At 45.8% G+C, this 57,671-nt stretch carries 46 protein-coding genes, 1 pseudogene and 1 riboswitch (1 of these 48 running past the window's edge); of the genes and pseudogenes, 27 read left to right on the forward strand and 20 right to left on the reverse strand.

Features of this window, described 5'->3' with window-relative positions:
* From FEF09_RS15205 to FEF09_RS33100, 5 genes and pseudogenes are all read left to right on the forward strand, one after another.
* Window positions 1-472, forward strand: a pseudogene (locus FEF09_RS15205) (hypothetical protein); the annotation flags it as partial.
* 101 nt (window positions 473-573) lie between these two features.
* The gene (locus FEF09_RS33085; RefSeq protein ID WP_261387516.1) at window positions 574-1,152 is read left to right on the forward strand and encodes a hypothetical protein; all 579 of its coding nucleotides are present in this window, start codon (window positions 574-576) and stop codon (window positions 1,150-1,152) included.
* Window positions 1,149-1,721, forward strand: coding sequence for a hypothetical protein (locus tag FEF09_RS33090; RefSeq protein WP_261387517.1), 573 nt, complete (start codon window positions 1,149-1,151; stop codon window positions 1,719-1,721). Before FEF09_RS33085 ends, FEF09_RS33090 begins: the two co-directional genes overlap by 4 nt.
* A gap of 58 nt (window positions 1,722-1,779) precedes the next feature.
* Window positions 1,780-1,947, forward strand: coding sequence for a L,D-transpeptidase family protein (locus FEF09_RS33095; RefSeq protein WP_409994859.1), 168 nt, complete (start codon window positions 1,780-1,782; stop codon window positions 1,945-1,947).
* Window positions 1,868-2,185 (forward strand): hypothetical protein, encoded by a 318-nt coding sequence (locus FEF09_RS33100; RefSeq protein ID WP_409994858.1) that lies wholly within the window; start codon window positions 1,868-1,870, stop codon window positions 2,183-2,185. The genes FEF09_RS33095 and FEF09_RS33100 overlap by 80 nt, the downstream gene beginning before the upstream one ends.
* Window positions 2,186-3,652: 1,467 nt before the next feature.
* Here FEF09_RS33100 and FEF09_RS15215 read toward each other — a convergent pair.
* The 4 genes from FEF09_RS15215 to FEF09_RS15230 form a co-directional block, all read right to left on the reverse strand.
* Window positions 3,653-4,408 (reverse strand): murein L,D-transpeptidase catalytic domain family protein, encoded by a 756-nt coding sequence (locus FEF09_RS15215; RefSeq protein WP_146306021.1) that lies wholly within the window; start codon window positions 4,406-4,408, stop codon window positions 3,653-3,655.
* Between the two features lie 836 nt (window positions 4,409-5,244).
* Window positions 5,245-6,294, reverse strand: a complete 1,050-nt coding sequence (locus tag FEF09_RS15220; RefSeq protein WP_146305912.1) for an agmatine/peptidylarginine deiminase — start codon at window positions 6,292-6,294, stop codon at window positions 5,245-5,247.
* Complete coding sequence (locus tag FEF09_RS15225) at window positions 6,294-7,169, reverse strand: carbon-nitrogen hydrolase (RefSeq protein WP_146305913.1); 876 nt, start codon at window positions 7,167-7,169, stop codon at window positions 6,294-6,296. The genes FEF09_RS15220 and FEF09_RS15225 overlap by 1 nt, the downstream gene beginning before the upstream one ends.
* Before the next feature lie 57 nt (window positions 7,170-7,226).
* Window positions 7,227-9,173: a carboxypeptidase-like regulatory domain-containing protein gene (locus tag FEF09_RS15230; protein ID WP_146305914.1), complete on the reverse strand. Its 1,947-nt coding sequence runs from the start codon at window positions 9,171-9,173 to the stop codon at window positions 7,227-7,229.
* Between the two features lie 68 nt (window positions 9,174-9,241).
* Window positions 9,242-9,454, forward strand: a riboswitch (cobalamin riboswitch).
* 164 nt (window positions 9,455-9,618) lie between these two features.
* Here FEF09_RS15230 and FEF09_RS15235 point away from each other — a divergent pair.
* From FEF09_RS15235 to FEF09_RS15265, 7 genes are all read left to right on the forward strand, one after another.
* Window positions 9,619-10,674: a DUF5074 domain-containing protein gene (locus FEF09_RS15235; protein ID WP_146305915.1), complete on the forward strand. Its 1,056-nt coding sequence runs from the start codon at window positions 9,619-9,621 to the stop codon at window positions 10,672-10,674.
* A gap of 149 nt (window positions 10,675-10,823) precedes the next feature.
* The gene (locus FEF09_RS15240) at window positions 10,824-12,836 is read left to right on the forward strand and encodes a TonB-dependent receptor (protein ID WP_146305916.1); all 2,013 of its coding nucleotides are present in this window, start codon (window positions 10,824-10,826) and stop codon (window positions 12,834-12,836) included.
* A gap of 2 nt (window positions 12,837-12,838) precedes the next feature.
* A complete protein-coding gene (locus FEF09_RS15245; RefSeq protein WP_146305917.1) occupies window positions 12,839-13,990 on the forward strand; it encodes a YncE family protein in 1,152 nt (383 codons plus the stop codon).
* A 13-nt stretch (window positions 13,991-14,003) separates the two neighbouring features.
* Entirely contained in the window at window positions 14,004-14,903 is a 900-nt protein-coding gene (locus FEF09_RS15250; RefSeq protein ID WP_222596987.1) for a hypothetical protein, read from the forward strand.
* 107 nt (window positions 14,904-15,010) lie between these two features.
* Complete coding sequence (locus FEF09_RS15255; RefSeq protein WP_261387520.1) at window positions 15,011-16,162, forward strand: family 20 glycosylhydrolase; 1,152 nt, start codon at window positions 15,011-15,013, stop codon at window positions 16,160-16,162.
* A gap of 138 nt (window positions 16,163-16,300) precedes the next feature.
* Complete coding sequence (locus FEF09_RS15260) at window positions 16,301-16,504, forward strand: cold-shock protein (protein WP_089807294.1); 204 nt, start codon at window positions 16,301-16,303, stop codon at window positions 16,502-16,504.
* A 177-nt stretch (window positions 16,505-16,681) separates the two neighbouring features.
* Window positions 16,682-17,767, forward strand: a complete 1,086-nt coding sequence (locus FEF09_RS15265) for an NADH:flavin oxidoreductase/NADH oxidase (protein ID WP_146305919.1) — start codon at window positions 16,682-16,684, stop codon at window positions 17,765-17,767.
* Window positions 17,768-17,977: 210 nt separating this feature from the next.
* Here FEF09_RS15265 and FEF09_RS15270 read toward each other — a convergent pair whose 3' ends face one another.
* From FEF09_RS15270 to FEF09_RS15290, 5 genes are all read right to left on the reverse strand, one after another.
* The gene (locus FEF09_RS15270; protein WP_186774357.1) at window positions 17,978-18,415 is read right to left on the reverse strand and encodes a polymer-forming cytoskeletal protein; all 438 of its coding nucleotides are present in this window, start codon (window positions 18,413-18,415) and stop codon (window positions 17,978-17,980) included.
* A gap of 10 nt (window positions 18,416-18,425) precedes the next feature.
* On the reverse strand, window positions 18,426-19,493 hold the full coding sequence (locus FEF09_RS15275) for a ParM/StbA family protein (RefSeq protein ID WP_146305921.1): 1,068 nt from the start codon (window positions 19,491-19,493) through the stop codon (window positions 18,426-18,428).
* Window positions 19,494-19,878: 385 nt separating this feature from the next.
* Window positions 19,879-20,853, reverse strand: a complete 975-nt coding sequence (locus tag FEF09_RS15280) for a terpene synthase family protein (RefSeq protein WP_146305922.1) — start codon at window positions 20,851-20,853, stop codon at window positions 19,879-19,881.
* Between the two features lie 180 nt (window positions 20,854-21,033).
* Window positions 21,034-22,794 (reverse strand): hybrid sensor histidine kinase/response regulator, encoded by a 1,761-nt coding sequence (locus FEF09_RS15285; RefSeq protein ID WP_186774358.1) that lies wholly within the window; start codon window positions 22,792-22,794, stop codon window positions 21,034-21,036.
* A 221-nt stretch (window positions 22,795-23,015) separates the two neighbouring features.
* The gene (locus FEF09_RS15290; protein ID WP_186774359.1) at window positions 23,016-25,613 is read right to left on the reverse strand and encodes a M1 family metallopeptidase; all 2,598 of its coding nucleotides are present in this window, start codon (window positions 25,611-25,613) and stop codon (window positions 23,016-23,018) included.
* A gap of 150 nt (window positions 25,614-25,763) precedes the next feature.
* Between FEF09_RS15290 and FEF09_RS15295 the strand changes: the two genes are divergently transcribed.
* The 4 genes from FEF09_RS15295 to FEF09_RS15310 all read left to right on the forward strand — a co-directional run bounded on the left by FEF09_RS15295 (window position 25,764) and on the right by FEF09_RS15310 (window position 30,123).
* Window positions 25,764-27,416, forward strand: a complete 1,653-nt coding sequence (locus FEF09_RS15295) for a hypothetical protein (protein WP_146305924.1) — start codon at window positions 25,764-25,766, stop codon at window positions 27,414-27,416.
* A 73-nt stretch (window positions 27,417-27,489) separates the two neighbouring features.
* A complete protein-coding gene (locus FEF09_RS15300) occupies window positions 27,490-28,026 on the forward strand; it encodes a carboxymuconolactone decarboxylase family protein (RefSeq protein ID WP_146305925.1) in 537 nt (178 codons plus the stop codon).
* 10 nt (window positions 28,027-28,036) lie between these two features.
* Window positions 28,037-28,843: an SDR family oxidoreductase gene (locus FEF09_RS15305; protein ID WP_146305926.1), complete on the forward strand. Its 807-nt coding sequence runs from the start codon at window positions 28,037-28,039 to the stop codon at window positions 28,841-28,843.
* A gap of 38 nt (window positions 28,844-28,881) precedes the next feature.
* Window positions 28,882-30,123, forward strand: coding sequence for a dicarboxylate/amino acid:cation symporter (locus tag FEF09_RS15310; protein ID WP_146305927.1), 1,242 nt, complete (start codon window positions 28,882-28,884; stop codon window positions 30,121-30,123).
* A gap of 19 nt (window positions 30,124-30,142) precedes the next feature.
* On the opposite strand, the gene FEF09_RS15315 is transcribed toward FEF09_RS15310, so the two are convergent.
* Window positions 30,143-30,511 (reverse strand): DUF1304 domain-containing protein, encoded by a 369-nt coding sequence (locus FEF09_RS15315; RefSeq protein ID WP_146305928.1) that lies wholly within the window; start codon window positions 30,509-30,511, stop codon window positions 30,143-30,145.
* 85 nt (window positions 30,512-30,596) lie between these two features.
* Between FEF09_RS15315 and FEF09_RS15320 the strand changes: the two genes are divergently transcribed.
* The 3 genes from FEF09_RS15320 to FEF09_RS15330 all read left to right on the forward strand — a co-directional run bounded on the left by FEF09_RS15320 (window position 30,597) and on the right by FEF09_RS15330 (window position 36,973).
* Entirely contained in the window at window positions 30,597-32,066 is a 1,470-nt protein-coding gene (locus tag FEF09_RS15320; RefSeq protein WP_186774360.1) for an OmpA family protein, read from the forward strand.
* Between the two features lie 336 nt (window positions 32,067-32,402).
* Window positions 32,403-35,537, forward strand: coding sequence for a SusC/RagA family TonB-linked outer membrane protein (locus FEF09_RS15325; protein WP_146305930.1), 3,135 nt, complete (start codon window positions 32,403-32,405; stop codon window positions 35,535-35,537).
* An 11-nt stretch (window positions 35,538-35,548) separates the two neighbouring features.
* Window positions 35,549-36,973 (forward strand): SusD/RagB family nutrient-binding outer membrane lipoprotein, encoded by a 1,425-nt coding sequence (locus FEF09_RS15330; protein WP_146305931.1) that lies wholly within the window; start codon window positions 35,549-35,551, stop codon window positions 36,971-36,973.
* Window positions 36,974-37,159: 186 nt separating this feature from the next.
* Here the strand turns inward: FEF09_RS15330 and FEF09_RS15335 are convergent, their stop codons facing one another.
* Window positions 37,160-38,506, reverse strand: coding sequence for a sensor histidine kinase (locus tag FEF09_RS15335; protein WP_186774361.1), 1,347 nt, complete (start codon window positions 38,504-38,506; stop codon window positions 37,160-37,162).
* A 152-nt stretch (window positions 38,507-38,658) separates the two neighbouring features.
* Between FEF09_RS15335 and FEF09_RS15340 the strand changes: the two genes are divergently transcribed.
* The 5 genes from FEF09_RS15340 (at window position 38,659) to FEF09_RS15360 (ending at window position 41,623) form a co-directional block, all read left to right on the forward strand.
* Complete coding sequence (locus FEF09_RS15340; RefSeq protein ID WP_146305933.1) at window positions 38,659-39,162, forward strand: DUF4251 domain-containing protein; 504 nt, start codon at window positions 38,659-38,661, stop codon at window positions 39,160-39,162.
* Window positions 39,163-39,255: 93 nt separating this feature from the next.
* Complete coding sequence (locus FEF09_RS15345; RefSeq protein ID WP_146305934.1) at window positions 39,256-39,522, forward strand: hypothetical protein; 267 nt, start codon at window positions 39,256-39,258, stop codon at window positions 39,520-39,522.
* A gap of 125 nt (window positions 39,523-39,647) precedes the next feature.
* Window positions 39,648-40,520, forward strand: a complete 873-nt coding sequence (locus tag FEF09_RS15350) for a class I SAM-dependent methyltransferase (RefSeq protein WP_146305935.1) — start codon at window positions 39,648-39,650, stop codon at window positions 40,518-40,520.
* Between the two features lie 57 nt (window positions 40,521-40,577).
* Complete coding sequence (locus FEF09_RS15355; protein WP_146305936.1) at window positions 40,578-41,009, forward strand: nuclear transport factor 2 family protein; 432 nt, start codon at window positions 40,578-40,580, stop codon at window positions 41,007-41,009.
* A 158-nt stretch (window positions 41,010-41,167) separates the two neighbouring features.
* Window positions 41,168-41,623: a PA2169 family four-helix-bundle protein gene (locus tag FEF09_RS15360; RefSeq protein ID WP_146305937.1), complete on the forward strand. Its 456-nt coding sequence runs from the start codon at window positions 41,168-41,170 to the stop codon at window positions 41,621-41,623.
* Window positions 41,624-41,709: 86 nt separating this feature from the next.
* Here FEF09_RS15360 and FEF09_RS15365 read toward each other — a convergent pair whose 3' ends face one another.
* The 5 genes from FEF09_RS15365 to FEF09_RS15385 form a co-directional block, all read right to left on the reverse strand.
* A complete protein-coding gene (locus tag FEF09_RS15365) occupies window positions 41,710-42,075 on the reverse strand; it encodes an Hpt domain-containing protein (protein WP_222596988.1) in 366 nt (121 codons plus the stop codon).
* Window positions 42,076-42,096: 21 nt separating this feature from the next.
* Window positions 42,097-43,455, reverse strand: coding sequence for a sigma-54-dependent transcriptional regulator (locus tag FEF09_RS15370; RefSeq protein ID WP_012791602.1), 1,359 nt, complete (start codon window positions 43,453-43,455; stop codon window positions 42,097-42,099).
* Between the two features lie 1,280 nt (window positions 43,456-44,735).
* Window positions 44,736-45,908: a glycosyltransferase family 4 protein gene (locus tag FEF09_RS15375; protein ID WP_146305939.1), complete on the reverse strand. Its 1,173-nt coding sequence runs from the start codon at window positions 45,906-45,908 to the stop codon at window positions 44,736-44,738.
* A gap of 112 nt (window positions 45,909-46,020) precedes the next feature.
* Window positions 46,021-46,509: a response regulator gene (locus tag FEF09_RS15380; RefSeq protein ID WP_146305940.1), complete on the reverse strand. Its 489-nt coding sequence runs from the start codon at window positions 46,507-46,509 to the stop codon at window positions 46,021-46,023.
* A gap of 215 nt (window positions 46,510-46,724) precedes the next feature.
* On the reverse strand, window positions 46,725-48,056 hold the full coding sequence (locus FEF09_RS15385; RefSeq protein ID WP_146305941.1) for a DEAD/DEAH box helicase: 1,332 nt from the start codon (window positions 48,054-48,056) through the stop codon (window positions 46,725-46,727).
* A gap of 112 nt (window positions 48,057-48,168) precedes the next feature.
* Between FEF09_RS15385 and FEF09_RS15390 the strand changes: the two genes are divergently transcribed.
* The gene (locus FEF09_RS15390; RefSeq protein ID WP_146305942.1) at window positions 48,169-49,260 is read left to right on the forward strand and encodes a mechanosensitive ion channel family protein; all 1,092 of its coding nucleotides are present in this window, start codon (window positions 48,169-48,171) and stop codon (window positions 49,258-49,260) included.
* Here the strand turns inward: FEF09_RS15390 and FEF09_RS15395 are convergent.
* The 4 genes from FEF09_RS15395 to FEF09_RS15410 form a co-directional block, all read right to left on the reverse strand.
* A complete protein-coding gene (locus tag FEF09_RS15395; RefSeq protein WP_261387521.1) occupies window positions 49,251-49,715 on the reverse strand; it encodes a VOC family protein in 465 nt (154 codons plus the stop codon). The two genes, FEF09_RS15390 and FEF09_RS15395, sit on opposite strands and share 10 nt — an antisense overlap.
* Window positions 49,716-49,730: 15 nt before the next feature.
* Complete coding sequence (locus tag FEF09_RS15400; RefSeq protein WP_146305943.1) at window positions 49,731-50,291, reverse strand: T9SS type A sorting domain-containing protein; 561 nt, start codon at window positions 50,289-50,291, stop codon at window positions 49,731-49,733.
* A 2-nt stretch (window positions 50,292-50,293) separates the two neighbouring features.
* Window positions 50,294-52,255, reverse strand: a complete 1,962-nt coding sequence (locus FEF09_RS15405; RefSeq protein ID WP_146305944.1) for an OmpA family protein — start codon at window positions 52,253-52,255, stop codon at window positions 50,294-50,296.
* 79 nt (window positions 52,256-52,334) lie between these two features.
* The gene (locus tag FEF09_RS15410; protein ID WP_146305945.1) at window positions 52,335-53,375 is read right to left on the reverse strand and encodes a hypothetical protein; all 1,041 of its coding nucleotides are present in this window, start codon (window positions 53,373-53,375) and stop codon (window positions 52,335-52,337) included.
* A 489-nt stretch (window positions 53,376-53,864) separates the two neighbouring features.
* Between FEF09_RS15410 and FEF09_RS15415 the strand changes: the two genes are divergently transcribed.
* Together FEF09_RS15415 and FEF09_RS15420 are read left to right on the forward strand one after the other, a co-directional pair.
* Window positions 53,865-56,150 carry a GH92 family glycosyl hydrolase gene (locus tag FEF09_RS15415; protein ID WP_146305946.1) on the forward strand — a complete coding sequence of 762 codons (2,286 nt, stop codon included), beginning with the start codon at window positions 53,865-53,867 and terminating at the stop codon, window positions 56,148-56,150.
* 423 nt (window positions 56,151-56,573) lie between these two features.
* Window positions 56,574-57,671, forward strand: partial view of a FecR family protein gene (locus tag FEF09_RS15420; protein WP_146305947.1) — the 5' portion only. It continues 63 nt past the right edge of the window; only the first 1,098 of its 1,161 coding nucleotides appear in the window; it begins with the start codon at window positions 56,574-56,576; its stop codon lies beyond the right edge, outside the window.

The following is a 57,671-nucleotide window of genomic DNA, read 5'->3' on the forward strand; positions in this document are numbered from 1 at the left end:
GCGGCGAATAAGAACTGGATATTGTTCTTCGATGAAGCAGATGCCTTATTTGGTAAGAGAAGTGCGACCAAACTCATCTAATGACCGATATGCGAATCAGGAAGTGGCTTATCTCTTACAGCGTATAGAAGACTTCCCCGGACTGGTCATTCTGGCAACGAATCTGAAGGCGAATATTGACGAAGCGTTTGGAAGAAGGTTTCAGTCTATGATCTATTTCCCTGTACCAGCTCCGGCACAACGCCAGCGTTTATGGCAACAATCATTTCCACAGGAAGCAGCGCTCGATCAGGATGTGAGTCTGGAAGAGATTGCCAGAAAACATGAACTGGCAGGCGGAGCGATTATCAATGTCGTGCAATATAGTTGTCTGTCGGCTTTGAAGAGAAAAAGCAGGACAATTCTTCTAAAAGACATACAGACGGGCATCCGCAAGGAATTTAACAAGGAGGGAAAGACATTGAATCTATAATTTGTTGCGTTTGTGTGAAGATTTTTCCACAGAAAATACTGTTTGCAGTCCGGTCTGCCTAGGATTCAGGTAGAGGCACGTGTTTTGCAACCGGGGTTAGCATGGACAAGAAATACTTACTGATTTTAACGGGTTTTATTATAGCTGCCTTTTCTTATAGTTGTGAAACAAGTACAAAGCGGACAGAGAAGGATGTGATCGTTATTACTCCCAGAAATACAGAGATCACAGCTGCGAATGCTTACAATAATCTTTTTCTTGATTCAAGCGATATCAATAAGTTTATTACTGCACAGAAATTGAACGATACAATGGCAACAAGATTGCGTAGTTTTTATAACGCACGCAATTTCCAGTTTGCATGGTTTGATAATACAGGTCTTAATGAGCAGGCGTATGGTTTTCGCAGCCTGTACGATTATAGCATAGATACCAGTGAGGGTAATAAATCATTAGAGTATCGTCTGAATGCTCTGATGAACGGAGATGTTGATTCATCCGTTTCTCCCAAAGACGCCAATATCGTAAAAACAGAATTACAGCTAACACAACGTTTCATCGATTATTATCTGACTAATAGCGAAGGTAATATCGAGGGACTGGAACATGCTGTGCCATTGACAAAATCAGAAGTGCTGAAAAAAGCAGCAACTGTGTTGGCGGATAGGAAAGTACCATGAGGGGACAAAGTTATGCGGCCCTGCATAAATCTTTACAACAGTACGTTGATATAGCAGAAAAAAGTGCATGGGATACGATCACGGTAGAAAAGAAAAAGAGATATAAGAAAGGAGACAGTACTGCTGTGATAGCATGGGTGAAAAAGCGTTTACGGGCAACCGGTGAGTATAGCGATAAGGATACTTCTACCGTCTTTAATGATGCGCTGGAGACTGCCGTAACTACTTTTGAGGCAACACATGGTCATACACCGAAAGGCGTAATCACTGATACTTTATTACGTGAAATGAATGTACCTGCTATTAAACTGGTAGAGCGCATACTGATCAATCTGGAACGGATGCATTGGGCGCCTGCTAATCCGGAAGGTCGTCTTATTCTGGTGAATATTCCTGAATTTGGTTTGCATGTCTGGAATGGTAGCAAGAAGGAATTTGATATGCCGGTAGTGGTGGGTAAGAGGGTAAGAACACTACGATGTTCTCCGGTAAACTGGATCAGATCGTATTCAGTCCTTACTGGAATCTGCCAAACAGTATTGTCAGAGAAGAGATATTACCTGCAGTAGCACGTAATAAAAACTATATCAGCAGCAAGAACATGGAGATTACCGTGAACGCAACGGACTGCCTATTGTACGTCAGAAACCCGGTAAGGATAATCCGTTGGGGAAAGTGAAATTCCTCTTCCCAAATAGTTTTGATATATACTTCCATGATACGAATCAGAAATATCTTTTTGACAGGGATCAGCGTGCATTCAGCCATGGTTGTATCCGTCTCGGAGACCCGTGAAGATGGCCAATTATTATTGGCAGATAATCAGAACTGGTCTGCGGAACGTATTGACAGTGCAATGAATAGCGGGAAGGAGAAGTATGTGAGAGTGAAAGATCCGGTGCCTGTATTGATCACGTATTATACCGCGTGGGTAGATGAGGCAGGGAAGTTACAGTTCAGGGAGGATATTTATGATCATGATACCTATATGGCGGGTAAGCTGTTACTGACGCCAGATAATATATCATCTTAACATCCTCCTTGCCCTTTTCGGTATACGCGTTATCTCCATGCAGAGGCGGTAATGTATTAGCGTGAGAATTGAAGTAATTGAGCGCATTGTGTGTATTGAAAGGGGGCCAGGAGGAGTTGGGATGAAATAAATACGAAGGGCGCTTCCTTATTGGAGCGCCCTTCGTGTTTTATTGGGAGTGTCGTTTACCACTGATCGACATGTACCTGCGGTGGCATTATTCGCAGCCTTAGCTGGCTTCAATACCTAAAAACGCCTCAAGTATTGAACTAGAAGCATTTTTTCCAATCGTGTCAGCTGCGAGACTTTCGAATCAGGTCAAAAGCATCAGGATATTAGCAATTGCAATTTAAACCAGAAGCTAAAGCTCAACTAAATTTAGTTTCTTATAATTCCCGCTGTCCAGCAAATCCATCATTTCGGGATTGCTAAGTTGCTTTTGAACAACTACATAAGTTGATTTAAAATGTTAGGGACATCCACAATTACGGGTGTGTAAATATAAAGAGTATCTTGTTCGGTTTTATAGAACATGGTAAAAAGCCCTTCATAGACATATTCACTTGAGGGCTTAGTAGAATACTCTTTTGCCGGACTATTAGAGATGACAACTGTGCGTTTATCATCTGAAAGCCCCATGTTGTTTTCTTAATATAAACTGCCGAATCTCCTTCTTTCTTCGGTAATTGCGTAACGATAGTTTTGACGTTATTCTCATAAGAGCAACTAATGCCCATCAATACGAATAGTCCAAAAAAAATCATAAGAATGTACTTCATATTTTGAAAGTATGAAGATTATTATTTTTCAATACTTCTATATATACTTCTTAAACAAATTAATCTTTTCCTCTGGATTTTGCTTATACAAGCGTTCTCCGTTATACCATTCGTATGTTCCCTTTTGTGTGGTCACTCAAACTTGCCATTCCGCTTAAGATCGTTAAGGTTCAATGCATCAACCTTTTGTATTCTTATTTTAGGCTCGTTCCTTATTACTTTGTTTACAATAATTGAGTCTCCTTGACAATTACAAGAATACCCACTTTCTGCATCGTCAAAAGTGCCTAAGTACTTTCTAAAGTGCGCAGAATCGGTGACGTATGCCGATAACAAATCGCCACCCCATGCCCCACTACCAAAACTTTATAGTATTCCATGTAAACATGGTCACAAACTGTTTGGCTATCAGTGAATTCTTTTTTGCTATATCGGTCAACCCCTTCACATCCATAAAACAGTAAAAACATCAAAATATAAAAGGGATATTTCTTCATATAAGGATATCATTTGGGCTGCAATGTACATAACAAATGGAAGAATTACGTTTGTTACACATCTGTTATCAGAATTTCAAAGCTTTCTAACTCATTCAGGCGGGTGTGAATAAAAGTCGACTTACCTTCAGCGTTGCAGCCCGCAACAAAATAAGCACTGGACTGGCCATTAAAGGAATAAAAGTTCTTATTTAAACAATCGTAGTATCAATTTCCGGTGTTGCCAGCATTTTTGAATTCGCCATGTAGGCCTTATCCGGACTATATAAAAACAGGCATGTACCATTTTTAATAGCCTCAATGATCTGGCGGTGTATTTTCTCCGGGATCGCAGGGCATCCAAGGCTACGGCCTATATATCCCTGTAATTTCGCGATCTGCTCGTTTACATATGCTGCGCTGTGCATCACAATGCCGCGGCTCATAGCGTTGTCATTGATGCCTTTTTCTTCGCCTTCCAGACGTAGGGAGTAGCCATGTTCACCTCTGTAGGTGGCACCGGTTACATAGAATCCCAAACTGCTTTTAAAGCTCTCCGGAGCATTGGAAAAGTTTGTCGCCAGCTCGGTACCGGAATTCCTTCCATGAGATACCAATGTGTTGAACAGCACTTCTCCTTTCGCCAGATCAATCACAAACAGTCTCTTCTTGCTGGAGGGCAAACTGAAGTCAGCAATGGTCAATAGATCCGGATTGCTGAGTTTACCTTCCTTTGCCAGTTTTTCCATACCTGCCAGCGCAAAAGCGAAGGCTTCCTTAGATAATCCTAAGGAGTCGAGTTTCAGCTGAGAGAACAGGGCCATTCTGGCGCCTAATTTATTCTCTGTGAGTGCTACCACTCTGGTACGATTGCCCGCGGTGGGGGCTGCAACTGCGAAAAGGATGCCTGAAAAAAGGCCGGCGGCAAGGGTAAGTCTGAAAACGTTTTTAAATACAGGTTTCTTCATCAATGGAAATGGCTTAGGTTTTACTTAAAAATATGCCGGGCTGATGGTTAGTCCGGCGGTTTGCTCATTTGAAATACTGATGCAAATTTAACCCTGAAAATGCTAAAGAAATGTGAAAGAGGGCAATTTAAGCTCGTCTGTTGGGCTACTTTTAACAGTTTTATGACACTTAATCGATTGATTAGCAAGCGCTGCTATGAGAAGATCCCATTTTATGTCTTTATCAGGACCCAATCAGAAACACTATCCCTAGACAAGCCGTAGATCTCTCGTAGATAAGCCGTAGATAACCCGTATCTATAGGAGTAGCTTATATACGGGTTATCTACGGGGGATCTACGGCTTATCTATGAATAATCTACCTGATCAGGTAAAATTGTCTTAGTACAGAAAAACTCTACAGTTGACGTGTGGAATGCAGTATTAGCTTTACAAGTGAGTGTCTTCCTACAGAAAAACCTTACAGTTGACGTATTGAATGCAGGATCAGCTTTACAGGCGGGAGATTGTTTCAGCGAGGGCTTTACACGTTAATGCCGGTTTCAGCATGCTATAGGGATCTGTTTGGAAGATTATCAGACCGGTTTGCCGGATACTTGTATCTGCAGGTAGGATGCGTGCTGCTGAGGGTGTTTGTGCTGGTGAATAGCAGGCGTTAACAGGGCGTATACATGCTTCATACCGGGAGTATAGGTGGACTTGATGCGTGGAATCCCTGCTGGTAGAGCCTTTGAGGGCGGTTTTAGGGGTGTGCTGTCTTTCCGGTACGGACCCATAAATAAACCAGCACCATTGGAAATGATGCTGGTTTATATAAATATTAAACTATAATCGTCTTATACTGCGGGTTCCTGTTGACTAAGGCAGTGGAAGCTACCCAATCCCCAGATAATTTCAGTAGAATCGATACCTACCACCTCACGGTCTTTGAAACACTCGCTGATGATGCGCAGGGCCTTATCGTCATTTTTACAATTGAAGACAGGCACGATCACGTGTTTATTGCTGATGTAGAAGTTTGCATAAGAAGCCGGCAGGCGCTGGTCTTCATATACAACTGCATCCGGCATCGGCAGTTCCACCACATTGAGTTGTTTGCCATTCAGCAGGCGCATTTGCTGCAGTTGCTGCAGGTTCTGCTGCAACAGGTCGTAGTTTTCGTCCTGTTTGTTGGTTTCGATGACGGTCAGTACGGTATCTTCATTGACGAAACGTACGGTATCATCAATATGACCGTCTGTATCGTCTCCGATGATGCCTTCGTCTACCCATAATACCTGATCTACACCATAGAAATCCTGCAGATAACCTTCGATCTGCTCCCTGTTGAGGTGCGGATTACGGTTTTCATTCAGGAGGCAGCAGCCGGAGGTCAGCACGGTACCTTTACCGTTGAATTCTACCGAACCACCTTCCATGATGATACCCGGGTGAAATACGGGCAGATTGAAATGTTCTGCGATACGGGTTGGTACGACATCGTCTTTGTCGAAAGGAGGATATTTACCGCCCCATGCGTTATAATTCCAATCTACGATCACTTTTTTCTGTGCAGCGGCCGGATTGATCAGGAATGCCGGACCGTGGTCACGGCACCATGCGTCATTGGTAGGATTGAAATAGAATTCTACCTTATTGAGGTTTACACCTGCTTTTTGCAGGTGGCCGGTTGCGAAAGCCTTCATGGCTTCATCATTCACATTGATACGGACTATTTCACTTTCCGCAAGGTATTTGATGAACTGGCTGTAGTAAGGATAGATCGTATGGATCTTTCCGGGCCAGCTGGCTTCTTTATGCGGCCAGCTCAGCCATGTGGCGACATGCGGATGGAATTCGGCAGGGAAGAAGTATCCCTGCTGTTTCAAAGTAGGTTGTCCGTTCATTATGCTTCGTCGATAAATCTTTTGGTGATAGGAGCGTAAGAATCAATTCTTCTGTCACGCATGAACGGCCAGTGAGTGCGATATCTGTCGGTCTGTCCCAGTTCCAGTTCCTGTACAAACACTTCTTCGTTTTCGTGGGATGCCTGATAGATGATGGTACCGAATGGATTGGCGATGAATGAACCTCCCCAGAATTTCATAGCACCTTCCTGCTCAAAACCTACGCGGTTTACGCTTACCACGTGGATGCCATTGGCAACAGCGTGGCTGCGCTGGATGGTCTGCCATGCGTTGTATTGCTCAACATTGGTTGCTTCATCCTGATTGGTTGCCCAACCAATAGCAGTCGGATAGAAGAGGATTTCTGCTCCCATGAGGGCAGTGATCCTTGCAGCTTCCGGATACCACTGATCCCAGCAGATCAGTACACCGAAAGTGGCGAATTTCGTTTTGAAAACTTTATAGCCAAGGTCACCGGGAGTGAAGTAGAATTTCTCGTAATATGCCGGATCGTCCGGAATATGCATCTTACGGTATTTACCGAGGTAACTGCCGTCGGCATCCAGCACAGCGGTAGTATTGTGATAAAGACCCTGTGCACGCTTCTCAAAGAGAGAGGCGATGATCACAACGCCCAGTTCTCCTGCTACTTTCTGTAAAGCGTCGGTGGATGGACCGGGAATAGGTTCTGCCAGGGAGAAATTATCATAATCCTCCACGTCACAGAAATAAAGGGAAGTAAACAATTCCTGCAAACATACAATCTGCGCACCCTTAGCGGCAGCTTCACGTATACGCTCTGTTGCCTTGGCAAGGTTTTCAGCCTTATTGCCACTGCAGGACATTTGCACAAAACCTACTTTAACTTTTGACATTACCTGTGTTTAATTTAACCGTTTTTAAAAATGAAGCTGCAAAATTACCAAATTATCCTAGAAAAACCCGATGCCGATATGCCAGCCAAACCACGCAGTCACTCCGCCGCCTAATGTAAACGGACTGTAATGTGCGGGGACCCTTGCATCATACTTCGGATCAACCACGTCCAGCTTGTCACTGTAGTATATGGTAAAGGAGGGGCCGGCAAACAGTGTTACGTTTTTCAGGAGCTTGTAATTCCACGCTGTCTGCAGTCTGACCATGGAATTGCTTGAGTTCCAGTTGCCCACATACAGGAACTGTGAGGTAAGTTCGGTGCTGATCTCTGATCTGTCTGACAGCGGAAACGGATGTCCGATACCGTAGCCGAAGCTATATGCTTTCTTCGGACCGAGTTTCATCCCTGCCAGCAGGAGACTGTATAATTTCCGGTTGCCGGATTTATAGGCAATATTGAGATCCAGCATTTCATTATTATAGATCAGGATCTGGTGATAACCTCTTCTGACAATATTGATCAGGCCAAGGCTGTAGCCATCTGAGGAATCTGCATAGTTGAGGATACCGATCTGCACGCCTTTCAGGACCTTGGTATAGTTGGCCAGACCAGAGATCTGTGCGCCATTTGTAGTATCCAGACTTACATTGACAGCCCCGGCGATCTGTGCACCGCCGCCTCCCTTGCGATAATTGACAGCACCGGCTATTTGTGCGCCGTCCACTTCTTTTCTGCTTATATTTATCGCCCCCGCAATCTGCGCACCATCTATTTTCAGCCAGCCTATATTGACAGCACCACCGATCTGCGCACCATCAATACTGTCCTTCCCGAAGTTAATAGCTCCTGCAATCTGCGCTCCTTTAACGACACCCACTGCACTATTTAAGGCGCCACTGATCTGGGCACCATGAATGTCGGCTAAGGCATTATTTAATATCCCCCCGATCTGCATGCCTTGTCCGTCTCCACCGGCCTGATTATAGATACCGCTGATCTGTGCGCCGCGAAAACTGTATTTCAGTATGTTACTGACACCACCGGCCTGCACTCCATTCAGGGAGTCCATGATATGATTGTGGATGCCGGCAATCTGTACGCCGGTAAAGTGACCACCTACTATATTGAAGACGCCTGCCGCCTGCACCCATTTAACCGCTTTCTGGTCAATATTAAAGACACCTGCTATTTCTACACCACTCAGACCGGCGGTATAACCACCTATCAGATTCAGAGAAAATTTATTCACCACCTGCGAACCCAACTTTCCATGTGTGCCTAAAGCGGGCACTAATGAGTACTGATAGGGTTGCCGGGTAAAGAAATCACTCAGGTTTAAACTTTGCATGCGCTGTCTGGAAGACAGGAAGAAACGGCCGAAAAAGGTCTGTTCTACATGTGTATGCTGATTGACATCTACAATAGACAACTGGATAGGGGCCGCGGGTTTAATATCGGCATTCAGTTCCTGATCACGTCCGCCGGGTACCAGCATCATCGTGTCCCGGTACAGTTCCTTGCTGACGGTCAGCAGGGCCGCTGTTCTTTCCTTTTCACGTAAACGTAACCTGAAATATCCCTGATCATTGGTCAGCGCAGATATCAGCTGTACGCTTTCATATACACTCGCATTCGCGATAGGACGCCCGGTGGTGGCGTCTTTGATTTGTCCGCTGACAACATACCATTTCTCTTTTGAAGAGGTTCCCGGTTGTATAATGATCTGATTACCGATCTCGCGGAACTGGAAATTGCCCTGAAACAGTATGTCGAGCACCTGTTTCACAGCACGCTTGCTGACATTGATGGTGATCAGGCTATCATCATGAATAAACTCCTTTACATAGGAAAAATGGAAATCCCCCTGCATACTGATATCGTCCAGTACAGCGGCCAGGGGTTTGCGGTCTGCGCTGACTGAGACGGTTTTATTAAGCAGGCTTTGGGCATAGCTGGAGTAGCTGCCGAGGAGGATCGCTACTATCAGAAATAGTTGTTTCAACAGAACAGTTTTGAATTTGCGGCAAGATACTACCTATTTTTCTTTTTGGATATTTACTACTCATACAGTAGGTTTGTGCCGCATTTGGTTTCGCCAGAGGGCGAATTAATAGGGAATCCGGTGTAATTCCGGAGCTATCCCCGTAGCTGTAATCCTGTATCGTTATACGCGTTCGTTTTTTCCGGTATCACTCTTCAATGCCACTGTTCGCCGAAGGCGCAACGGGAAGGCCCGGAAAAAGCAGGAGAGCCAGAAGACCTGCCAGCTGCAACAGATATATCGTGTCTTCGGGTGAAAAGCGCTGATGTTGTAATAGCCGGTTGGCTTATTTCAGATAGTTAAAAAAATCCGCTGGTAAGATATGCCCCGAATAGACGGTCTGACTGCCGTTGGGTGAGAATTATTGTCCTGACTAAACTTATCTATTGTAACAAAAATTCGAAGTATGTATAAAAATTTACGCCTCTGGTTATTAGGTGGTCTGTTAATGGCCGCCGCTTCCTGTAAAAAAGATGATGATGTAGTGATCCCTACAAAGTATGGGACTGGTTTTCTGATGATAACAGAAGGTAATTACGGTAAAAATGCAGGGGATCTTAACTACTACAATTACGATACGGATTCGGTATCAGCGGGCGTTTACAGCGCAGAAAATCCGGGTAAAACATTAGGACCTAATACCAGTACCATGGAGTTTGGTACTGTTTATAATAACAGGATATACCTCGTGGGTAAATACGGCGCTCCATTCGTAGCACTGGATGCGAATACCCTTAAAGAGCTCAATCGTGTGGATGCCCTGCCGGGTGGCGACGGTCGTGCGTTTGTAGGTGTGGATGAAACAAGAGGTTTGTTAAGCACCAGCACTGGTGTATTCCCTGTAAATCTGAATAATCTCAGCCTCGGCACTGCTATTGCAGGTGTGACAGGAGAAGTGACAGATATGTTCAAAGCAGGCAGTCATATTTTTATCTTGTCTGTGACGGATGGTATCGTTGTACTGAATGCGAATGACTACAGTGTAGCAAAGAAACTCGGTACGGCAGTATCGGGCTTTGTACAGAGTATGGATGGCAATGTGTGGGCTGCTTCCAAAACACAGCTGAAGAAGATCAATGCGACTGCATTGTCTGTAGATAGTATTACGACCAACTTCCAGGTGTACTACAATGAATTTACTTATACCAATAGTTCGATGGTGTCGTCTCCGGCAGAAAATGCGATCTATCTCATATCTGGTACCAATAAGGTCTATAAATATATTCCGGGTCAGGCCAGCTCTTTGAATACACCATTTATCACACTTCCTGCAGGACAGTATTTCTACGGAAAAGGTATCTGGTTTGATCGTACAAGGAATATACTGGTGTTGAACAGTAACACAAATCAGTATGGCGCAGATATTAATAATCAGCTCTATCTGCATAGCGCTACAAGTGGTGCTTTGTTGAATTCGACTACCTATAAAGGGTATTTCTTCCCGGGCATGATCATCAATTAAGCATTGGCATGCAGCGAAGATCGTTGCGGATATTCAAACGGCAGGCAGAGGGTATTTTGAAAGAAGGACTCTTATGTGTTTGTTGATCAGTTTGAGTCATTCTTAATTCTTCTTTAGCGCTTGCGCCTTTTAAATTAAACAGCTTTTAATTGACTTACCGTCTTTTCATATTTCTATCCTTGCTGCCGCTTTCCCTGTTCGCACAGGATAAGGCGAAGCCGGCATCCGCAGCAGCAGTACCAAAAGATACTGCTGCCGCCCGGATGTTGCAGGGGGTGACCATTTTTTCCAGTAAGAATAACTCCGTTTCTCCTGTACAGACTTTGAGCGGCGTTGCATTGGAGAAGATGAACAGTTTGTCTGTGGCAGATGCCGTGCGTTTCTTTTCGGGTGTACAGCTGAAGGATTACGGCGGACTGGGAGGATTGAAGACCCTCAATGTACGAAGTATGGGAACGAACCATGTGGGCGTATTTTATGACGGTATACAGTTAGGCAATGCGCAGAATGGTACCGTAGATCTGGGCCGTTTTTCGCTGGATAATATCGAACAGATCGATCTGTATAATGCGCAGAAAGGCGCTATTCTTCAGCCGGCAAAAGGATTTGCTACCGCGTCTTCCATCTATCTGCAATCCCGGAAGCCCACGTTTGGTGAGGGCGAAAGCACCCACGGAAAAGTAGCTGTTAAAACCGGTTCTTTTGGTCTGGTCAATCCTTCTGTACGACTGGAACAAAAGATCAGCAATACACTATCGGCTGTTATCAGCAGTGAATGGCTGCATGGTAACGGTAAATACAAATTCAGATACACCAATGGTACCTATGACACCACCGCTATCAGGGAAAATGCAGGGATTGACGCTTCCCGTGTAGAAGGGGGGCTTTATGGTCAGTTTAAAGATAGCAGCAGCTGGCATGCGAAAGTCTATTATTATAATTCCACCCGCGGATTGCCGGGCGCCATCGTCAGCAATAAGTTCTATAACGGACAACACCAATGGGACAGAAACCTGTTTGTACAAACCTCCTATAACAAGAAATTTGGCAAGCGTTACACCATGCTGCTGAACGCTAAGTATATGTATGATTACGTACGTTATCTTGATACGTCGATCATAACAGACTATGGTCCGCTGATGAACCGCTATCGCCAGCATGAATATTATATTTCCGCTGCCAATCAGTACAAACTGACTTCTTTCTGGGATGTGGCCTTATCAGCCGATTTTCAGCTGAATGAAATGACAGCCGTCAACCTTGATCATTTCGCGATTCCTACCCGCTATACCACACTGGCCGCAGCAGCGACGCAACTGCATCTCGGACAGGTGGACGTACAGGGGAATCTGCTGGCCACCTTCATCAATGAAAAGACGAAACTTTATAACTCAGGGCATGACTACAGCGCATTGAGACCAACAATATTGGTGTCATGGCAGCCTTTCCGTCATGAAGACCTGAAACTCCGTGCTTTTTATAAAAGCATATTCAGGATGCCTACTTTCAATGACATGTATTACAGTACAGTCGGTAATCCTGATCTGAAGCCGGAGCATACCAGACAATATAATGCCGGGGTAGGGTATACCCGCAATTCCAAAGGCTTCCTGCAATTCTTCTCTTTGCAGACAGACGTGTACTACAGCCATGTGAAAGATAAGATTGTAGCGGCTCCCGGTCGTAACTTCCAATGGATGATGCAGAATATCGGGGGCGTTGATATCTATGGGGTAGACGCCGGTGTACAGGTATCACCGGGATTACTGACACAGGTGCAGACGGACTTTTCCGTGAAATATACCTATCAGAAGGCGCTGGACGTTACCGATCCGCAGGAAGTCAATTATAAGGACCAGATCGCCTATGTACCCATACACAGTGGTTCCTTTATTGCGCACGCTTCCTGGCATAAATGGGATATTAATTATAGCTTTATATACGTAGGGGAACGTTATTTCCTGAACACTAATGTACCATTGTATTATCTCGAGCCCTGGTATACCAGTGATCTGTCGGTCACTACCAGTTTTGTGTATAAGCATAAGCTGATCAAACTGACGGGAGAACTTAACAATGTTTTTAACCAGTATTATGACGTTGTGATCAACTACCCGATGCCGGGGCGTTATTACCGTCTGACCGCGAGTATAAATTTCTGATAATGCGAATTTTACCAAAGCTTATATCACGTCGTAGTTTGTTGCTGTTTTTATTGGCAGCTATCATAGGACTGAGCGCCTGCCGTAAAGGCAATGGGATCATTCCCGGAGAAGAAACACAGGTAGGAGAACCGGACACCCTGCGGAACGGGTTCTATCTGCTGAATGAGGGGAATATGGGTATGAACCTGTCTACACTGGACTACTATGACAGAAGTACGGGTATCTATAAGAGCAATATTTACAGCGAGATCAATCCCGGTGCTACCAAGGAGTTGGGAGATGTGGGGAATGATATCGGGATCTATGGCAGTAAGCTGTATGCGGTGATCAATATGTCTGATAAGGTAGATGTGCTGGAAACGCATTCTGCAAAACGTATTGGCCAGATCAGTATCCGGAACTGCCGTTATATCACTTTTTATAAAGGAAAGGCTTATGTGAGTTCTTATGCTGCAACGATCGGTAACGCGAGTGCCGGTGCAGGATATATTGCTGAAGTGGATACTGCGACTTTGCAGATACTACGCACGGTCAGTGTCGGTCGTCAGCCGGAAGAAATGGCCATAGCAGGAGACAAGCTGTATATCGCCAATTCAGGAGGGTATAGTCCGCCGAGATATGAACGGACCGTTTCCGTAGTGGATATGACTACTTTCAAAGAAATAAAACGCATTGATGTAGCCATCAATCTGCATCGTGTGAAAGCAGATAAATACGGAGACGTATATGTGACTTCCCGGGGAGATTATTATAACATTCATTCCAAACTTTATGTGATTGACACGCAGAAGGACATTGTGAAGGATTCGTTTAATCTGGCAGCCAGCAATCTGGCTATAGCAGGCGATTCTGCGTATGTTTACAGCGCCGAATGGAGCTATATTACAAACAAGAATACGGTGAGTTACGCGATCATCAATGTAAAAGATGAAACCAAAGTAACGGATAACTTCATTACGGACGGGGTAGATAAGGAAATCAAGACGCCTTATGGAATAGCGATTGATCCGGAAAACGGCGATATCTATGTGACAGACGCCAAAAACTATCTGCTTCCGGGAACGCTTTATTGCTTTAGTAAATCAGGTAAAAAGAAATGGAGTGTAACGGCGGGTAATATTCCTGCACATTTTGCGTTCATACCGAGATAAATTAACCCACATTATGCAACTGAAGCAACTATTATTTCCAGCTGTATTTGCGCTTGTCTGCTTTTCCTGTAAAAAGGATGGTGAAGACGATCAGGGACCGAAAATCAGACCTGTAACCAGCAGCAGCAGTCGTTTTATCAATAAGATATTTGAATATTCCCCTGCACCGGGACAATTTATGGGTGAGTCGGCGGGAACGCCGGAAGGGGCCAACAGTATTGTGGGTACCAAAAGCGGACTGATATCACTGGGCGCTTATGGTGGTTATATCGTGTTTGGATTTGATCATTCTATCATCAATCAGAACGGTGCGGATCTGGCTATTTATGGCAATCCTATTCCGGAGCCAAAGGCATGGTCGGAACCGGGGGTGGTGATGGTGAGTCAGGATGAGAATGAGAATGGGCTACCGGATGACAACTGGTACGAACTGGCGGGATCCGGATATTTATCTGCAGCTACGATCCGCAACTATAAGATCACCTATTATAATCCCAAAGGTGTTTCGTGGGTAGGATGGAAGGACAATAAAGGCAAAACAGGATCGGTAGATATCAACGAGTTTCATAACCATTCCTACTATCCGTCTTTTGCGGCTAATCAGGATTCCCTTACGTTCGAAGGTACTTTGCTGGCGCCTACATTCGGAGAACAGGATGGTATTTATATCAACTGGGCAATGGGTTGGGGCTATGCGGACAACTACAGCACAGATGATGCGACAGATTCATATGCGAAGAATATGTACAATTCGTTTGATCTGTCGTGGGCCATTGATAAAAATGGAGCTGCCGTTGCCCTTAAAGCGGTTGACTTCGTTAAAGTTTATACAGGGCAGAATAGCAAGGGTTCTGACATTATGGGAGAAGTATCTACGGAGATCACCGGCGCCGCTGATCTTAATATGAAATAATTTACAGCATATTTTTATTACTTTTCAGGGGCTATCCGCTATGTGGGTAGCCCTTTCTTATCTAGTTCACGTCTTAAACGATTTATTCCATGCTTAAAGCCACATTTATGAGAAATGTGCTCCTGCTTTGCCTGTTGGGAGCAGCGCTGACTGCCTTCAGGGCATCATCATCCCGGCAGACGACCCTCAGTAACGCACCTGTACCTGACAGCATTTTGCCTGTAAGAGGATTCTGTATCGGAGCACCCCGTAAACCAGCCCTTGATGCTTTTATCAAATTCATCAAAGAAGAACTGGCGCCGCGTAAGGTAAACACATTAGTGCTGAGAATAGAGTACAATTATCAGTATGAAAGTTACCCTGAACTGCGTGATTCAGCCGCATTATCCAAAGCAGATATCAAGAAACTGGTACAGGTATGTCGCCAGAATGGTATCAGCCTGATCCCGCAGTTAAATCTGCTGGGCCATCAGTCATGGGCGAGCCATACAAACAATCTGCTGGTGAAATATCCGCAGTTTGATGAAACACCATGGGTGAAAATGCCTGAAAAGTATGAATGGCCAAATGCTGATGGTCTGTATTGTAAAAGTTATTGTCCGCTGCATCCGGATGTACACGCCGTTGTATTTAAGCTGATGGATGAACTGTGTGATGTATTTGAGAGTAAGGCGTATCACGCCGGACTGGATGAGGTGTTTTACATCGGAGAATCTAAATGTCCCCGTTGTGGCGGCAGAGACAAAGCGGAACTGTTTGCGGGAGAAGTGACACTGTTACGCAATCACCTTGCAGAAAAGGGCAGAAGTCTCTGGATCTGGGGAGATCGTCTGATTGATGGTAAAACAACCGGTATTGGTATGTGGGAAGGAAGTCTGAACAACACATATCGTGCGATTGACATGATCCCTAAAGACGTAGTGATCTGTGACTGGCACTATGATCGTCCTGATAAAACGCCTGTTTATTTTGCCATGAAAGGACTGAAAGTCATCACCTGTCCATGGAGAAAACCGGAGTTTGCGTCTGTTCAATTGAAAGATATGCTCGATTTCAGAGCTACCTCTACACCAATTATGAAAGATCGTTATCAGGGAATGATGCAGACGGTATGGTCAGGTGCTGAGGATTTCATGGATGAATACTATGGCAGGAAGGCACCGAGGGCTGAACAGTCAGGAAAGCCTGTGGATACGCTTCATACCCAAAGTCGTTGCTTTAGGCAATTATATGATGACATCGCTAAAGCTACTTTATAATTTTGGTTGACGGTAACAAATATCATATACGTAAGGCACTGGAAACTGCGGGAAATATTGAAAGTTAAAGAGTTTTATTTGGAAGGGGAGTCTTTTAAGACTATCTTTGGTCTTTACAAATTTTCACAATTTTCACAAATGACAACAAAATACCAGGGAACTGTAAAGTTCTTCAACGAGACAAAAGGATTTGGCTTTATCATCCATGAGGAGTCTGATAAAGAAACTTTTGTTCACGTTAATGGTCTGATTCACGAGATCCAGGCTGACGACAGAGTAGAGTTTGAACTGCAGGAAGGTCGTAAAGGTATGAACGCCGTTAACGTTAGACGTATCGACTAAGCTTGCTTTTTCTATACAATTAGCAAAACCCCCAGGCATTGTCTGGGGGTTTTTGTTTTTATTACGCCATTATATGCCAAAATCCTCGCTATCCATCACTTACGATACATCGAAGGATTTCAATTTGCCCTGATTTGCTTATCTTTTGACCCGAAACGTAATTTAAACAGCAGACCGATGGCAGTATTATTCTCACCCTTACAGATAAGAGACATCACATTCAGGAACAGGATCACGATTTCACCCATGTGTGAATACAGTGCGGAGAACGGCTTTAGTAATGACTGGCATCTGGTACATCTGGGCAGTCGTGCGGTAGGCGGCGCTGGTCTGATCATTACAGAGGCAGTGGCCGTTACTGCGGAAGGCAGGATATCCCCCAAAGACCTCGGCATCTGGGATGACGCGCATATTGAGGGGCTGAAAAGGATCACTGATTTTATTTCGGCACAGGGATCCGTACCGGGTATCCAACTGGCACATGCAGGCCGGAAATCGAGTACGGAAGTGCCGTGGAAAGGCATTCAGCTGGTAGCTCCGGAAGATGGCGGATGGAAAGAGATCTATGCGCCCAGCGCAATCCCTTTTTCTGACAAATACGGCCTTCCGGTAGCATTGACCAAAGAGGACATCAACAACGTCATACAAGCCTTTAAAACGGCTGCCTCACGTGCGCTGGCGGCAGGGTTTAAAGTGGTTGAACTGCACGGGGCTCATGGCTATCTGATCCATCAGTTCCTATCGCCGCTCAGTAACCAGCGTACGGATGAATATGGCGGTGATTTTACCAACAGGGTACGTTTCCTGCTGGAGATCGTAGCCGAAGTACGTACCGTCTGGCCGGCAGGATATCCGCTGTTTGTCAGATTATCGGCAACTGACTGGGCAGAGGGGGGCTGGACACTGGAAGAGTCTACCACATTGTCCCTGTTGCTGAAAGACAGAGGCGTGGATCTGATTGATACGTCTTCCGGCGGACTGACACCTGCACAAAAGATCACACTCGGGCCGCTCTACCAGACGCCGTTCGCCGAGCATATCCGTAAGGAAACAGGGATTATGACCGGCGCCGTAGGATTGATCACTACCCCGGAAGAAGCGGAGTCTATTGTGGCAGAAGGGAAGGCTGATCTGGTGTTAATAGCAAGGGAGTCTTTGCGTGACCCTTATTTCCCGATACACGCAGCACATGCGTTGAGAGATGAGTCGCATGTATGGCCGGTGCAGTATGAGCGGGCAAAGCCGAGGCCGATAAAGCATTAAGCAACAAATTGGTGTTACCGGATGGATAACTGTTTTTCGCTGTTATGCTATGTCACATTAAGTATTCACGTTGACAGGTGAAAGAATAGAATAATCAGCCGGAAGATGCAGCCGGACAGGCTAAAAATACAGAGGGCGTCTGCCATACGGCGGACGCCCTCTTCGTTATAAAACCAGTTATTTCTTCACTACATTTCAATTCCCAATTGACTAAAACCAGCTGCTTGCCTTCTCCTCATCCTCTTCCGGCGCCGGTTTTACCTCATCTTCTTCTATCGGTGGCGGTATTACATCATCTGCTTCAGTAGGATGTTTACGGATGGCGCCTTCTATCACGGCATCCTGTTCCACCTCCAATACCAGCGCTGTTACATCGCCTTTGATATATGCTTTGTTGCTGATCACAGCTTTATTAGTTACAAAAACATCCCCATATACTTTTCCGAAAGCCTCGAGATCAGTCGCATAGATATTACCACGGATGGTAGCGGTTTTGCCGATCACGAGTGTACCTTCTGTACGCACATCACCTCTCACATTACCATCGATACGTCCGGGGATGGTAGATTCAATAGCGCCCTGTACGGACACCTGACCGGGGATCAGGAACATGTCCTTTCCAAAGGCCTTTTTAATTAAGTCTTTCAAGGGAAGCACATCACATATTTGGTCCAACAGATAAGATTTCTTTTTCTCTTTCGTCTTCAAAGATGGAAATGATCGAAGAGGCATTGCCCAGATCAAGTCCTACGCTACGCTGATGTTTATCGTCTGAAATTCTTAAAGAGTTGTATAAATAACCGATGCTGACGAGGTTTTCAGGGTTAGGCGCTACTTCTACAGGAATGAAGTCTTTGAATTCTTCCACGAAAGCGTCTGCCAGTTCGCGGTAATGTGCACCGCCACCCATCAGATAGATCTTGCTGCAATTTTCAAAGTCCTGATCGGTAAAGTAATTCCTCATCAGCGGAGACACTACTTCCTTGTAATACTGGGTCAGCAGTGCCTTACGGATATCCTTGAGGTCAAGGCGTTTCCTGTTGGTAAAGATAGATCCTTTCATGAAGGCATCATCCAGCTGATGCTCATTTTTCATGTCCAGATAATACTGTTTATTCAGTTCACGGGCCAGGTTGTTGATGGCATATTTTATACCATGGGAACTGAAGCAGGTACGATGTATAAGACCATCCGCAGTGGCCATACCACCTTCAATGGTGCCAAAGCCAAAGCTGACAGCGATAAAGTTCTCTGTTTTAGGATCATTGACGGTCTTTTTCAGACCAATAATACCTCCTACGATCTCCGGGATCACTTCAAAACGCTCGATGTCCAGCATCCCTTTTTTGATCGTGCCCTTGTTATTAAAAGTATGTGTATCGTACTCTATCAGAAAGTGACGTTTGTTGAGGAACTGCTCGGCCGCGCCTTTATAGATGTTATAAGTGGAAAAAGGGAAGCCCATGGTAACGGACAAAGGCTGTTGTACTTTATCCAGCACATTGACCATGGCAGCTTTGAAGAGGATTTCATAATCATCCTCCTGCGGAGCAGCATTCGTGACACGTCCGGGGTTGATCCCTCCACGTCTCGCCAGGTTTCCGACAATATACCAGTTTTCGTCTTTTTTGATCTTCAGGCCATTCAATAGGTCTTTTGAGGAATTCTCCGTGTTACCATACGCAGTTTCGAAAACACTCGGAAAGCTGATAGGTGATACTTTCATGATCGCAGGATTATATATGTATGATTAAAATTTCGATTTGAGTTTTCAATAATTCGGCTCGGTCACAAAGCAAACAGGGTATAAAGAGATTCAATCGGGAAGGGTTTTGAGTAACTCCCGCACTACAACTGCATTTAAATATATAAAATAATATTAAACATTACCAAACACAAAATGGCAGCTTTTCAAATTTATTGATAATCAGCCATTCCATGTATTAAGAAATTGTCACTAGCCAGTCTCCGGATCGTTTTATACGGCATAACCGATCACAGCAGAAATGCCTGTTATAACGGGTATTATCAGGACTGCTAATCATTCCGGGGCGTTATTATTTATAGGTGTGAACCTGACAGGAATGTTTTCCTGTCAGGCATAAGTGGCATCAGCTGGCGGTATAATTAAACTCATACCGTGCTGTGTCATAAATAGACCAGTCCATAAAACCCCGTACCATGGTACCCAGAGCATCCAGATGCCGCTGGATGGCCAGATCGATGTGCATACCGAAAGACGGCAGCTGGCATCTCAGTTCGTTAAACTGCGCAATCTCGCGATTGTGAATGGCAGCCGTCTCCGCGATGGCTTCTTCGAGCGTGATCTGCTGTTCGTGCCCGATTACCATGACCAGATTGTGTTCATCTCCGTGAGCCAGTTCCTTTGATAAAGAAAAGAGGTCATTTGCCCAGCAAACGGCTCTGCGGGCCAGATCCACCAGTTTCTGGAACTGTTCATTCTGTAATACAAATACAGGCAGATAAGTGCCGGCGGCTACTTCCAGCATGTCAGTACCCAGATTGGCGCCACTAAAGAATGGCCGCATCTGCATGTACTGAAAAACAGAAGGCTGTCTGCGTTGCTTTGCATTTTCAGCTTCCCATACGGCGGCTTCGAAAGTTGCCTTCAGACTGAGGGTAAACTGGCATTGCCACGAGGCTGTACTCAGCTGGCGCATTTTGTCCCAGAAATCGCTCAGGGCCGCCAGCACGGGGTTGGTCACCCGGTCAATAGAACGGTCATAACGCAGCACACTGACGAAATCTGTAATTACCTGCTGCAACCATGCCTGTTCGCGATAACTGGCTGTTTCCGGCTTTACATGGTCCAGCAGATCGTCCAGTACAAATAGCCATGTGTTAAGGTCATTGGCCGTACATAAGAAGGCCAGATCCGCATCCGGATAAGTACGGGCGGTCATCCAGGCAAACTTGTACCTGCTGAACCGCTCATAGGCTTCCTCTGATTGCAGCAGATTAAATTCGTGCAGCCAGGAGGATGTGTGTTGGTCAATCTCATTCACAAATGGACTGATCTTCGCCTCAAAAGGGCAATGGAGAGTTGGGACAGTAATTTGTCGCATAAAAATGGATTTTAAAAATGAGAGGAGAAAAAACTAATTCAGACAAAAATGTAATGCGATGATGCGACATCTCCGCAGGTAAACCGGCAGAGAATATGGAGAATAAGTGTTTATGCTGTTATCGGGGGATGAAAACAGGCAACAATGGAACAATAAGGACAATAAGGACGGTAACGACGATTATAACAGAGCAGGGCTGTTCAGGCATTGGGTGAGCGTAATGTTCAGCAGCTTGAAGTCAATGGGTTTGATCAGATATGCGGTGGCGCCTGCTTCCAGAGTGGCCACTTTGTCTTCTTCGAATACATCACCGGAAATGACGATCACCGGTACGCGCTGTAACAGGGCTGCGCTTCTTACATAAGTGAGGATCTCCTCTGCATCCATATCAGGCAGATGCCTGTCGGCAAGAATAATGTCAGGAATATAGTGTTGTAGCAATTCCAGGCTGTCTATACCTGTACCGGAGGACTTCACCTCGCATCCAAGGCGACTCAGGTATTTCGTCAGATAGATACGGCTCATGTCATCGTCTTCAATGATCAGGATTTTCACGCCCGCATACATAGACTCATCTGCACGGGTTTCCGGCAGTTCCGTCTGTATGGGCATTGCACAGGCCTGTAGCGGAAAACTAAAGCTGAATATGGTCCCTTTTCCGACTACGCTTTCCACGGATATAATACCCCCTAATAAGGTCGCAAGGTGTTGCGCAATGTGCAGGCCCAATCCTGTACCGCCGGAAAAACTATTCCATTCGGTAATAAAAGGATCAAAGATGGGGGCCATTTTATCACTGCTCATGCCGGCTCCCTGGTCTCTTACACTAATACGGCACTGGTCGTTTTCTACGTTGGCTGATAGCGTAACGGTGCTGTTATTCGCAGTAAATTTCACTGCATTGAACAGCAGATTATTGATGATCTGTGTCAGTTTGATCTTGTCGGTCACCAGATGGGAGGGAAGCTGTCGTTTGTTGTAGTCGAGTACAATACGTACGCCTTTTGTTTTGGCGATGTATTGTCCGGTACCGACAATATTTTCCAGCAGATCCCTGATGCCAAATGCTTCATTGTGTACTTCATGCAGTTTACCGGCTTCTATACGGGAGAGTTCCAGTACATTATTGATGACATCTAATGCCTGATGACTGGCGGCACAGAGGTGTTCTGCGTGTTTGATATAGGCGGTATCATTATTCCGTTCTGCATCCATCAGCAGCAGCTGACTGATAGAGTGAATGGCATTGAGTGGTACGCGGATCTCGTGATTGGTTTCGCGCAGGAAAATACTTTTATAATGATTGGCTTTTTCGAGTTCGCTGGTCCTGTTGTGTACCTGTTGTTCAAGGTTTTCCGCATGTTCCTGCTGACCTTTCAGTAATACATCATTATGTTTGACGTAGAACATGATGATGAGTATATTCAACGAAACGATCACCATGATAGCAGAGTAGTGGATCACTACTGTAGTGACAGCATTAAATTCATAGGGAGGAATGATGCCGGCAAAGCGGTTCACTTCCAGTAATACCAGCGTAATGAGCGCCACAACGATACAGGTGGTGCGGAACAATTTATCTTTTACGATGAGTAATGAGGTGCCAATGAGGAATATAGCCAGTAGACTGGGTTCTACAACGCTTGCAAGTATACAGCCGAAGTAAAGCGTGGCCGCATTATGTATCATTTGCAGATAGAAGGCAGAGATATCATATTTCCGTTGTTTGTTGAGATATATGACATAAAAGCATGCACTTCCTTCTACTAATGTACCGAGAAAGAGGCTGAGTTTACCTGAGATGATATAGAATAATGTCCCAAAGAAAAACGCCATAACACCTGTGACACAGGCGAGTATATTTACTTTGATGATTCGGCTCCTTTCATTCAGTTCAATATTGTCTGCACCGGTCAGGGTAATTGCTCTAAATATCCCCATTGTTATCATTCGCGTTGGGTTTAAAGGAATTGCTTCCGGGGGTTTGTTAGTGTTGTTATAGGTCGAGATATAGAAAGTTGTCCTGATTAGTTATGCCTGCTGATTCAGCCACAATATAGACATTTACTCCCAAAAAAAGACAAAGGAGAAGCCCTCCCGCCGATATTGGAAAATATCAACAGGAGGGCTTCTCCTTCAACAAATTATCTTTTCTCTATACGTTATTTAAAATCAGCATCTGTCAGACCACTGTTCACTTTAATATCGTCTACTTTAAAATCAACCTGTTGTCCGCTGATAGTATTCTTCAGCAGGAATGGGAATTTCACACCACCTATTTCTTTGTAATCACTGGTTTCAATAGCGCCGGTAACCTGATCGCCATTGTAACTGATCTTCTTTGAAAGCAATCCGGTAGCTACATCATAATACAGCTCTGTACGGGTTGTCTCATCTTCTTTCACCGTAACGAGGTAGTTGTCTTTGCCATTATCGTCTGTAATGATTTCCGGCGACAGCTGAATATCAACGCCTCCCTTCAGGTAGTCCAGTTCAGGGATCAGCACCATGTTTGCTTTTACGCGTTCCTTGGCAGCAGCATCCAGTGGAACAGGAGTACCCATCTGTATAGCGGTGATGCTATCACCGTTGATGATCAGTTTACTGGCGTGTACATTCATCATCGGGATGAATACATCCAGCAGGTATTTATCAGGCGATTTGATTTTCTTGGTCATCTTGATATCAGTACCCTGTACGGATCCGGTAGCGGAGATGGTCTGGTCCTTAATAGCCTGTATTTTGTCGGTACCGCCGATTGCCTGTAAGTATTTTTTCAGTACTTCGTTGGCAGTCAGGCCGGCTGGCGCTTTCTTGCTGGAACCGCTCCATACGTTATTGGAAGGATCGATATCCGGGAATGCCTTATCCGGATCGATCACTACTTTGGTCAGTTTGTTATCTGAATCATATTTGAATGTCCATGTACCACCACGCTGGAATACTTCTGCCGGCAGTTTCACGGTGTCAGTTTTACCTTTGCTGTCAGTGATCGCCAGTATAACCGGTAAAGCCATCTGCTCCAGGTTTTCTACGGTGATCAGTGCACCTTTGGAAGGATCGTTACTTACATATTTCACGTCTTTCACTGCCTGATCCAGTTTCCATGAATTCAGGTACCAACCTCTCCAGAACCAGCTCAGGTCTTCACCCGCTACGTTTTCCATGGTACGGAAGAAATCCCATGGTGTAGGATGTTTGAATGCCCAACGATCGATATAAGTGCGGAATGCATATTCAAAACGCTCTTTACCGAGGATATAATCACGCAGGATACCCAGACCCATAGCAGGTTTGTAGTAAGCGGCAATACCGAGGTAACTGCTCTGGATCACGTCTGGTGTACTCATGATCGGATCACCGCTCATTGCACGACCCATAGACTGGCCCTGTTGTTTCTGATAGTATTCGCCGTTATTGAATGCTTTGCTGGAACCATCGTTGATGAAAGTGTTGAAACCTTCATCCATCCATGCATATTTTCTTTCGTTGGAGCCAACGATCATCGGGAACCAGTTGTGACCGAATTCGTGATCGGTTACACCCCATAATCCACCGCCGGTGCTTCTGTAAGAACAGAATACAATACCCGGATATTCCATACCGCCTACGATACCAGCTACGTTAGTTGCTACTGGATAGGTGTATTCAAACCATTGTTTGGAATAGAACTCGATAGAGCCTTTTACGTATTCAGTAGAACGCTGCCAGCCATTGGCAGACTGGATACTTTCTACAGGGTATACGGACTGCGCCAGACATTTCTTACCACTTGGCAGATTGATGCGGGCAGCATCCCAGATAAACGCGGTAGAAGCCGCCCATGATACGTCACGTGCGTTTTTGCACTGGAAATGCCATGACTGCATACCTGTACCCGGTTTTGCAGCAGCTACTTCTGCGCTGTCTTTGATCATCACGGTCTGGTCGCTGTTACGCGCTTTGGCCAGCTGTGCCTGTTGTTTTGCAGTCAGTACCTGTGCCTCGTTGATAAGTGCACCGGAACCAGCTACCACCATACCGGCAGGAGCCGTTACAGTATAATCGAAGTCGCCGTATTCCAGATAGAACTCTGCTGCACCCTGATAAGGGATCGAGTTCCAGCCCAGTACGTCGTCATATACTTCCATACGCGGGTACCACTGTGCGATTTCATATACCCAGCCATATTTTGTTTTCAGACGGCCGGTACGGTCTGTACCGTACTGTGGTACTTCGTAAGAATAGTCTACATATATCTTCGCTATGCCACCTTCCGCTTTCAGGCCTTCCGGCAGGATCACCTGCATACGCGTGTCGGTAACAGTGTATTTTACCTCAGTTTTCTTTCCGCCGATGGCAACGCTTACAGACTTGATCTTGTATCCTTCTGTAAAACTACGGTTGGCAAAACGGCCACCGGTTACAACGCTGGTGGCAGCTCCTCTGGAATCCTCCCTGTAAATATTCTGGTCCATCTGCAGCCATACGAAGGATAATTTGTCAGGGCTGCTGTTTTTGTAAGTGATAGCAACGGAACCATCTATACGATGGCTGGCAGTGTCTAATACGACATTGATCGTATAGTCAGCCCGGTTCTGCCAGTATTTATGGCCAGGTGCGCCGGATGCACTGCGATACTCGTTACCGTTGGCAGGGTAAAACAGGGGCCCGAAAACTTCATGCTGATCGTACTTCGAAGTAGCGGTCTGTCCTACAGCGACGTTCCCGAGGGAAGCCAGCAGGACGCCTGAACAAAGCAGGATTTTGTTGATTGTCATTAGCGTTTCAATTTGGAAAATAGCCATAAATATAGCAAAAGCCCTGCAAGGACAAAGCGGAAAAAAGGATAAAGGGTTTCATTTTGGTCAGGACGCCGGCACACATTTAAAAATTATTATATCTTTACGGGTAGAACGACACTTTAACCTATGAAATACTTACGGACAGGCATGGGCCTGTTTTTCCTGCTATTTGCCAGTCAATCCTATGCACAGACCCCCTCACAGGTCCCTTCTGTACAGCTTAGCGCCACATTTCCTGAACCGGGAGAAGGTTTTGATAAAATACTGCTATTACCGGGTGGTAACACCTGTTACCTGCATTTCGACAAAAAACAGGGCATCGTAGCCAGCTTGTATGATGCAAAGCGCGCCCCGCTGGCAACAGAAGCCGTAAAAGGACAGCTCTGGGATGCTTCCGGCCTCAATGACACAGAAATTGACGGTATTTTTGCTATCAATGATCAGGTGGTGATCTTCCTGCAACAGCTGGTAAAGTATAAACCGAATCTGTACCGTCTTATTCTGGACGGCAGCACGGGTAAACTGGTGAAAGAAGATAAACTGGGAGAACTGCCGACCGTATTGCACAGAGATGTAGCTGTACAGGATAACTTCGCTTCTCATGACTTCCATGTATCTCTGGATGCCGGTACCGGGTATTATGCGGTGGCGGCTTTCGCAGGTGGTGAATTACAACGGAAAGAATCTCCTGCCGAAAGAGTACAGATCTCTCATTACGGTCCTGATCACCAACTGATCAGACAGCGCTATTTCACCGTTGCTGAAAATGATTATCCATACCTCGCTTACCTTGATATGCTCGTAAGTGGTGGTGATAAAATATATCTCGCTACTGCTGCACTGAACAACAGCCGCAAAAGCAGCAAAGATACCAGTGCATTGGTGGCCCTGTCTGTATGGGGTAAAGGTGAGAATAACTTCAACCATACCCTGTTGCCTTATACGACCAACTTCACCGACCTGCATGCAAGTCTGCAATACGTATCAGGCACCAACACCTTACAGGCCCTGATCACGACTGCCAATAACCAGACGGCAAAAGCACCGGTGCCCGCTGCCTATATCAACTATCTGGATGCGGGCACACTGGCACTGAATAGCTATACCGCCTTACACAGTGACAAGATCACCGCATTTGCACAGGAGAAAATGAAGTATACCAGTCCTTACAATGGACAACCACAGGCATTGATCGCACATGCGGACGGCAGTAGTACTATCCTGATGGAATCTATGTCTATCTTCGCTTCTACAGGTAGCAATTCATGGAATAAGATGCATACGAACCTGAATGATATCGGGGTGACCGAACTGGACGCACGTGGCCGTGAACAATCAGGTTACGGACTGGTTAAAATGCAGGTCGCAAACGGTACTTATGAACCGCTCTATTTCCAGCGCAGAAAGAAAGGACAGTGGATCTTCCGTAACCGTATTCAGGTGCTCAATACAACGCCTTACCTGTCATATGACTACCTCCCGACAGCCAAAGCGACTTATATCATCTTCAACGATTATCTGGCTTATCTGGATCAGGGTGGTACGTTTACTGACAAGAAGCCCATGCGTTATCTTACAGAAGCAAATACTGTCTGCTACAGATGTACACCAACAGGACAGGAAAGACTTTTCCTGTTTGGCACACCTGAGACATTCAAAGGATATTATTGTATGCTGGGTGCTTCAGACTTTGATGAAAAGAAAGGCACTTATGCAACGCTGATGATCACCCGCAAAGGAGAGGAGAAGAAGGCTTGTGTGGCATGGGTGAAATTATAAGTACTTAATTTTTTAATTCTCTACCGGATTTGTAGGTTATTTTCGTATTTTCAGTTAATAACCTACAAATCTTATGGCACGTATTAACCCGCTTTCCCCCGAAGAAACCCCTGTTCCCCTGCAGGCAGCCTACTCGCTGCACACTACTACCTGGAACGCATGTATTACAAATATGAAAGCCACGCTGGGGCATTCCCAGACCGCTTTTGAAGTATATATGGAGTGGTATCGCTTATATGACCGCATTAAGCGTTTCCTCGGTCTCCGTCCGGCTTATCTGTTTGCCTACACCGTGTCTGTTGGCAGTAACTGTCCGCTTTGTACCACTTTCTTTCGTAAAATAATTATCGATCATGGTGAAGATCCTGCTCATATCGTTTTCAGCGAAAAAGAGCAGTTGCTCATGGATTTTGGCAGCGCGATTGCCCAACATCAGGGCAGGGTGAATGAGGCGTTATTTGCCGCTATCAGTGCTGTATATAACACGGAGGAGCTGGTTGAACTGATTGCTTTCGCCGGACAAATGATTGCTACCAATATCTTCAATAATGTGATCGAAACTGATATCGACGAGTACCTGTTTAATTATCTGCCCCTTACCCAAAAATAATCATACCATCATGACACAGGATCTGAAAAATAAGACCGCTTTTATTACGGGCGCCGCCCACGGACAAGGACGCGCTGCCGCACTTGCACTGGCAAAAGAAGGCGTGCATATTGCTGCTTTTGATATTGCCCGCCAGATGGCGTATCCCGGATATACGCTGGGTTCAACGTCTGAACTGGATTCCCTGAAAACAGCCTGCGAAGAACTGGGCGTACAATGCCTGACATTTACGGGTGATGTACGGGATAATGCCGCGGTAGAAGAGGCGGTAACAGCTACGGCAGCAGCTTTGGGCCGGATAGATATCCTGTTTAACAATGCAGGGATCTGTGCATATGGCGTAACACATGAAATGCCGGAAGAAGAATGGGATGCCATGATTGATATCAACCTGAAAGGTGCATGGATCGCCGGCAGACACGTCATTCCGGTCATGATAGCACAAGGCGGTGGTGTTATTATCAATAATTCCTCTATCGCCGGATTAAGAGGGATGAACCGGCTGAGTCACTATGCCGCCTCTAAATGGGGCCTTACAGGATTGACGAAATCATGGGCAATAGAGCTGGCGCCCCATAATATCCGTTCTGTAGCTATACATCCTACGGGTGTGAATACGCCCATGAACGACGGACTGGCAGCATTGGAAGGTGCTACTCCACAGGAAATAGCCGAACGTTCTGCCGGAAACCTGATCAATGTACCATGGGTAGAAGCAGAAGACGTAGCGCATATGGTGGTGTTCCTTGCTTCGGATAAAGCCCGCTATGTGACCGGCGCCTCCTTTGTACTGGATGCCGGACTACTGACCCGATAAGCCCTTCATATCCATTTTCCTCACCACAAATCGTGTGTATGACCCCATCTACCGGCCATCACTTTTTCCGGCATTACCGGGATATTATTTTCTTATTATCCGGCATTATTGCGGGTACACTGGCAGGTTGGCTTTTGCAGGATCAGGTACTGGTGTTAAAACCCATAGGAGATATCTTCCTGAACCTGTTATTTACAGCCGTCGTGCCGATGGTTTTCTTTGCCATATCCTCCGCAGTAGCCACCCTCGATAGCACCGGTGTAACTGCGAGACTGGTATCTGCCACGATCACGGTCTTTATTATCACTGTATTGTTAGCGGCCATGATCGCCGTTATCGGTGTCCATTTATTTCCCGTTACCCAGCACCTTGAAAGCATTGCGACAACCCTTGAAAAGACGGAGCCTTTAGGCGAACAACTGGTAAAACTGGTATCTGTAGGAGAGTTCTTTGAATTGCTGTCCAGAAAGAACATGCTGGCGCTGATCATATTCTCCCTGCTGACCGGTATTGCCGCCAGAAAAGCCGCCCTCAGCGGAGAATCGTTCCGGCGTTTACTACATTCCGGCAACGAAGTAATGAAGCAGTTACTGGGATTGATCATGTTACTATCTCCCGTGGGATTAGGCGTTTATTTCGCCTGTCAGGTAGCCGTGACAGGCCCTCAGCTATTTGGTGACTACGCACAATCACTTGCTACCGGGCATATTATCTCTATTTTCTACTACCTGATCGTCTTTACGGCTTATGCGTTATTATCCGGGGGATGGTCAGCCGTACAAAGATACTGGCGGAACAATCTGCTGCCATCTGCTACCGCATTGGGTACCTGTAGCAGTGTTGCTACTATCCCTGCCAATCTGAAAGCAGCAAAAGATATGGGACTACCTGCCCCGGTAGCAGATATGGTCATCCCGCTGGGAGCTTCCCTGCATAAGGAAGGATCTGCTATCGCTGCTGTGATCAAGGTAGCCGTTGCATTGGCCCTTGCAGGCCGTTCTATGGAAGGAATTGACACCATTCTGCTGGCGGTGCTGATCGCAGTATTGGTAAGTATTATTGAAGGAGGCATTCCGAATGGTGGCTATGTCGGACAACTACTGATCGTGTCTGCTTATCAGTTGCCCGCCACCGTGTTACCTGCTATTATGATTATCGGCACCTTACTGGATCCTGTAGCGACGTTGTTGAATGCTACGGGGGATACAGCAGCAGGGTTGATGATTAACAGACTGGTAACGGGGAATCCGGCAAAGCTGGAGCGGTTTAACAGGAATTAAGAATTGGAGCGTAAATGCGCTAAAAGAGGGAAATGACAATCAACAACAACGTCACCAACGCTGGCATCGCCTGTACGAAAAATATACGCTTACCCGCTGTCAGTGCGCCATAAATACCTGCTACAGCAATGCAGCTCAGAAAGAAAGTCGCCACATGCATGGACCATGCTTCGTCCTGAATAAAGAGGGACCAGATCAATCCTGCTGCGAGAAAGCCGTTATATAATCCCTGATTACCAGCGAGTGTTTTGGTGGGTTCAAAGAGATGGGCCGGCAGTTGTTTGAATACTTTAGGCGCCTTTGTGGTCCAGGCGAACATTTCCAGCCATAGAATGTATAGGTGCTCCAGGGCACAAAAGCCGATGAGAAATTTAATTAAGATCAACATAAGTAGTATTTTTACTGTAGGTTTTCGATGGACTAAGATATATAATTCCACGTGCATGCTGGCCTGTGTTAGAAAAAGTATCGTAATGATACTACTATGCTGTTACTGTACATTGGGGCTGATCGCCCAGAACCTGGTGCCAAACGCTTCCTTCGAAGATGTAAATATCTGTACGGAATATACAGCCCCCTGTGCTCCATCCGCCTGGCTTTCGGTTGCGCCGGAGGTTGCGAGGATGAAATACCTATGTAATGGCGCGGCCTTGCAGGGCCAGCACTATGTCAATCTCCTGCAGGAAGGCAAGGAAAATCCCGATTTAAGAATATATATACAGACCCGGCTGCTTTGTCCGCTGGAAAAAGGTCGTACCTACCGGATCCGTATCTACATGAATACGGATAACTACCCCCTTCGGGCGGGTATCCGCTTTGATACAGCATTTGTATTCACCCAGAGCGGGAGTTGTCTGACAGCGCCCGCCAGTCTGGAACTCAGTGAAAATGATGTGCAAAAGAAACTATTCCGCCTGAATCATCCGTGGTATATGTTGGAGAAGACCTATGTAGCTACACAGACCGCTACGCATATGCTGATCGGTAACTTCAGGGCGCCCCAGCGTAAGGAAGGCGCCGGTGGCGGCTATAGCAATGCGCAACTGCTGATCGATAGTATCAGTGTGACACCGGAGGGTGGACCACCCGTTTGTCCGGATGCGGATAGTACCATCGCCCTGCTATATACGGAACATCACCGGCATACGATCCCTGAAAAATTTATTGCTTCCGGTGAGCTGATCCACCGGCTGGACGGGGCTTCCGGATGTGATACGATCATCCTGAAAGACGACCTTTTTACGGTGGATAAAAATAGCCTGAATGATCGTTATAAACAGCAGATAGACGAGGCCCTGAATCGTTACCGGGGCAATCGTGCCCGCATTCAGCTGATAGGGTATGCATGGCAGACTGCTTCTCCTGAATATAACAGGATTATATCGGCGGATAAAGCCAAAGCTGTGGCCAATTATCTCGTGTATAATGAGGGATATAGTTTCGATGATTTCGATGTACAGGGTGCAGGTAAAACAAATCCACGGTATGATACCGCAGGTCATACTGCCGGAGAAAATAACCGGGTGGAAATGATCATTTGTCGCCCGCCACTGGCCAAAGATACCCTACGACCCCGACCTGCAGTGCATCAGCCGGACACGCTTGTCATTCCGGATATTCTCTTTAAATTCAACAGCAGCGAACTCAATAAGAATCTGTATAGCTCACTTGATAGCCTGATCAAAAGAATACCCCGTGATGGCAGCATACAGTTACAGGTAAACGGCCATACAGACAATGCCGGTACTTCGGCCTACAATAATTCACTTTCCATGAAAAGGGCCAATGCGGTTGCCGGTTATATGCAGGAACATGGTCTTGGCAATGATATCCGGCTAATTACTGGTGTGGGTGAAAGTCAGCCGGTGGCCGATAATCAATCTGCCGAGGGAAGAAGGAGAAACCGCAGGGTAGAGATTATCATATTCTACAGCCCGGATTAATGTGCTGCGCAATTAAGAATTATGCGTTAAGAATTTCGGGTAATTGTGTTTTTATCAGCCGGTATTTTTATCAGGAATTAATTTGTGAAGTGAAAACCTTGCAAAAGAATGTTTGTTTTTATATTTTGTCTATTCAGGAAGTAACTTGTATTTGTTTAACCAGGGAAAACTCGAAATCTGATAACAGGAAATTGCTTATGTCGATGACACACTTGAAAGTCGTATAACACTCCGGGGATCACTTTATTGAACAATCAAACCAAAATCATGGCGTACTGAAGTATAGCCGGGAAGTTTCATGCTTTTTCACATCACTTACTCTAAACTTAACAGCTTATGAAAATTTCTACAGGGCTGGCGCTGATCATGCTATTGGCTGTCTGCTCTACTACCTTTGCCCAGAAAGGCAAAACCCTCCGTGGACAGGTTGTTGCCGGTGACACACAACAACCACTGGAGCGTGTGGTCATCGTAGAGAAAGGCTCCCAGAATCACGTATTTACAGGTGCCACTGGTGATTACTCCATTACCCTCACCAGTGATAATGCAACACTCATTTTCTCCTATGTAGGTTATACTACACAACAGTTATCCGTGGGTACAGGTGATTTACTCAATGTGACCATGCAATCTTCGCAGAAAGACCTGAATGAAGTGGTGGTCACCGCCTTTGGCGTTAAAAAGGAAAAACGTGCCCTTGGGTACACCATCCAGCAGGTAGACAACAAAGACCTTAACGTCAACCACCAACCCAACGTTGTCAATGCCCTGCAGGGTAAAGTAGCAGGTGTGCAGATCTCCAGCTCAGGTGGCGGTCCGGGTCAGGGCTCACGTATTATTATCAGAGGTATTAACTCCATTTCGGGTGACAGGAATAACCAACCCCTGTTTATCGTCGATGGGGTGGAAATTGACAATAATACTTACACCACAGGTGGTGCTGAAACCCGTGGTATGAGCAACCGTGCTGCTGATATTAACCCCGACGATATTGAAAGCGTATCTGTACTCAGAGGTGGTGCTGCAACGGCTTTGTATGGCATCCGTGCAGCCAACGGTGCGATTGTTATCACCACGAAATCAGGCAAGGCAGGTAAGTTACAGGTGACTTACAGCGGTATGTATGGTTTTGATAAGGTAAATAAAACACCGGATGTACAATCAAAATATTCGCAGGGATATCTCGGCGAATATGACCCGGCCAGTTTCTGGCCCACCTTCGGGCCTACGGTAGAGGAAGCAAAGAAGCTGGATGATACGCATCCTGATCAGCTTTATAATAACTATAAACAGGCATTTGAAACAGGCACCCAGACTCGTCATACGGTGAATGTCAGCGGTGGTACTGAGAAAGCACAGTTGCTTGGTTCCATGTCTTATCTGGATCAGGATGGCGTGATTCCTTTCAGCACCTTTACCAGTTACAATGCAAGGATCAATGGTCAGTTTAAGATCAGCGAAAAGTTCAGTGCAGGTGTATCGCTGAACTATATTAATTCCGGTGGTGACAGGGTCAATGCTGACCGTTATGGGGAGCAGATTATCTACTGGTCTCCGCGTTGGGATATGAAAAATTATGTGAAGCCGGATGGTACGCAACAGACTTACAGCAGTGGTACGAACAACCCGATCTATACACTGTCAACCAACAAGTTCAGAGATAATGTGAACCGCACCATTGCCAGTACTTTCATTACCTATAAACCCACTTCATGGCTGAATTTCTCCTATCGTATCGGTAATGATTTCTATACGGATGGCAGGGTACATCAGGCACCCGGTCCGCTGGGACTCGTAGGAGAAGCTCCTAATCTGGATGACAACGAATATGGGTTTATGTATGAATATAATCTCCGCAGCCGTACCCTGACTTCTACCGTCATGGCAAATGTCACACATACATTTAAAGAGAAGTATTCTATTGATCTGAAGGTTGGTCATGACCTGCGTGATCAACGTGTGAGAAGGAACAGTGTAATGGGAGATACCCTTGTTGTACCAGATCTGTTCCTGCTGAATAACGCGAAGCGTGTAACCGCGGAATCCTATATTTCTGATTACAGGAACTATGGTTATTTCGCAGATCTGACGCTCGGACTGAATAACTATCTGTTTCTCGAACTGACCGGCAGAAACGACCTGACTTCTACTTTATCTGTCAATAACCGTAGTTATTTCTATCCTTCGGTCAGTCTGAGTTACATCTTCAGTGATCAGTTCAGATTGCCCAACTGGTGGACGTATGGTAAGTTCAAAGCTTCGTGGGCGAAGATCGGTAAAGATGGAGATCCTTATTCCATCACCAATGGATTCAAGGCCGGTACTACTATCGGATCCAGTGTACCTTTCTATCAGAACAGAACTTTAGGGAATCCTAATCTGCGTCCTGAGTTTACACAAACAACAGAGCTCGGTACAGAACTGCGATTCCTTGAAAGCAGGATAGGTCTGGAAGCGGTAGTCTATCAGCAGCAAAGTAAAGACCTGCTGGTACCGGTTGATGTCTCTACCACGACAGGTTTTGATAAGGCATATGTGAATGCCGGTGAGATCAGCAATAAAGGACTGGAGGTGACCCTGTCTGTCGTGCCGGTGCGTACAAAAGATTTCAGCTGGGATTTCCGGGTGAACTTCTCCACCAACAGTAATAAAGTGAAGAAGCTGAACGAAGAGCTGCAACTGAGTGAGATCGTATTGTCTTCCCAATACGGTTATCTGAGTTCTACTGTGAGCACTAAACTGGTGCCCGGTCAGTCGTATGGCGCTTTGTATGGCAGAACTTACAAACGCTATTATGGGAATGAAGTGGATGATAAAAAGACGCTGCGTACGGATCTGCCTTTGCTGATCGGCGCTAATGGTTTTCCGGTGCTGGATGATGCTTCTAATCAGCGTTATCTGGGTAGTACACTGCCGAAGTGGATTGGTAGTACCACGCAGACGTTCCGGTATAAACAGCTGTCATTGTCTGTATTGCTGGATGTGCGTCATGGTAATTACAAGTATAATCAGCTGTCTAATTTCCTTGCGGCATTCGGAGAATCAAAAGAGACGGAGAACCGCGATCAGACAATGGTGTTCAATGGTGTGCTGGCAGACGGTACGGCTAATACCAAAGCGGTGTATCTGGGACAGGCGAAAGGTCCGGATGGTGTAGACTATGGTGCTGGTTTTTACCGGAACTATTATCGTGGTGCGAGTGAAAACTTCATCGAAGACGCTTCATGGGTAAGGTTACGTTCCCTGTCATTGTCTTACACATTACCTACACAATGGCTGATACCTACGAAGACGATCAGTGGAGCGACGGTGTCCTTCACCGGTAATAATCTCTGGCTGCATACGAAGTATAGCGGTTTTGATCCGGAGACGAGTTCTTCACCTTCGGGAAGTAATGCGTCCGATTCATTTTCCGGGTTTACATATCCGGCTACGCGCAGCTTCCTGTTCAGCCTTAATCTTCAATTTTAAATCTGTCTTTCATGAAACGTACATTGCTTAAAATATATACACTGGCACTGGCTGCAGGTCTTTTCTGTGTGCTGCCTGCCTGTAAAAAAGGTTATCTGGATATTAATCAGACCGATCCTAATCTGACACAGAGGCCGCCGATTAATGGTCTGCTGGTAGCGACGACTTATCAGTCTGCGATTAATGTATACTCCACCGGTTATATCACTTCCTATTATGTGCAGCAGCTGGCTTCTCCGAATACCGGCAGTGGCTCGGATATCTATGATGATGTAGACAGGAGTTCCAACTGGCGGGCTATTTATCTGAATGTAACCGATATCCGTCAGATGAAGCAACTGGCACTGGCGCAGAGGGCTTATGAACATTTGGGCGTGGCTGATATTCTGGAGGCCTTGAATATGAGTATGGTGATTGATCTGTATGGAGATGCGCCTTATAAAGAAGCATGGTCAGAAGGCGAGAATCTGCGGCCTGAATATGACAGCGCAAAGGTTATTTATGATAGTTGTCTGTCGCTGATTGATCAGGGAATAGCAGCTTTTAATCTTCCTGACCCTTTGGTGGCACTGGATCCGGTGAATGACCTTGTACATGGAGGGAACAAGGCTGCGTGGGTTAAAACGGCGTATGCGCTGAAAGCCAGATTATTGAACAGGAAGAGTAAACTGCCGGATTATGATCCTGCGGCTGTACTGGCAGCGTTGGACCTTGCTTATGAGTCAAATGCGGATGATGCCCAGATCACCCGTTTTGAAAGTCTGAGTCCGTGGAACAGTGTGGCAAAAAACAATGCCAGCGGTACGCTGGATGGCTGGTTGAGTGCCACTTTCATCAATGCGCTGAATGGTACGACCTATGGTGTGGCGGATCCCCGTTTACCATTGATCACTGACCTTACCCGTTTTGGCGATTACAGAGGGACGGTGAATGGTGTCGGACGTACGGGATCCGGGACTGATAACTCACAATGCGCATTATCAGTAAATGGGTTCTATTCCCGGGGCGGAGCACCGCTTTTGATGCTCACCTATGCAGAGATGAAGTTTATCGAATCTGAGGCTTCTTTTGTGGCAAATAAGGCAAGATCTTATCAGGCATACCTCGATGGTATCGGAACGCATATGGACAAGTTAGGGGTGGCGCCTGCGGCGAAACAGGCTTACGTGGGTAATCCGGTGGTGGCTGTAGGACAGGCCGCATTTACAAAAGATCTGCTTTTCAAGGAGAAATATGTGGCCACTTTCCTGCAACCGGAAACATGGACGGACGCCCGCCGTTACGATTACAGGTATAAGAACTTCCAGTTACCACAGGGCGCTCTGTTAAATACCTTCATCCGCCGGGTGGGATATCCTACCTCTGAAACAAGCCGTAATCCGGAAAATGTTCCGCCGGTAGGTTCATTGGCTGATCACTTATGGTGGGATAAATAAATATGAAATTACTTAGAGGATAATTAGATAAGGCTTAAACTATACTTAACCTACCTTAATGCTACGTTTTGAACGCAGCATTAAGGTAGGTTAAGTATAGTCAGACTAATGCCAGACAAAGGACAGGCTTATCAACGGTAACAAGAACCGATGAAGTCTATTTGCAAGGTTGTGATAAACAATTATTTACGCTGAAAGTGTGTTGCCGGTGACCTTCATCTGACTAAGCGGGAAGCTGGCAAAAAAGGTGGTGCCTTCACCGGGCGTACTTTCGAACCATAGTTCGCCATCCTGCAGGGCGAGTAGTTCTTTACAAAGTACTAATCCGAGGCCAATCCCTTTTTCGTTGTTGGTACCGAAGGTCGATTGTGTTTTCAGGGAGAATATTTCGTCGTGATGATTGGGATCTATACCGATACCATTATCGGAGATCATCAGGTGACAGCGTTCTTCATTGACACGCAGGTCAATGGCTATTTGTCCGCCGGAAGGGGTGAATTTAATCGCATTATTCACCAGATTTCTGATGATCAGTTCCAGCATGTTATGATCCGCGGTAATATAAACATCCGGGTCTACGCGGGAAGTGATGTTGACAGACTTCTTGTCAGCCAGCAGGCGTTGAATCGTCAGTACTCTTTCTACTGCGTTATGGACATTTTCAGAAGATAACCTGACACCTTTTCCGTCCATCTGCAATTTAGACCATGTTAAGAGGTTGGTCAGCAGACTGGAAGTATTTTTTGTCAGGGTCAATAGTTCATCCCCCAGCATCTTCTTTTCTTCTTCTTCCAGATCGTATTCTGCGATCAGGTGGAGGGTGGTAATGATAGAGTTCAGCGGACTTTGCAGGTCATGCGCGATGATGGAGAATAACTTGTCCTTTTTCTGGTTGAGTTGCTCCAGTTTAATATTCTGACTATCAATTTTATCGGCGCGTTCTTCAGCATTGCGCTTTTCTCTTTCGTAATTATTTCTTAAATAATTGGTAATGAGATAGATGCAGGTTAGTGTGATCAGGTAACTGGACAGAATATCCACGTATCTGTATTCCGCACTGCCATAGCTGTCGGTGATCCATGCAGGATTGAGGTATTCTTTTGTAAGGAGAATAACGGGCAGCAGCAGGTGCAGGCAGGCCCACATCCAGTGGCGGCTGCGTGGACTGAAAGCTATTAACAGATTGAATGTCAGGAAAAACAGCAGCAGGGCAGGGCCATGGCTACCGGAATTCAGATAAAAGGTGGCTGTCAGCGTAATATAGCTGACAATCGCGTAGGCCAGCATGCTGACATGATAGACCTTTTTATAGCGGGAGAGGTAAAAGAAAAAGACCTGTAGTACCAGCAGGGTAGCCACGATCACCCATACGAACGTCAGACCGAGCCACATGTTGAACGGCAATAATACCGTCAGCAGGGCCATGGTCACCACACTGATAGAGTTGAAGGCACGGTTCTCCAGCGAGAACGACGCAGGGTCTCCTACCAGTTCTTCCCAAATGTTGGCTAGTTTACGTGCAAATTTGTGCAAATGCTGGTTTTTATTAGTATATGCTGATAATCGATAAGTTATGCAAAGGTCTACGTTTAAATGCGAATATTTATAACACATACATGTTATAACGGATATAGGTGGACAAAATGTGGAATGACTTTCGCACGTTATATAAAAAATCAGTTTTTATGAGAAGTGTTCAAAGTAAAGTGGTAACAGTGTTAGTGCTGATCGGAGGATTGTTTATCAGTAATTTACAGGCACAGGACAAGAAGAATGACAAACAGCTGGCGGTAGAAAAAATGGTGAGCGCACGGAATTATGTATTCAAAGTACAGACGGTGCAGCCGACGAATCCTTCACCAAACAGACAGATAACGTCTGATTATGATGTGAAGATCACCCCTGATAGTGTGATCAGCTATTTACCATACTTCGGTCGCGCCTATACGGCGCCGATGGATCCGACGAAAGGCGGGATACAATTTACGTCTACCAGATTTGATTACAAGGAAGCCACCAGAAAAAAAGGTGGATGGGATATTACGATCAAACCACAGGACACGCAGGATGCGCGGCTGTTATCGTTCACAATATCTGATAATGGATTTGCTTCATTACAGGTAATCAGCAATAACAGACAGCCTATTTCTTTCACCGGTTATATCACTGAAAGGAAAAGTAAAAGATAACTAAAGAATACGTTAAAGTTATCTTAACGCTGATAGATTCTGGCACATAGGAACAGTTCTTGTTTTATATCTATCGAACCAAAAATTAGAACTATGTCAAAGAATAACAGAGAAGGCGTTAAGCATGAAATCCAGGAACTCGCAATGGGTAATTACAGGAGCTATCCTGAAGATTACGGTGTAAATGTGCAGGATGCAACTGCTAATGTACAATCTTTGGCCAGGGGCTATTGGGATAGTCGTGAGATCAGGGAAGTGCACCGTGACGAGAAGCTGGGAATCAATTTAAATGATTATCAGCAGTGGACGCAGGAAGCATTTGCTGTGTTTATTAAAAACAATGAATACTCTTTAAGTTAACGAATAGCACCTTCGAAAGGATATGCGTTTTGTCAGCTGCGGCAGATATTGTTTGAGACAGTATCTGCCGCAGTTTTTTTGTGCTATTTTTTATTATCTTTAGATAAACCCATTTCCCGTTCGTTATGAAGACAGACACTGCCAGTCGTACGGCCCAGTATATGGCGTTATTCCGGGCGTTGGAGACTAACCGCCCGTCCGGAAAAAGACTGTTTACCGATCCTTATGCTTTTTCTTTTCTGACTGCCCGCTTTAAATTTATCACCCAATTATCTGTAGTACCATTTATCCGTAATCTGATCTATCGCATCATCCGTAAAAGAATTCCCGGCGCTTTGTCATCTGGTGTGGCACGCACGCGCTACATTGATGAATTACTGCAACAGGCAGTCCGGGGCGGCGCTAAACAGGTCGTCATTCTGGGCGCCGGTTATGATACCCGCGCCTTACGTCTGGGCTTTCTGCGTGCCCTACCGGTGATTGAGATCGATCATCCTGCTACTGCGAAGGCTAAAAGGGAGCGGATCACGAGCAGTCTCGGACACCTGCCGGAACATGTCCGTTATCTGGAAATTGATTTTAATGAGCAACGGCTGGAACAACTGGCAGCCACACACCACATTGATCTTTCACTGCCGACTGTTTTTATATGGGAAGGAGTGAGTAATTACCTGTCACACGAAGCCGTAGCATCCACCTTTGCATTTATGGGAACATTTGCTGTCGGCAGTTATGTTATTTTCACTTATGTTGATGAAAAAGTGCTGCGATATCCGGCTGCATTTTTCGGGGGAGAGAAATTATTACAGGATCTGAGACAGATAGAAGAGAACTGGACCTTTGGTCTGGAACCCTTTCTGGTAAGGCGCTATCTGGATGGCTTCGGTATGGAGTTACTGGAAGATTACAGCGCTGTTGAATACCGGAATCATTATCTTCCGGACCGTACAGAAAAAGGATATGAATTTTACAGAGTCGCATTTGCTGTAAAAAGATAGTGTCACACTAAGAATTTAAATTTCAATTCTATATTTTTATTGCATAACTACTCCCGTATGAAAATTTACGTAACACTGCTGGCATTCTGTCTGGTGTCAGGCATCTCATCCGCACAATCCAAAGAAGAAAAAGTAGTCGCAGCACAGGTAGAATTGTTGCGGAAAGCCATGGTGGATGCAGATAAGGCGATATTGGAAAAAGTATCAGATGAAAAATTGTCTTACGGACATTCCAGTGGCAAGATAGAAGACAAAACTACTTTTGTCAGCAATATCGTCAATGGTAAATCTGATTTCGTGACCATTGATCTGAGTGAGCAGAAAATAGCGATCACCGGTAATACGGCGATCGTGCGTCATACATTCAGTGCAGACACTAATGATGGTGGTGTAGCCGGACATGTAAAGCTGTATATCTTATTGGTATGGGGTAAAGAAGGTGCTCAGTGGAAGCTGCTTGCCAGACAAGCAGTTAAAGTTCCTGCCTGAGGCCGTCCGCTATTTTACACATAGTGGAGATAAGCTTACACCAGGTTCTACATTGTATATCATTCTTCTATAAGAGAAATCGTTGTGGCATAGTTTTGTAACTAGTATTGGAAACAACAAGGCGCAACAGCCTTATCTGTTAACCAAAAACTTATTTTATGCAAGCTACAATTGAAACTATCGAGGTACTGAATGATCTGATCCAGATTAATAATGACCGTATCGAAGGTTATGAAAAAGCACTGAAGGAACTGAAAGCAGAAGATGCTGATCTGAAAGCATTATTCTCTTCTATGATCAGCGAAAGTCACGAGATTCGTCTTGCATTGGGTACAGAGGTAAACTCACTGGGTGGCGATATGGAGAGCGGAACTACTACAAGTGGTAAGATCTATCGTGCGTGGATGGATGTGAAAGCCGTCTTCACCGGTCATGACCGCCATACTGTATTATCCAATTGTGAAGCAGGAGAAGATGCAGCACAGCGTGCTTACAGAACTGCATTGGAAGACGAAGAGCTGCCAGCTTACCTGCGTGAAATGATCGTAGAACAACAGAGTACATTGAGAAGTTCTCACGACCAGATCAAGGCTTTACGCGACGCTAATAAATAGGGCTATAAGCGGGTTGAAAAATTTTAAAGGCATATACCTGTCTGCGGACAAGTATATGCCTTTTTTTATGTTGGTACCTGTGTGTCTCAGGATACTTCTTTGCTCAATTCATGCAGGTCCTGTTCCATCAGAGGTTTGATCTCTTTCAGCGTGTTTGTCAGCTGGCGGATACTGTCGCTGGTGGCGCAGGTCCATGCGCTGGATTCGCTGACCTTGCCAAGGATCTCACCAGCTCCTTTTATCTCAAGGTTCATCATACTGGGCTTCATTTTGTGCAGCACTTTTTTCAGTTCGTGGAGATTGTTGCTTTGTTGCAGCAATTCCAGTTCTGACACGTATTCATCCAGAGATGAGACAAACAATCCTATCATTTTATGAATGAAGGAGGGACTTGTACTGGTAATTTTGTACAGGTATGTATAAGAATAGAGTTGATGTTCCGGTTGCATCATAAGTTGATAGAATCTTCATCTTCAGGCGCCCTCTATTTCGCCTGTCTGTAACATTTTATAAATAGTGGATTTGCCGATATCCAGTTTTTCCGCTACCAGCAATACGTTGTCATCATATCTTTTAAGATAGTTACGGATGATCAGTCTTGTGTATTCGCGTAATGTCAGTTCTGTATTCAATACGGTGTCTACGTCGTGATTATTACCTGAGAGGAAGGTAATATCTTCCGGTTCTATACAGTTATTTTCTGACATCACGGCGGCGAGTTCCACCACTGATTTCAGTTCACGTATGTTACCGGGATAGGCGTAGCTGACGAGCTTATCTCTGGCGGCGGGAGAGACTTTGATCTCTGCCACTTTATTTTCTTTGCAGTAGGCGGTCAGGAAGTGCTGTGTGAGCAGCAGGATGTCTTCCTTACGTTCGCGGAGCGGAGGAAGGGTGACGGGAAGACCTACGATGCGATAGTAAAGGTCTTCACGGAAATTTCCTTTTTTCACTTCTTCCGCGAGATTTTTATGTGTGGCGACTACCAGTCTGAAGTCCAGTTTTACTTTGGAGGTACCTCCAAGGCGCGTCAGTTCTTTTTCCTGTAGTACGCGTAAGAGTTTGCTTTGAATATTGAGGTCCATTTCCCCTATTTCGTCGAGGAAGAGGGTGCCACCATTGGCTTCTTCGAAGCGGCCGATCTTTTTATTCTGTGCACCGGTGAAGGCGCCTTTTTCGTAACCAAACAGTTCACTTTCTACGAGTTCCCTTGGAATGGCTGCCATATTCACGGGAACGAAGGCGTGACCGCTTCTGGCGGAGTTATAGTGCACTGCGCGGGCTACCAGTTCTTTACCCGTACCGGTTTCGCCGGAAACGGAGACATTGATCAGGGAGCCTGCTGCTTTGTCGATCATTTTGAAGACGGTCTGCAGGGCAGGGCTATTCCCGATAATGGAACGTGAATAGTCGTATTTCGTTTTAAGTTCTGCTTTCAGTTCGGAGATCTCGTTTTTGAGGGAAGTATTTTCGCGCAGGCGGATGATTGCTTTCCACAGCAGTTGCTGGGTATTATCATCTTTTACCAGATAGTCTTCTGCCCCCATTTTGAGCAGGTCTACCGCGGTAGTAATCTTTTCTTGTGCGCTGATAATGATCACGGGCAGATTAGGTTGCGCCTGTTTGATCTTTTTGTACAATTCCTCTCCATTCATATCGGGTAGTCCGAAATCAATGGTGACGAGATCCGGTTTACGGTGTAGTTGTGCCAGGCATTCCTTGCCTGAGCCAATCAGGGTTACTTCGTAGTCGGGGTTCTGACTAAGGTAATGATGCAATAATCCTCCGTACCACTTATCATCCTCTACTATAAAAATCTTGAAATCGAGCATTCATGGAATTTTCCGTTAATTTAGGAAAATTTTCAATCATCAACAGGTCTCCTTTACCACACTTTTTTAAAAGTATGGCGCAGAAGACCTGGTGGGTTATTATGAAATAGGCAAGCAAAAATTTTAAAAGGCCCCTTTGCCCTCACAAAATCAAACTGCATCGGGGCCATGATCAAGCACTCTCAAGGCGTTAATGGTACATCCACATTAATTTCTTTTACTATCATCGCCTGGCCCCTCTATTCCCACTGACAGCAACTGCACAGGGGCCGGGATGAAAGTCTACATACTCAATACTAATATTTTGATGTGTTAAAGATCTGTTTCTTACAGTCTCATCGCCTGGCCCTGCTATCTATACATTTTCATTTTCACGAGGGCCGGGATGAAGACACTCTTAAGCGGCATTGGTCAACCACATATTCAACACGTAAATTTCATTTTGGGTATCATCTCCGGGCCCCGTCTGTTCTTCACTGACGGCAACGACACCGGGGCCGGGATGAATGTCCCACATGCTCAACACAATATTTTTCAATAATTAAAGATCTGTTTCTCAAAGTCTCATCGCCTGGCCCTGCTATCTGTACATTTTCATTTTCACGAGGGCCGGGATGAAGACACTCTTAAGCGGCATTTGTTAACCAAATATTTATCACGTTGTCCTTATTCCTGATTTCTGTTATCATCTCCGGGCCCCATCTATTCTCACTGACAGCGACTGCACCGGGGCCGGGATGAACGTTCACATACTCAACACAATATTTTCAATCACTTTATCACTTTTCTGGCATCATCTCCGGGCCCTGCGTTCTACACGCTTCCTCTTTCACGAGGGCCGGGATGACCACTCTAAACTGGCATAGGGGTCACACCACATCCTTAAATAATATCTTTTTCTTTTCTGGTATCATCTCCGGGCCCTTTCTGCGGCACTTTTCATTTTCACGAGGGCCGGGATGAGCACACACTAAATTGACATAGGGATAATGACTGTCATCTCCTGACCCCGTCTGTTCTCACTGACAGCCTCTGCACCGGGGCCGGGATGAAAGTCCACATACTCAACACAATATTTTCAATAATTAAAGATCTGTTCCGGATCATTGCCTGGCCCCTCTGCTTCACGTTTTCAATTTGCACCGGGGCCAGGATGAATGTTCACATACTCAATACAAAACCTCTTAAAAAAACCTCAAAAAAAACCTTGAAAAACCTCAAATAAACCCTCAAAATAAACCATGGATTGTTGTCATATTCCCCCTTAGTAATATCGTTAGCTAGTTTCTTGCGTTGTTGATGTATTCCTGTAAAGCGGCAGGGTAGAGCAGCACTTCTGCGAGTTGTTCCTTTTTACGCGGCGTAAAGTAAGTGCCGTCTGCAAAGAGGTCTTCTACCTGTTGCTTAAAGAATTCCGGTTTGAACTGAAAGGCAACCAGTTGTGCGGCGCAGCTCATATCAGCGTACAGTGGTTTGTTGCTCAGCAGTTGTTCTACGTGTTTGCGCACTTTGTCGATATAGTTGCCACTGATACGGTAACCGTTCCATCCGTGTGCGACCAGTTCATTAGCGCCTCCGGCAAGTGGTACGATCACCGGACGTCCGTAACTCATTGCCTGCAGGATGTTGAAGTCGAATGTATCCTGATAATGCTCTGTGTTAGAAAGGTTCAGGACCACAGCTGCCCGCTGGTAGAAAGGGTGCAGGTTCAGCTGTGTGCCATAGACCATCAGATTGTCAGGGATAAAATAGTTACTGAAATAAGCGTCTATCTCTTTCTGACTTGCGTCAATAACGAGTTCAAATTTTGTAGCGGGCATCTGATTGGCCAGTTCGAGTAGTTCCGGCAGACCGCTTTCTTTTTCCAGCGGTGCGATCATCAGTACGGTCTTACGGGAGCCATGATTGGCGTGCAATACGGCCTCCTGTACGAAAGACTGCGGCAAACAGCTGTGTACGATATGTTTTTCCGCATTCGGGAAACTGAATTTCGACTGTAAGTAACGGGAGCCAAAGACTACCTGTGTGGCCGTACGTCTGGCCATGTTCAACAGAAACGGGCGCAGCTTTGGAAAAGCGATGGACGTTTCGTGAACGTGGTAAGTAATTGGCGCCTTCTTCAGCCTGCCGGCCCATGCTGCACCGAAAGGCAGCAGTGTATTGATGTACACTTTTGCTTCCGGCTCAAGCAGCCCCCAAACTTTCCTGAATATTACCATCTGGGCCAGCAGGAAACTGAAGAAAACCTTCCATTTGTTCCCCCGTTCTAAATAATTTATGTAGTGGTATTGTACACCTGGAATACCGGACAGGAACCCAGGCGTATCACCGGTACGATTCGTGATAAGATGTACATCCAGACCTTTCTCTGTTAATGTTTCCAGTGACTGACGGAACACCATGGTGTTACCGTGTCTGTCGTTATGAAGGTGTACTGCGATAATCTTGTTCATAAAGGATGCATTGAAATATGTGATCTAGGTATAGGGATAAACAGAACGCTTCTTTAACAGTTGTCGGTGTAAGCAGGCTAATTGTTGTGGTGCCCGCAGGCGTCGGTGTAGGTTATGAAGATCTCAATACTTCATATAAATAACTGAATAGTGAACAGGAGGCAAGGACCAGTCCGAAGAAGAGGAAGAACCTGTTGTTGATCTTTTTCTTTTTCAGATAATCCGAAACGATAAACAGTTTGCTCAGCGTTCCGGTGATGTGTTCCAGTACACTATCATCTTTAATAATGTAATCAAACGCGCCATTCTTTAATGATTCGGTAGCGATCTCCGGCTGCTGACGTGAGCTGGCGAAGATGACAAATATGTTGTTGTTAAAGCGTTTGATCTCTTTCAAAACTTCCAGTCCGGTCATATCACCCAGATCGTGATCTAAAAGAACAACATCCGGTTGATCATCCAGTGCGGCTAAGAAGTCAGCACCAGATAAGAAGCAGCGTACGTGTTCGTAACCTTGCGCTCTCAGGTGTTTATCGTAAGTGGCGAGGCAGAACGGATCGTCATCTACTAAGTATATCTTGCTTTCGAACTTGTTAGCCATTTGCTGTCGTTTGGTATAATAGAAACCATTTAAATGCCAGTTTCCGGGAACGTTGCCAATCAGCCATGGTGGCGGGTTTTAGGTTTTGGCATACCCACCGGAACGTCTACTTTCAGGAAAAAATTCCAAAAAATGGAAAAATGGATGGAAAAGGGCATAAAAAAACGCCCCGGGGGATGCCGGGACGTTCGGAAGAGGTCGTAAGGACCTTTATTTTATGACTGCGTGGCTGGTCTGCCGCCGCTGTTGTTCTTGCTTTTATGGTGCTGTGGCTGGCCACCCTGCGGGCGTTGGCCCTGATTTCCCCCCGGTTTGTGGTTACGGTTACCGCCACCATTGCCACCGGGACGTTTTTTACCGTGTGGACGTTTGCCACCGCCTGCGCGGAATGGTTTAGGTGAATATTCCGGTACCGGACCTAATGCAGCTGGTACCTCGGCTTTGGTCACCGGTTTACCCAATACTTCTTCGATACGGGCGAATTTGCGTTGTTCTTTCTCGCTGATGATGGTATAGGCGGTACCATCGGTGGCTGCTCTGGCAGTACGGCCGATACGGTGGATATAATCTTCCGCGTCGTTTGGCACGTCATAATTGATCACCAGGTCTATATCTTCTATATCTATACCGCGGCTCAGGATATCTGTCGCCACCAGCATTTTCAGCTTCTTGTTTTTGAAATCCATGAGCACCTGTTCTCTCTTCTCCTGCTCAAGGTCAGAGTGGATCTCTTCTACGGAGAAACGGGCCTTTTTAAGCTCATAGGTGAGCTGTTTTACGTTCTGCTTACGGGAACAGAAGATAATGATGCAGCCGAATTCCTTGCGTGCCAGCAGCTGTTTGATCAAACCGATCTTTTGTTCTTCAAACACGATAAACGCTTCCTGTACGATCTTTTCAGGCGGTTTGGAGATGGCAATGTTGATCTCTTCCGGTTGATGGAGGATCTTCATGGCCAGTTTGCGGATCTTATCGGGCATGGTGGCCGAGAACAGCAGGTTTTGTCTTTCCTTTGGCAGGGTAGAGGTGATCCTGATGATATCGTCATTGAAACCCATGTCCAGCATACGGTCTGCTTCATCCAGCACAAGGTATTTTACCGCGTCCAGCTTGACATAGCCCATGTTCAGGTGGGCGATCATACGACCGGGCGTACAGATAACGATATCCACGCCGGAAGTCAGGGCTTTTTTCTCAGCCGCAAACAGAGCGCCGTTGCTGCCGCCATATACGGCGATAGAGCTGACGGAGGTAAAATAAGACATACCCTCCAGTGTCTGGGCAATCTGGACTGCCAGTTCACGGGTCGGTACTATAATCAGTGAGTTGATTTTGCGTGCATCATGGGGCTCAGTGATTAAGCGGTGCAGGATAGGCAGCAGGAAAGCGGCCGTTTTACCGGTGCCAGTCTGGGCACAGGCCAGAATGTCTTTACCTGCAATAATCGGGGGGATAACTTTTTCCTGGACTGGCGTCGCCGTCGTATATCCCATCGCATCTATTCCATCCAGGACCCTGTCGTCCAGGTCAAATTCATCAAAATACAAAGTGCTTATATGGTTTTAATTCACAAATATATACGCTAAAGATACGTAATTGTAATCACAGCACATACGGTATGTTCTTTGCGGGAAATGCGGGAACTAATAATTAACCGAGATGTTGGAAAATTTACAGAAAGATCTTCATTTACCGCCGATTGTATGGAGTATTTTGCTTGGCTGTGCCGCGCTGATCACAGGTTTAATTGTCAAGTATCTGCTGGCATTGATTCTGAAACTGACTGCCACTAAGAATCCGGCCGACTATTCCCTGATCAGATCCGTTTTAAAAAGATTGGGAAAACCGATCAATTATTTCCTGCCGGTGCTGGTGTTGGACATGGTACTGCCGTTTATGGAACTGGCAAAGCGGCCGATGGATATATTGAGTCGTGCCGTGGAGATTTCTCTGATCATTTCCTTTGGATTGATCCTGACGGGGCTGGTGAAGGTTTTTGAGGACTATGTGATGCATACCTATGACTTAAAAAAGGAGGATAATCTGCGGGAGCGGAAAATGCGTACCCAGTTGCAGTTTGTGCGTAAACTGGCTATCAGCATGATTCTGGTGCTGACTTTGTGTGCGGTGTTGCTGAGTTTTGACAGTCTGCGGAAGATTGGTGCAGGATTGCTGACCGGTGTGGGTGTCGGTGGTATCATTGTGGGTTTTGCCGCACAGCGTTCCTTATCCAATTTCCTTGCGGGGATGCAGCTGGCCTTTACACAACCGATCCGTATTGATGATGTACTGGTTGTGGAAGGAGAATGGGGCAGAGTGGAAGAGATCACCCTGACCTATGTGGTATTAGGTATCTGGGACCAGCGTAAACTGATATTACCGATCAATTATTTTATAGAAAAGCCTTTCCAGAACTGGACCCGTACAGGTTCGGCGATATTGGGTACGGCATTCCTGTATCTGGATTATACGGCGCCTATAGACATATTGCGGGCCGAGTTTGAGCGGATCCTCAAGGATCATCCGTTGTGGGATAAACGGGTGCAGGTGATGCAGGTCACCAACATTACCGACCGTTCTGTGGAGGTCAGAATGCTGGTGAGTGCGAATAGTTCGGGCAAAGCATTTGACCTGCGCTGTTTCCTGCGGGAAAACATGCTGTCGTTTATACAGGCCAATCATGCTTATTGTCTGCCGAAAACGCGTGCTTTATTAGAAGAAAATGAGCAGAAATTATTAGCTCAGGGATGATCGTCATTGATTTCTACCCAATAACCATCCGGGTCGGTGAAATAGATCTGTTTGATACCATCGACCCGGAGTGTTGGTTTATCCGCTTCACCCTGCCAGCTTTCGAAAGGGATGTGGTGCTTACGCAAGCGGGCCATAAATTCTTCAACTGAGGAAACACTGAAGCAGAGGTGGGAGTTTTTATCGTGGGGTACGATTTCCTTTGCGCCTGAAATAATGTGCAGATGACTGTGTTCAGCCACTTTGAACCATGTGTGACGTCCATCATGGAAGGGCTCAGGGATGGTATCGATCTGGACAATATCCCTGTAGAAGGCAGTACTTTTCTGAAGATCAACTACATAAAGCGCGATGTGATTTAACATGGCGCTTTTGCGTTGTTGTGCGGAAGCAGGCATATTGGAGAAGATCATAACAGCCGCCAGCAAAAGCAAGTGTGGAATCCGTTGTTTCATTCTCCAATATACTCACTACTGATCGAATTTTATGAACTTTCTTGTCACCTTGATACCTGTATCGAAGATGATAGTGACGAGGTAAACGCCCGGCAGGTAATCATGTACATCGAGTTTGTACTCATACATGGTACCGTAGGTAGCCAGTGCTGTATTGGCTTCTGAGAACACCATGCGTCCGTAGAGATTGATGACGCGCACGTCCACTCTTTTGACACCCGGATCAAGATTGTATTTGATAGTAATTTCTTTATCAGTAGGGTTAGGGTACACCAGCATTTCATCGGCATTGAGCTTTGGAAGCACCAAAGGGCCCTGCTGGTATCCCTGTTGCACAACGGCGTAGTCGGGATAGCTGAGCTGTTTCACGGCGATATCACCGATTGTACAGTCAATTTCGTATTCGAATAATTTTTGGTCCATGTCCGTCAATCCTACAAGTACGGCTTTACCTCCGCTGGCAGTGATCTGACGTTCGATCTTGGGGATCAGCGCAGACTGCGCGTGTGCCATTCCTGATAACAGGAATGACACACCCACAGCACTTGCTGTAATTATTTTACTGATTGTTTTCATTATCAAGGTTTTTCGGCAGTGAAGATTTCCATCTCAACTCTTCTGTTCTTTCCTCTTCCAGCTTCGCTACTGTTGGTAGTAAGTGGTTGGGACTGACCATAGCCTTTGGTGGTAATTCTTTCAGCATCAACACCTTTGCTGACGAGGTATTGTCTTACTGCTTCACTTCTTTTTTCTGATAAAGTCTGGTTAAATGTTTCAGTGCCTTCGTTGTCTGTGTGACCGCTCAGCAGCAGCTGCCATTCACGATGTGCCTGCAGTAAAGCAGCCATTTTATCGAGAGAAGGCAGGGAAGAAACTGCGATTTCAGCTTTTGCACTGGCAAACTGAAGGTTGGAGAATGCTTTATTTACTACTTCTTTTTCGCTTTTTTTCAATTCTGCGGCTTTCATAGCTGGTTTTGCCGGAGTGGCAGCAGCAGCTGAATCAGCAGATGGGGTGATGTCGTTCATTGGTAATGGACCCGGACCAACAGGGAAACGTCTGTCGGAGTAAGGCAGTACGGTACCGTCAGCCAGTACTTCATCTGCACGGGAAGCGACGATCTGCCATGTGAAAGGCACATTCGATTTACCATTCTGTAACTCCTTTACGTCGAAGCCTTTAGCGGATTTATTGGTAACATATACACCGTTACATTCGCCTTCCAGCTGGATAAATACTTTCATCGGGTGTTTTGCATCGACACGGATCACTTTTGCGAGCAGATCTTCGAGGTCGATATGTGCAGCACCGTTTTGCAGTTCGCCGGTACCGAAATCCTGGAACAATACTTCTGGCGCTTCTGTACAGAACAGGAGGCGGTTTTCGCCGGTCTGGTCTTTCACGACAGTAGATTTTGTACCATTGGAGATCATACCGTACATGCCACTTGAGTTAGCACCTGCGAGGTAAGTATAAGTATGTACAACTGAAGCGGAGGTACCGAATTCGAATACACCACCCCAGCGATCAACGTCTGTAGCAAGACCTTTTGCAAAACCAACCACACCTACACCGGGATACTGGCTTGTACCTGTACCACCCGCAACACCAACCACACCTGCACCACCGTGTGACGGCAGAACAGTTACCTGATTGTTACCAACACCCATTACACCTACACCAACGTTAACGGTTGTACCGAAACCGATTGTACCAACACGTGTACCCATACCCATTACACCCGCGCCTATTTCAGGCGTGTTGGTAATAGTCTGATAGTCAACGTTGTTACCCGCACCAACTACACCCACACCAGAAGCGTGTGTAGACATACCCAGCACACCACCTGAACGGAAGGTGTTGGTTGCTTTATAAGGGGAGTTCGTCATACCGATCACACCCACACCACCGCTGGTAGAAGAGTTATAACCTCTAACACCTTCGTTGAAACGGGTAGTACCAGAACCGTATACACCAGAACCTACCTGTGTGAAACCTTTTACGCCGTAACCGTTACTTGCGTTGTAACCAGCCACACCAGCACCAGTACCGCTGTTTGCGTAACCGATGATTGCGTTTGTATAGATAGGCTGGTCATTTACGATACCGGTAGAATGATCTCCGGAGAAAACGGTGAATACACCTTTACCGAGAGAAGTACCTGCATCGTCTGTACCGTTTACAATGATCTGTGGTTTATCAGGGAAGATGCGCATTTTTTCAAACTGAGGACCTGTACCACCGGCCTTGATGATGAAAGGATTATCATCTGTCGTACCGATAAAGTCGAGCGCCGGATTGGTATCAGAGTTACCTCTGATCAGCCATGCTCTGTTGCCGGATTTTAAAGTATCTGTATCTGCGGTAGTGGCCAGTCCGATAGAACCATCCGGTTTGAATTCCAGATTGGAGAGGTTCCATCCGGTACCACCTTCAGCGAGTACTTTCCAGGCGCCGGTACTATCATATATATAAGCAGTCCTGTCAGTGCTGTTGTAATAAGCCCAGTTCAGGGAAGGTGTAGCCGGTGCAGCTGCCATTGTACCCTGCCAGCTGATAGAGGCGCCATCTTTACCAATGGAACCATCCTGTGCGAGTATCTGCCAGTTACCGAGGCTATCATATATATGCTTTCTTATCGGCGCTGTTATAGTAGGCCATGTTCAGGGAAGGCGTAGCGGGAGCTGTTGCCATTGTACCCTGCCAGGAGATGGAGATACCATCTTTTCCGATCACACCAGGAACACCATCTGCACCATCCTGTGCGAGGAGCTGCCATGTGCTGGTACTATCGTAGATGTAAGATTTTTTGTCTATTGTATTGTAATAAGCCTGATTGATAGTCGGTGTTGCAGGAGCTGCTGCGAGGGAGCCTAACCAGCTTACGCCTGTACCTACGCCATTAGCACCATCTACACCGCTTTCAGCGAAAACCTGCCATGCAGATCCGTCATAGATGTAGGCTTTTTTGTCGGTCATATTATAATATGCCTGATTAGCGCCACTTGGAGTTGGTTCTGCTGTGAAAGAACCTAACCACGAGAGTGCAGGGCCGGGAAGACCGTCAATACCGTTAGTACCATCCTGCGACATGATCTGTGGCTGGAGGTTGGTATCGTAGATATAAGATTTCTTATCTGTACTGTTATAATATGCATTACCAGCAGCAGGCGCTATAGGAGCAGAGGCCAGTGTACCCAGCCATACAACGCTGATAGTGGTACCACCGCCGCCACCACCGGTGCCACCGTTGACAGCATACAATGCATACGGAACGGCCATAAAAGGCATTGTTCCGATGGGAACGAAGTCGTTGTTACCATTTTTGTCCAGTTCAACTTTCAGATACTGGTTGGCCGCGCTCCAGGGGATGTTCGAGAAGGAGCCGGTTTCTACAGTACCCTGGCCAATAATGACATTGAACAGCCCCTGTGAATTGGTCACGGGGGTATGTTTTTCCACATAGATTGCTGGTCCGTCAGGGCTTCCGCTAAGGATACTGAATCTGACCTGAATAGCTTGCAGTTTTAAGGGGTCACCCTGGTTGGAACTTCGGGCGAGTGCCTGATAATTGAAGCCTGTCAGACCCGATTGTGCTCTTGCGATGAAGCTCGAACAAACAAAAATGGGGACAAGTAAAATGAGTAAAATTGCTTTCATCTCATACGAGTTATAACAGTAATAAGTCAATAAGTATATAATATTATATTATATCTTATATTATATTAAGTAAAGATATGACTTAATTTCTATTTATTCTTATTTTAATGTATTGTTTACACGAATCACACAGACGTAGCATGGTTATCTATAGAAATTGTGTTATTTAAATAGGGGTATGCCCCTCACTTTAGTGTTATATGAGGTGAGTAAAAATAGGAGGTAACCCCTAATAGCCGACTGATTATCAATTCCAGAAAATGGAATAAAAGAAGGAGGGGGAGGTCGGGTAGGAGGATATTCACCCTAACGTGCTATTTCTAAAAAAAATGACGCAAAGACAGGAGTCCTGACAAAAATTCTTTTCTGCACAAAGTTGCCCGTCCGGATATGTTGGTAAATTGTTAACATGGAGCAATAGTATTTTCACTGGTGTTCCTTTTCTGCATTCCGCTGCGTATATTGCTCCCCTTAAAGGAATTTAGAGATATGCAATTGGGACTTAAGCATTACCCTGTGCTGGCTGCCTCACTTTTACTGGCCGGCATGCAGGTAAACGGACAAGACAAGAAACCAACTTTTACTTCAGGAAAGGAGTTTAAGCCTACAGAATACGTCAATCCATACATCGGTACCGGTGGCCATGGTCACGTATTTCTGGGTGCGAGCGTGCCTTTCGGTGCGGTACAGGTTGGGCCTACCAACATCGTAAAGGGTTGGGATTGGTGTTCAGGTTATCATTATTCTGACAGTGTGGTGATCGGTTTCCCACAGATGCACCTGAGTGGTACGGGTATCGGTGACCTCGGTGACGTGTTGATCATGCCATATACCGGTAAGATCAGGACGAACCATGGTTCACAGGAGAATCCGACCACTGGTTATGGTTCCCGCTACACACATGCGCATGAGACGGCGAAACCCGGCTATTATGCGGTGCAGCTGGAAGACTACAATATTAAAGTGGAACTGACCGCTTCCGAAAGGGTTGGTTTTCATAAATATACGTTCCCACAGGGACAGGAAGGCCACATCATCATCGACCTGAAAGAAGGTATCGGTTGGGATGCGCCGGTAGAAACCTTTATCCAAAAGAAAGACGAGTACACGCTGGTAGGGTATCGTTTCTCTAAAGGATGGGCGGAAGACCAGCGTCTGTGGTTTGCGATCAAAAGCAATGTGCCTGTAAAGGATTTTGTCGTATTTGACGGTGACAAACAACTGTCTGGTACTGAAGGAAAGGGTAAAACCATCAAGGGTGTTATCAATTTCGACAAAGCGCCTGCAGAAGCGATGCTGAAAGTAGGTGTTTCTCCTGTAAGCAGTGAGAATGCACTGGCTAACATCAATAGTGAGATTCCTTCATGGGACTTTGCAGGTACGGTGAAAACAGCGACTTCCAAATGGAACAAGGAGCTGTCTAAAATCCAGCTGCAGACAAAAGACACTGCCAGCAGAAGCATCTTCTATACAGCTATGTATCATACGATGATTGGTCCGGCATTGTTCAACGACCATGACCGTTCTTACCGTGGTACAGATAAGAAAGCTTATCCTAATCCGGGTTTTGACAACTATACCGTCTTCTCGCTGTGGGATATCTATCGTTCCTGTGCGCCGCTGTATACCCTGACACAGCCAGAAAGAGTGAGCAGTTTTGTAAACTCTATGCTGACTATCTACAAGCAACAGGGTAAACTGCCTATCTGGCCTCTGGTGGGCAGCGAAACCAACTGTATGGTGGGTTATCATGCCGTACCGGTTATTGCGGATGCTTATCTGAAAGGCTATAAAGGATTTAATATCAATGAAGCTTTTGAAGCCATGAAAGCTTCTGCTACCAGAGATGATCTGGGTATGAAGGATATCAAAGCGAAAGGATATATTCCGGCTGATAAAGAATACGAATCTGTATCCAAAGCGATGGAATATGCGATTGACGACTGGTGTATTGCTGCTGTAGCTAAAAAGCTGGGCCGTACAGATGATTTCGCGTATTTCTCCAAACGTGCAGGTTATTATAAAAACTACTTCGACAGCACTATCAAGTTTGTACGTCCGAGACTGGATGATGGTAGCTTCAAAACGCCATACGATCCGTTCCACTCCATCCATGAAAAAGGTGACTTCACCGAAGGTAATGGCTGGCAGTACACCTGGCTGGTGCCACAAGATGTAGAAGGTCTGATCAGCCTGATGGGCGGTGACGATGCTTTCACCCAAAAACTGGACAGCCTGTTTGTAGCAAGTGGTGATATGGGGGCAGAAGCTTCCAATGATATCTCCGGTCTGATTGGCATGTATGCACATGGTAATGAGCCAAGCCATCACGTTACTTACATGTATGCTTATGCTGGTAACCAGTGGAAAACATCCGAGAAAGTAAGACAGGTGATGAAAGACTTCTATACCACCACTCCGGAAGGTCTGGCAGGTAATGAGGACGTAGGTGCAATGTCTTCCTGGTACGTACTCTCTTCTCTCGGTTTCTATCCGGTAAATCCTGCGAAAGGTATTTATGTATTTGGTAGTCCGCTGTTTGAAAAAGCCAGCCTGAAGGTACAGGGTGGTAAAACTTTCAATGTAGAGACCATCAACAACAGCGCTGAAAATATCTATATCCAGCAGATTACGCTGAATGGCAAGCCATACAAAAACAGCTATATCCGTCACGCGGATATCCTGAAAGGCGGTACGCTGAAGATCACAATGGGCAACAAGCCTAATTATGATTTCGGTAAAGCGGTAGCTAACCGTCCGGATTCAAAATACTAGTCATATTCTGATATGATCAAAAGGCCGGCTGTGAGAACAGCCGGCTTTTTTTGTTGTAACATCAGGAATCAAGCATAAAATTAAGCATTGGAATGCAGTTGAGAGGTTACAATTATTTATTAATCAATAGCTTAGGTTGTTATTAACCGTTGAATGATGCCAGCGCTACCCTGACTGAGTTGGTCTTTTTTATCAGCATTCTTCCCTGAGCATTAACAGCGTTTATCTGTCTCATCTCTTTCTTACTCAATCGTTTACTTTTATTTTTTAAGTGTATTCTATAACAATTTGTTAGCAAATGCATTAACCGGTAATTAACAGTTTAAATGAGCAGATGTGCGTAGCTTCATGCAATAGATTGCAATACCTGTAATTTGTATTCCACGTGCGGAGCCATCTACCAATCATTGAATAGCAAGAAAGATGAGTGAAAATCATGAACACATATACCAGTTGTTATTGCAAAAGCGCAACGGTACGATCAATGAATCAGACGATCAGTATGTATCAGCATTAATCAGCGGCCACGAAGATGTTGAGTTGATGTGGAGGGCCCTGAAGCATAGTTTCTCACTGCCCGGGGAGGAAAAGTTCTGGCAACAGATTGATGTGTCGAATGCCTGGAGTGCTGTCAGGGAAGAATTATCAGTAAAGAACACGAATATACGCAGTATCAGAAAATGGCTGTTTGCAGCGGCTGTTGTAACCGTTGCCATGACAGGTATCAGTCTGATATGGAAGAATAATCGCCAGCCGGCTGCTGAGATCGCGGGTGCGGCACCTGTCAGCAAAACTGCAGCTCCCAAAGGAGGATTGCAATTACAGCTGGCGGGAGGGGAAACCATTGCCCTGCCATATAATCAGGCAGCACAGGATATTAAGGCAGGCGATGTACAACTGAGTGCAGGCGCCAAGAAATTACAGTATACCAGTGGCACTGCCATGGGTAGCGGTTATAATACGCTGACCGTACCGCCTAAAATGGACTATAAACTGGTCCTCTCAGACGGCACGGAAGTATGGCTGAACGCGACGTCCCGTTTACGCTTTCCGTTCAACTTTGCCGGAGACAAACGTGAGGTTTATCTGGATGGGGAAGCCTATTTTCAGGTAACAAAAAATGAGTCTAAACCATTTATTGTACATACAGAGAATACAGACATTCAGGTGCTGGGTACCAGTTTTAACGTCAATGCTTATAGTGACGGATTGACCCGTACTTCACTGGTCAGCGGTGCTGTTATCAGCAGGGCTGAAGGCAGGGAAGTACAGCTCAAGGCAGGTCAGGAAGCGGTTTATAACAGCGATGGCGGTTATAAAGTGACTGACTTTGACGACAGCGAAGTGCTGGCATGGATGAAGGGCGTGTATGTATTTCACAATACGCCCTTGTCAGAAATTGCCAATGTGATAGAACGCTGGTATGGCATTCAGGTAGTATTTGACAATAAGGAACTGGCCGGTAAGAAATACACCGGTGGATTAGAGAAATTACAACGTATCGATTATTTTCTGGAAACG

Source organism: Chitinophaga pinensis, assembly GCF_007896845.1.
GTDB lineage: Bacteria > Bacteroidota > Bacteroidia > Chitinophagales > Chitinophagaceae > Chitinophaga > Chitinophaga pinensis_C.

Excerpts from the sequence above, each read along its gene's own strand:
- FEF09_RS15360 (WP_146305937.1), top strand. The coding sequence starts at position 41,168 with ATGCAAGCTACAATTGAAACTATCGAGGTACTGAATGATCTGATCCAG.
- FEF09_RS15305 (WP_146305926.1), top strand. The coding sequence starts at position 28,037 with ATGACACAGGATCTGAAAAATAAGACCGCTTTTATTACGGGCGCCGCC.
- FEF09_RS15260 (WP_089807294.1), top strand. The coding sequence starts at position 16,301 with ATGACAACAAAATACCAGGGAACTGTAAAGTTCTTCAACGAGACAAAA.
- FEF09_RS15285 (WP_186774358.1), bottom strand. The coding sequence starts at position 22,794 with ATGGGGATATTTAGAGCAATTACCCTGACCGGTGCAGACAATATTGAA.
- FEF09_RS15295 (WP_146305924.1), top strand. The coding sequence starts at position 25,764 with ATGAAATACTTACGGACAGGCATGGGCCTGTTTTTCCTGCTATTTGCC.
- FEF09_RS15290 (WP_186774359.1), bottom strand. The coding sequence starts at position 25,613 with ATGACAATCAACAAAATCCTGCTTTGTTCAGGCGTCCTGCTGGCTTCC.
- FEF09_RS15330 (WP_146305931.1), top strand. The coding sequence starts at position 35,549 with ATGAAACGTACATTGCTTAAAATATATACACTGGCACTGGCTGCAGGT.
- FEF09_RS33100 (WP_409994858.1), top strand. The coding sequence starts at position 1,868 with ATGATACGAATCAGAAATATCTTTTTGACAGGGATCAGCGTGCATTCA.
- FEF09_RS15310 (WP_146305927.1), top strand. The coding sequence starts at position 28,882 with ATGACCCCATCTACCGGCCATCACTTTTTCCGGCATTACCGGGATATT.
- FEF09_RS15215 (WP_146306021.1), bottom strand. The coding sequence starts at position 4,408 with ATGAAGAAACCTGTATTTAAAAACGTTTTCAGACTTACCCTTGCCGCC.
- FEF09_RS15265 (WP_146305919.1), top strand. The coding sequence starts at position 16,682 with ATGGCAGTATTATTCTCACCCTTACAGATAAGAGACATCACATTCAGG.
- FEF09_RS15245 (WP_146305917.1), top strand. The coding sequence starts at position 12,839 with ATGCGAATTTTACCAAAGCTTATATCACGTCGTAGTTTGTTGCTGTTT.
- FEF09_RS15375 (WP_146305939.1), bottom strand. The coding sequence starts at position 45,908 with ATGAACAAGATTATCGCAGTACACCTTCATAACGACAGACACGGTAAC.
- FEF09_RS15400 (WP_146305943.1), bottom strand. The coding sequence starts at position 50,291 with ATGAAAACAATCAGTAAAATAATTACAGCAAGTGCTGTGGGTGTGTCA.
- FEF09_RS15225 (WP_146305913.1), bottom strand. The coding sequence starts at position 7,169 with ATGTCAAAAGTTAAAGTAGGTTTTGTGCAAATGTCCTGCAGTGGCAAT.
- FEF09_RS15235 (WP_146305915.1), top strand. The coding sequence starts at position 9,619 with ATGTATAAAAATTTACGCCTCTGGTTATTAGGTGGTCTGTTAATGGCC.
- FEF09_RS33090 (WP_261387517.1), top strand. The coding sequence starts at position 1,149 with ATGAGGGGACAAAGTTATGCGGCCCTGCATAAATCTTTACAACAGTAC.
- FEF09_RS15280 (WP_146305922.1), bottom strand. The coding sequence starts at position 20,853 with ATGCGACAAATTACTGTCCCAACTCTCCATTGCCCTTTTGAGGCGAAG.
- FEF09_RS15355 (WP_146305936.1), top strand. The coding sequence starts at position 40,578 with ATGAAAATTTACGTAACACTGCTGGCATTCTGTCTGGTGTCAGGCATC.
- FEF09_RS15300 (WP_146305925.1), top strand. The coding sequence starts at position 27,490 with ATGGCACGTATTAACCCGCTTTCCCCCGAAGAAACCCCTGTTCCCCTG.
- FEF09_RS15390 (WP_146305942.1), top strand. The coding sequence starts at position 48,169 with ATGTTGGAAAATTTACAGAAAGATCTTCATTTACCGCCGATTGTATGG.
- FEF09_RS15345 (WP_146305934.1), top strand. The coding sequence starts at position 39,256 with ATGTCAAAGAATAACAGAGAAGGCGTTAAGCATGAAATCCAGGAACTC.
- FEF09_RS15315 (WP_146305928.1), bottom strand. The coding sequence starts at position 30,511 with ATGTTGATCTTAATTAAATTTCTCATCGGCTTTTGTGCCCTGGAGCAC.
- FEF09_RS15325 (WP_146305930.1), top strand. The coding sequence starts at position 32,403 with ATGAAAATTTCTACAGGGCTGGCGCTGATCATGCTATTGGCTGTCTGC.
- FEF09_RS33085 (WP_261387516.1), top strand. The coding sequence starts at position 574 with ATGGACAAGAAATACTTACTGATTTTAACGGGTTTTATTATAGCTGCC.
- FEF09_RS15410 (WP_146305945.1), bottom strand. The coding sequence starts at position 53,375 with ATGAAAGCAATTTTACTCATTTTACTTGTCCCCATTTTTGTTTGTTCG.
- FEF09_RS15220 (WP_146305912.1), bottom strand. The coding sequence starts at position 6,294 with ATGAACGGACAACCTACTTTGAAACAGCAGGGATACTTCTTCCCTGCC.
- FEF09_RS15380 (WP_146305940.1), bottom strand. The coding sequence starts at position 46,509 with ATGGCTAACAAGTTCGAAAGCAAGATATACTTAGTAGATGACGATCCG.
- FEF09_RS15405 (WP_146305944.1), bottom strand. The coding sequence starts at position 52,255 with ATGGCAGCTGCACCGGCTACACCTTCCCTGAACTGGGCTTATTACAAC.
- FEF09_RS15350 (WP_146305935.1), top strand. The coding sequence starts at position 39,648 with ATGAAGACAGACACTGCCAGTCGTACGGCCCAGTATATGGCGTTATTC.
- FEF09_RS15250 (WP_222596987.1), top strand. The coding sequence starts at position 14,004 with ATGCAACTGAAGCAACTATTATTTCCAGCTGTATTTGCGCTTGTCTGC.
- FEF09_RS15395 (WP_261387521.1), bottom strand. The coding sequence starts at position 49,715 with ATGAAACAACGGATTCCACACTTGCTTTTGCTGGCGGCTGTTATGATC.
- FEF09_RS15255 (WP_261387520.1), top strand. The coding sequence starts at position 15,011 with ATGAGAAATGTGCTCCTGCTTTGCCTGTTGGGAGCAGCGCTGACTGCC.
- FEF09_RS15370 (WP_012791602.1), bottom strand. The coding sequence starts at position 43,455 with ATGCTCGATTTCAAGATTTTTATAGTAGAGGATGATAAGTGGTACGGA.
- FEF09_RS15365 (WP_222596988.1), bottom strand. The coding sequence starts at position 42,075 with ATGATGCAACCGGAACATCAACTCTATTCTTATACATACCTGTACAAA.
- FEF09_RS15415 (WP_146305946.1), top strand. The coding sequence starts at position 53,865 with ATGCAATTGGGACTTAAGCATTACCCTGTGCTGGCTGCCTCACTTTTA.
- FEF09_RS15320 (WP_186774360.1), top strand. The coding sequence starts at position 30,597 with ATGATACTACTATGCTGTTACTGTACATTGGGGCTGATCGCCCAGAAC.
- FEF09_RS15340 (WP_146305933.1), top strand. The coding sequence starts at position 38,659 with ATGAGAAGTGTTCAAAGTAAAGTGGTAACAGTGTTAGTGCTGATCGGA.
- FEF09_RS15275 (WP_146305921.1), bottom strand. The coding sequence starts at position 19,493 with ATGAAAGTATCACCTATCAGCTTTCCGAGTGTTTTCGAAACTGCGTAT.